At 59.9% G+C, this 55226-nt stretch carries 57 protein-coding genes and 1 pseudogene (2 of these 58 running past the window's edge); 27 read left to right on the top strand and 31 right to left on the bottom strand.

The features are described from left to right. Positions 1 to 82, bottom strand: the beginning of a protein-coding gene (locus tag TAN611_RS19980; protein WP_111736365.1) for an RNA polymerase sigma factor. It extends 491 nt beyond the left edge of the window; 82 of the gene's 573 nt are visible here — the first part of the coding sequence; the start codon lies at positions 80 to 82; its stop codon lies off the left edge, out of view. Positions 83 to 366: 284 nt separating this feature from the next. Between TAN611_RS19980 and sctW the strand changes: the two genes are divergently transcribed. The 11 genes from sctW to sctU are packed head-to-tail and all read left to right on the top strand — an operon-like array spanning position 367 to position 10854. After that, positions 367 to 1497: a type III secretion system gatekeeper subunit SctW gene (sctW, locus tag TAN611_RS19975; RefSeq protein WP_187044030.1), complete on the top strand. Its 1131-nt coding sequence runs from the start codon at positions 367 to 369 to the stop codon at positions 1495 to 1497. 9 nt (positions 1498 to 1506) lie between these two features. Then, positions 1507 to 3630: a type III secretion system export apparatus subunit SctV gene (sctV, locus tag TAN611_RS19970; RefSeq protein WP_187044687.1), complete on the top strand. Its 2124-nt coding sequence runs from the start codon at positions 1507 to 1509 to the stop codon at positions 3628 to 3630. 3 nt (positions 3631 to 3633) lie between these two features. Then, positions 3634 to 4485 carry an EscD/YscD/HrpQ family type III secretion system periplasmic domain-containing protein gene (locus TAN611_RS19965; RefSeq protein ID WP_111736367.1) on the top strand — a complete coding sequence of 284 codons (852 nt, stop codon included), beginning with the start codon at positions 3634 to 3636 and terminating at the stop codon, positions 4483 to 4485. Continuing rightward, the gene (gene sctN / locus TAN611_RS19960; protein ID WP_370576236.1) at positions 4485 to 5852 is read left to right on the top strand and encodes a type III secretion system ATPase SctN; all 1368 of its coding nucleotides are present in this window, start codon (positions 4485 to 4487) and stop codon (positions 5850 to 5852) included. Before TAN611_RS19965 ends, sctN begins: the two co-directional genes overlap by 1 nt. Continuing rightward, on the top strand, positions 5830 to 6291 hold the full coding sequence (locus tag TAN611_RS19955; RefSeq protein WP_160029849.1) for a type III secretion protein: 462 nt from the start codon (positions 5830 to 5832) through the stop codon (positions 6289 to 6291). Before sctN ends, TAN611_RS19955 begins: the two co-directional genes overlap by 23 nt. Next, positions 6288 to 6977, top strand: coding sequence for a type III secretion system HrpP C-terminal domain-containing protein (locus tag TAN611_RS19950; protein WP_187044032.1), 690 nt, complete (start codon positions 6288 to 6290; stop codon positions 6975 to 6977). The genes TAN611_RS19955 and TAN611_RS19950 overlap by 4 nt, the downstream gene beginning before the upstream one ends. Then, on the top strand, positions 6974 to 8026 hold the full coding sequence (locus TAN611_RS19945; RefSeq protein WP_203066930.1) for a FliM/FliN family flagellar motor switch protein: 1053 nt from the start codon (positions 6974 to 6976) through the stop codon (positions 8024 to 8026). Before TAN611_RS19950 ends, TAN611_RS19945 begins: the two co-directional genes overlap by 4 nt. A gap of 4 nt (positions 8027 to 8030) precedes the next feature. Then, on the top strand, positions 8031 to 8684 hold the full coding sequence (gene sctR / locus TAN611_RS19940) for a type III secretion system export apparatus subunit SctR (RefSeq protein ID WP_187044034.1): 654 nt from the start codon (positions 8031 to 8033) through the stop codon (positions 8682 to 8684). A gap of 7 nt (positions 8685 to 8691) precedes the next feature. After that, on the top strand, positions 8692 to 8952 hold the full coding sequence (gene sctS, locus TAN611_RS19935; RefSeq protein WP_015673951.1) for a type III secretion system export apparatus subunit SctS: 261 nt from the start codon (positions 8692 to 8694) through the stop codon (positions 8950 to 8952). Continuing rightward, positions 8952 to 9767 carry a type III secretion system export apparatus subunit SctT gene (gene sctT, locus TAN611_RS19930; protein ID WP_203066929.1) on the top strand — a complete coding sequence of 272 codons (816 nt, stop codon included), beginning with the start codon at positions 8952 to 8954 and terminating at the stop codon, positions 9765 to 9767. Before sctS ends, sctT begins: the two co-directional genes overlap by 1 nt. Further along, on the top strand, positions 9760 to 10854 hold the full coding sequence (gene sctU / locus TAN611_RS19925; RefSeq protein WP_111736373.1) for a type III secretion system export apparatus subunit SctU: 1095 nt from the start codon (positions 9760 to 9762) through the stop codon (positions 10852 to 10854). The genes sctT and sctU overlap by 8 nt, the downstream gene beginning before the upstream one ends. A gap of 19 nt (positions 10855 to 10873) precedes the next feature. On the opposite strand, the gene TAN611_RS19920 is transcribed toward sctU, so the two are convergent. From TAN611_RS19920 to TAN611_RS19870, 11 genes are all read right to left on the bottom strand, one after another. Continuing rightward, positions 10874 to 11296, bottom strand: coding sequence for a CesT family type III secretion system chaperone (locus tag TAN611_RS19920; protein WP_232251600.1), 423 nt, complete (start codon positions 11294 to 11296; stop codon positions 10874 to 10876). A gap of 16 nt (positions 11297 to 11312) precedes the next feature. Beyond that, complete coding sequence (locus tag TAN611_RS19915) at positions 11313 to 16292, bottom strand: AvrE-family type 3 secretion system effector (protein WP_203066928.1); 4980 nt, start codon at positions 16290 to 16292, stop codon at positions 11313 to 11315. 59 nt (positions 16293 to 16351) lie between these two features. After that, positions 16352 to 16540, bottom strand: a complete 189-nt coding sequence (hrpT, locus tag TAN611_RS19910) for an HrpT family type III secretion system protein (RefSeq protein WP_111736376.1) — start codon at positions 16538 to 16540, stop codon at positions 16352 to 16354. Between the two features lie 10 nt (positions 16541 to 16550). After that, positions 16551 to 18596, bottom strand: a complete 2046-nt coding sequence (gene sctC, locus TAN611_RS19905; RefSeq protein ID WP_111736377.1) for a type III secretion system outer membrane ring subunit SctC — start codon at positions 18594 to 18596, stop codon at positions 16551 to 16553. A 78-nt stretch (positions 18597 to 18674) separates the two neighbouring features. Continuing rightward, the gene (locus TAN611_RS19900) at positions 18675 to 18902 is read right to left on the bottom strand and encodes an HrpF protein (RefSeq protein ID WP_111736378.1); all 228 of its coding nucleotides are present in this window, start codon (positions 18900 to 18902) and stop codon (positions 18675 to 18677) included. 76 nt (positions 18903 to 18978) lie between these two features. Next, on the bottom strand, positions 18979 to 19593 hold the full coding sequence (gene sctL / locus TAN611_RS19895; RefSeq protein WP_203066927.1) for a type III secretion system stator protein SctL: 615 nt from the start codon (positions 19591 to 19593) through the stop codon (positions 18979 to 18981). Continuing rightward, positions 19580 to 20161 (bottom strand): serine kinase, encoded by a 582-nt coding sequence (locus tag TAN611_RS19890; protein ID WP_111736380.1) that lies wholly within the window; start codon positions 20159 to 20161, stop codon positions 19580 to 19582. Before TAN611_RS19890 ends, sctL begins: the two co-directional genes overlap by 14 nt. Continuing rightward, positions 20158 to 20928: a type III secretion system inner membrane ring lipoprotein SctJ gene (sctJ, locus tag TAN611_RS19885; protein ID WP_111736381.1), complete on the bottom strand. Its 771-nt coding sequence runs from the start codon at positions 20926 to 20928 to the stop codon at positions 20158 to 20160. The genes TAN611_RS19890 and sctJ overlap by 4 nt, the downstream gene beginning before the upstream one ends. 5 nt (positions 20929 to 20933) lie before the next feature. After that, the gene (locus tag TAN611_RS19880) at positions 20934 to 21287 is read right to left on the bottom strand and encodes an EscI/YscI/HrpB family type III secretion system inner rod protein (RefSeq protein WP_111736382.1); all 354 of its coding nucleotides are present in this window, start codon (positions 21285 to 21287) and stop codon (positions 20934 to 20936) included. Positions 21288 to 21352: 65 nt separating this feature from the next. After that, entirely contained in the window at positions 21353 to 21610 is a 258-nt protein-coding gene (locus tag TAN611_RS19875; RefSeq protein ID WP_105232584.1) for a hypothetical protein, read from the bottom strand. Positions 21611 to 21761: 151 nt separating this feature from the next. Next, positions 21762 to 22721: a sigma 54-interacting transcriptional regulator gene (locus TAN611_RS19870; protein WP_238404482.1), complete on the bottom strand. Its 960-nt coding sequence runs from the start codon at positions 22719 to 22721 to the stop codon at positions 21762 to 21764. Between the two features lie 589 nt (positions 22722 to 23310). Between TAN611_RS19870 and TAN611_RS19865 the strand changes: the two genes are divergently transcribed. After that, a complete protein-coding gene (locus TAN611_RS19865) occupies positions 23311 to 24093 on the top strand; it encodes a hypothetical protein (RefSeq protein ID WP_203066925.1) in 783 nt (260 codons plus the stop codon). A gap of 4 nt (positions 24094 to 24097) precedes the next feature. Further along, positions 24098 to 25078, top strand: coding sequence for a hypothetical protein (locus TAN611_RS19860; RefSeq protein ID WP_111736384.1), 981 nt, complete (start codon positions 24098 to 24100; stop codon positions 25076 to 25078). A gap of 62 nt (positions 25079 to 25140) precedes the next feature. Here TAN611_RS19860 and TAN611_RS19855 read toward each other — a convergent pair whose 3' ends face one another. The 4 genes from TAN611_RS19855 to TAN611_RS19840 form a co-directional block, all read right to left on the bottom strand. Continuing rightward, the gene (locus TAN611_RS19855; RefSeq protein ID WP_203066924.1) at positions 25141 to 26052 is read right to left on the bottom strand and encodes a lytic transglycosylase domain-containing protein; all 912 of its coding nucleotides are present in this window, start codon (positions 26050 to 26052) and stop codon (positions 25141 to 25143) included. Between the two features lie 75 nt (positions 26053 to 26127). Then, positions 26128 to 27096 (bottom strand): hypothetical protein, encoded by a 969-nt coding sequence (locus TAN611_RS19850; protein WP_203066923.1) that lies wholly within the window; start codon positions 27094 to 27096, stop codon positions 26128 to 26130. A gap of 160 nt (positions 27097 to 27256) precedes the next feature. Further along, the gene (locus TAN611_RS19845; protein ID WP_105232578.1) at positions 27257 to 27643 is read right to left on the bottom strand and encodes a thioesterase family protein; all 387 of its coding nucleotides are present in this window, start codon (positions 27641 to 27643) and stop codon (positions 27257 to 27259) included. A 76-nt stretch (positions 27644 to 27719) separates the two neighbouring features. Next, positions 27720 to 28508 (bottom strand): helix-turn-helix transcriptional regulator, encoded by a 789-nt coding sequence (locus tag TAN611_RS19840; RefSeq protein ID WP_105232577.1) that lies wholly within the window; start codon positions 28506 to 28508, stop codon positions 27720 to 27722. Between the two features lie 111 nt (positions 28509 to 28619). Between TAN611_RS19840 and TAN611_RS19835 the strand changes: the two genes are divergently transcribed. Together TAN611_RS19835 and TAN611_RS19830 are read left to right on the top strand one after the other, a co-directional pair. After that, complete coding sequence (locus tag TAN611_RS19835; protein ID WP_203066922.1) at positions 28620 to 29237, top strand: NAD(P)H-binding protein; 618 nt, start codon at positions 28620 to 28622, stop codon at positions 29235 to 29237. Further along, positions 29237 to 30394, top strand: a complete 1158-nt coding sequence (locus TAN611_RS19830; protein WP_187044043.1) for a YbfB/YjiJ family MFS transporter — start codon at positions 29237 to 29239, stop codon at positions 30392 to 30394. The genes TAN611_RS19835 and TAN611_RS19830 overlap by 1 nt, the downstream gene beginning before the upstream one ends. Before the next feature lie 47 nt (positions 30395 to 30441). Here the strand turns inward: TAN611_RS19830 and TAN611_RS19825 are convergent. Beyond that, positions 30442 to 30651: pseudogene (locus TAN611_RS19825) on the bottom strand (zinc ribbon domain-containing protein YjdM); the annotation flags it as partial. A 1586-nt stretch (positions 30652 to 32237) separates the two neighbouring features. On the opposite strand from TAN611_RS19825, the gene TAN611_RS19820 reads away from it, so the two are divergent. The 4 genes from TAN611_RS19820 (at position 32238) to TAN611_RS19805 (ending at position 36528) form a co-directional block, all read left to right on the top strand. Further along, a complete protein-coding gene (locus TAN611_RS19820; protein ID WP_203066921.1) occupies positions 32238 to 33344 on the top strand; it encodes a DegT/DnrJ/EryC1/StrS aminotransferase family protein in 1107 nt (368 codons plus the stop codon). 41 nt (positions 33345 to 33385) lie between these two features. Continuing rightward, positions 33386 to 34534 (top strand): TDP-N-acetylfucosamine:lipid II N-acetylfucosaminyltransferase, encoded by a 1149-nt coding sequence (locus TAN611_RS19815; RefSeq protein ID WP_203066920.1) that lies wholly within the window; start codon positions 33386 to 33388, stop codon positions 34532 to 34534. 11 nt (positions 34535 to 34545) lie between these two features. Next, positions 34546 to 35952 (top strand): oligosaccharide flippase family protein, encoded by a 1407-nt coding sequence (locus tag TAN611_RS19810; RefSeq protein WP_203066919.1) that lies wholly within the window; start codon positions 34546 to 34548, stop codon positions 35950 to 35952. Positions 35953 to 36039: 87 nt separating this feature from the next. Continuing rightward, a complete protein-coding gene (locus TAN611_RS19805; protein WP_203066918.1) occupies positions 36040 to 36528 on the top strand; it encodes a hypothetical protein in 489 nt (162 codons plus the stop codon). Positions 36529 to 36665: 137 nt separating this feature from the next. On the opposite strand, the gene TAN611_RS19800 is transcribed toward TAN611_RS19805, so the two are convergent. Beyond that, positions 36666 to 37001, bottom strand: a complete 336-nt coding sequence (locus TAN611_RS19800; protein ID WP_203066917.1) for a zinc ribbon domain-containing protein YjdM — start codon at positions 36999 to 37001, stop codon at positions 36666 to 36668. Between the two features lie 311 nt (positions 37002 to 37312). On the opposite strand from TAN611_RS19800, the gene TAN611_RS19795 reads away from it, so the two are divergent. Together TAN611_RS19795 and TAN611_RS19790 are read left to right on the top strand one after the other, a co-directional pair. Continuing rightward, the gene (locus tag TAN611_RS19795; protein WP_203066916.1) at positions 37313 to 38098 is read left to right on the top strand and encodes a spermidine synthase; all 786 of its coding nucleotides are present in this window, start codon (positions 37313 to 37315) and stop codon (positions 38096 to 38098) included. Between the two features lie 65 nt (positions 38099 to 38163). Further along, entirely contained in the window at positions 38164 to 38358 is a 195-nt protein-coding gene (locus TAN611_RS19790; RefSeq protein WP_105232572.1) for a ribbon-helix-helix domain-containing protein, read from the top strand. A gap of 154 nt (positions 38359 to 38512) precedes the next feature. On the opposite strand, the gene dauA is transcribed toward TAN611_RS19790, so the two are convergent. Then, positions 38513 to 40201: a C4-dicarboxylic acid transporter DauA gene (gene dauA / locus TAN611_RS19785; RefSeq protein WP_203066915.1), complete on the bottom strand. Its 1689-nt coding sequence runs from the start codon at positions 40199 to 40201 to the stop codon at positions 38513 to 38515. 244 nt (positions 40202 to 40445) lie between these two features. Here dauA and TAN611_RS19780 point away from each other — a divergent pair, with 244 nt between their 5' ends. After that, on the top strand, positions 40446 to 40712 hold the full coding sequence (locus tag TAN611_RS19780) for a DUF1883 domain-containing protein (protein ID WP_105232570.1): 267 nt from the start codon (positions 40446 to 40448) through the stop codon (positions 40710 to 40712). Between the two features lie 159 nt (positions 40713 to 40871). After that, positions 40872 to 41819 (top strand): zinc-dependent alcohol dehydrogenase family protein, encoded by a 948-nt coding sequence (locus TAN611_RS19775; protein ID WP_203066914.1) that lies wholly within the window; start codon positions 40872 to 40874, stop codon positions 41817 to 41819. On the opposite strand, the gene TAN611_RS19770 is transcribed toward TAN611_RS19775, so the two are convergent. After that, on the bottom strand, positions 41791 to 42417 hold the full coding sequence (locus TAN611_RS19770; protein ID WP_203066913.1) for an FMN-dependent NADH-azoreductase: 627 nt from the start codon (positions 42415 to 42417) through the stop codon (positions 41791 to 41793). The genes TAN611_RS19775 and TAN611_RS19770 overlap by 29 nt on opposite strands. Before the next feature lie 81 nt (positions 42418 to 42498). Beyond that, the gene (locus TAN611_RS19765) at positions 42499 to 42933 is read right to left on the bottom strand and encodes a carboxymuconolactone decarboxylase family protein (protein ID WP_111736391.1); all 435 of its coding nucleotides are present in this window, start codon (positions 42931 to 42933) and stop codon (positions 42499 to 42501) included. A 111-nt stretch (positions 42934 to 43044) separates the two neighbouring features. Between TAN611_RS19765 and TAN611_RS19760 the strand changes: the two genes are divergently transcribed. Continuing rightward, positions 43045 to 44457, top strand: a complete 1413-nt coding sequence (locus TAN611_RS19760; RefSeq protein WP_203066912.1) for a PLP-dependent aminotransferase family protein — start codon at positions 43045 to 43047, stop codon at positions 44455 to 44457. 23 nt (positions 44458 to 44480) lie between these two features. Here TAN611_RS19760 and TAN611_RS19755 read toward each other — a convergent pair whose 3' ends face one another. Next, positions 44481 to 45272 (bottom strand): ANT(3'')-I family aminoglycoside adenylyltransferase, encoded by a 792-nt coding sequence (locus TAN611_RS19755; protein WP_203066911.1) that lies wholly within the window; start codon positions 45270 to 45272, stop codon positions 44481 to 44483. Positions 45273 to 45630: 358 nt separating this feature from the next. Between TAN611_RS19755 and TAN611_RS19750 the strand changes: the two genes are divergently transcribed. After that, a complete protein-coding gene (locus TAN611_RS19750; protein ID WP_145961093.1) occupies positions 45631 to 46065 on the top strand; it encodes a DUF1090 domain-containing protein in 435 nt (144 codons plus the stop codon). A 56-nt stretch (positions 46066 to 46121) separates the two neighbouring features. Here the strand turns inward: TAN611_RS19750 and TAN611_RS19745 are convergent, their stop codons facing one another. The 4 genes from TAN611_RS19745 to proP form a co-directional block, all read right to left on the bottom strand. After that, positions 46122 to 47288 (bottom strand): MFS transporter, encoded by a 1167-nt coding sequence (locus tag TAN611_RS19745; protein ID WP_111736393.1) that lies wholly within the window; start codon positions 47286 to 47288, stop codon positions 46122 to 46124. Positions 47289 to 47488: 200 nt separating this feature from the next. After that, positions 47489 to 48238, bottom strand: coding sequence for a 3-oxoacyl-ACP reductase family protein (locus TAN611_RS19740; RefSeq protein WP_111736394.1), 750 nt, complete (start codon positions 48236 to 48238; stop codon positions 47489 to 47491). A gap of 194 nt (positions 48239 to 48432) precedes the next feature. Continuing rightward, entirely contained in the window at positions 48433 to 49071 is a 639-nt protein-coding gene (locus TAN611_RS19735; protein ID WP_105232552.1) for a CatB-related O-acetyltransferase, read from the bottom strand. Positions 49072 to 49325: 254 nt separating this feature from the next. After that, on the bottom strand, positions 49326 to 50804 hold the full coding sequence (gene proP, locus TAN611_RS19730; RefSeq protein ID WP_172606250.1) for a glycine betaine/L-proline transporter ProP: 1479 nt from the start codon (positions 50802 to 50804) through the stop codon (positions 49326 to 49328). Positions 50805 to 51331: 527 nt separating this feature from the next. On the opposite strand from proP, the gene TAN611_RS19725 reads away from it, so the two are divergent. Together TAN611_RS19725 and TAN611_RS19720 are read left to right on the top strand one after the other, a co-directional pair. Then, entirely contained in the window at positions 51332 to 51925 is a 594-nt protein-coding gene (locus TAN611_RS19725) for an RNA polymerase factor sigma-70 (RefSeq protein WP_105232550.1), read from the top strand. Beyond that, a complete protein-coding gene (locus TAN611_RS19720) occupies positions 51918 to 52112 on the top strand; it encodes a zf-HC2 domain-containing protein (RefSeq protein WP_105232549.1) in 195 nt (64 codons plus the stop codon). Before TAN611_RS19725 ends, TAN611_RS19720 begins: the two co-directional genes overlap by 8 nt. Here TAN611_RS19720 and TAN611_RS19715 read toward each other — a convergent pair. The 5 genes from TAN611_RS19715 to TAN611_RS19695 form a co-directional block, all read right to left on the bottom strand. Next, a complete protein-coding gene (locus tag TAN611_RS19715; protein WP_203066910.1) occupies positions 52102 to 52593 on the bottom strand; it encodes a DoxX family membrane protein in 492 nt (163 codons plus the stop codon). The two genes, TAN611_RS19720 and TAN611_RS19715, sit on opposite strands and share 11 nt — an antisense overlap. 1 nt (position 52594) lies before the next feature. Continuing rightward, entirely contained in the window at positions 52595 to 53338 is a 744-nt protein-coding gene (locus tag TAN611_RS19710; protein WP_203066909.1) for a DUF2063 domain-containing protein, read from the bottom strand. Beyond that, positions 53307 to 54233 carry a DUF692 domain-containing protein gene (locus tag TAN611_RS19705; RefSeq protein WP_203066908.1) on the bottom strand — a complete coding sequence of 309 codons (927 nt, stop codon included), beginning with the start codon at positions 54231 to 54233 and terminating at the stop codon, positions 53307 to 53309. Before TAN611_RS19705 ends, TAN611_RS19710 begins: the two co-directional genes overlap by 32 nt. Before the next feature lie 35 nt (positions 54234 to 54268). Continuing rightward, a complete protein-coding gene (locus TAN611_RS19700) occupies positions 54269 to 54562 on the bottom strand; it encodes a DUF2282 domain-containing protein (RefSeq protein WP_187044058.1) in 294 nt (97 codons plus the stop codon). A 280-nt stretch (positions 54563 to 54842) separates the two neighbouring features. Beyond that, positions 54843 to 55226, bottom strand: partial view of an SDR family oxidoreductase gene (locus TAN611_RS19695; RefSeq protein ID WP_105232545.1) — the final stretch only. 402 nt of this gene lie beyond the right edge of the window; 384 of the gene's 786 nt are visible here — the last part of the coding sequence; its start codon lies beyond the right edge, outside the window — the gene reads right to left on this strand; its stop codon occupies positions 54843 to 54845.

Raw genomic sequence — 55226 nt, 5'->3', positions numbered from 1 at the left:
ATTGTTTGAAAATACCTTCCCAGTCCACCGGTATATCCATGGCGCTGGTTGGTATTGCGTTTGCAGTGAATGAATTCATCATTTTTATTTCTCCTTAAATAAAATCGCAGTGAGTTCACTCTTAAATAGCAAGCGCTGTGCCACTCTTATTCCGTAAATAGTGTGTTGTTTTTATTTGTCTTTATTTTCATGTTCAGAATGTTCTGAGAAAAAAGGCGCAAAAAAACAAAATTATTTGTGCAAAGAGTGGCACTAATTTCATTTGGTTATTATTTGAATTTCCAATAACTCAATTCTTTTATTTTTTTCGGAACCTGAAGCGCCCCGGCTCCACAGAAAGAGAGTCATCTTGATGAGGAACCGGCAATGTTGAAATCCTCCAGCCTGGCCTTTACGCCGAACCCGCTGCGCGCCCTGCTGAAGCAGGGAGAGGTCGGACAGAATAAAAACAGCGGCAGGGCCGCCGGTCATGTCGCTGCGGGCGCGGCCAGCGCCGACGATATCAAAGAAGAAGCCGGGCTGATGTTTGGCGAAAAGGCGGAAAGTAAAAAGAAGGCGGACCAGCGCCGGCAGAACCAGCATCACGTGCGTCACCGCCATCTGCTGAACAAGGTCGAGCTGCATAAAATGTACGCGATGCTCGATGCGCGCGATGCGGGACGCCAGCAGGCGTCGCTGCAGCGGCTGCGCGACGCCTTAAAGCGCAAGGCGGAAACCGACGATCTGCTTGCCATGCTGGACGACGATCCGGCGCGCTGTGACCTGCTGCTGCGGGTGATGGAGCGCGAGGCGCGCAGCGACGGCGATGAGGAGCTGCGACAGACGGTGGAGCAGCATCTGGAGGCGCTGGAACAACACCACGGCGAACGGCTGCGGGCCGGGCTGAATACCGCCTGGTCGATCGCCGAACTGACCGATAATCCGCAGCATAAACAGAGCCTGCGCAATATTTACTATGACAGCATCGTGCATCAGCAGTCGGCGATGGCGATGGTGGATCTGCTGCTGAGCCATTTCGAACCGCAGGATTTCAGCATCGGGCTGCGCACGCTGCAGCGCGCGCTGGCCGACGATATCGCCGCGCTGGCCTCGTCAATCGGCGCCGGGGCGTTGCGCCACATTCAGACCGGGCTGTTCGAGGCCGGACAGGTCAATCACACCCTGGAAGAGAGCCGGACGCTGCTGGATCGGATGGCGGGCAAAATGGCGCTGGGCGATATGGACCATGTGGAACTGGCGCGGCGTCTGCTGCATATCTGCCACAACGGCGCTTTCCAGCAGGACTTCAGCCAGCTCGGACACGAGGTGGTGACCGATGCGCTGCCGCGCAACCTCTCCATTTTCTTTAACGGCGTGCTGCCGCTGGTGCGCGATCTGCCGATAGGACTGTGGAAGATCAAGGACGGTCGGCAGACGGCGCTGACGCTGCTGGCGAATCACAACACGGAACTGCTGAAGAATGAGCGCCGGCAGGCCAGGCGCGAAGCGAAGCCGTAAGGGAGCATGATGAACAGCCTATTTGCCATCCTCAACAAAATCGCCATCAGCGCGATGCAGCGCTCGGAGATCGTCGGCGCGGCGTTCGCCCTGGCGCTGGTGTTTATGCTGATCGTCCCGCTGCCGCTGGGGCTGATCGACATGCTGATCGCCGTCAACATCTGTCTCTCTTCATTGCTGATCGTGCTGGCGATGTATCTGCCCAAACCGCTGGCGTTCTCCACCTTTCCGGCGGTGCTGCTGCTGACTACCATGTTCCGCCTGGCGCTGTCGATCTCGGTCACCCGCCAGATCCTGATCCAGCAGGACGCCGGCCATATCGTTGAGGCGTTCGGCAACTTTGTGGTGGGCGGCAACCTGGCGGTGGGGATGGTGATGTTTCTGATCCTGACGGTGGTGAACTTTCTGGTGATCACCAAAGGATCGGAGCGCGTGGCGGAAGTGGCGGCACGCTTTACGCTGGACGCCATGCCGGGTAAGCAGATGTCGATTGACAGCGATCTGCGCGCCGGACTGATTGACGTGCATCAGGCGCGCAACCGCCGCAATGAACTGGCGAAAGAGAGCCAGCTGTTCGGCGCGATGGACGGGGCGATGAAATTCGTCAAAGGCGACGCCATCGCCGGGCTGGTGATCCTGTGTATCAACCTGATCGGCGGCTTCAGCATCGGCGTACTGCAGCTGGATATGGCGCCCGGCGATGCCATGCACACCTACTCGATCCTGACCATCGGCGACGGCCTGATCGCCCAGATCCCGGCGCTGCTGATCTCCCTGACCGCCGGCATGATCATCACCCGCGTCTCCTCAGAAGGCGACAGTACGGAAACGCCGAACGTCGGCCGCGAGATCGCCGAGCAGCTGACCAGCCAGCCCAAGGCGTGGATCCTGGCCTCGATGGGGATGATCGGCTTCGCGCTGGTGCCCGGCATGCCGGGCGTGGTGTTTTCGCTGCTGGCGCTGATCACCCTTGGCGGCGGCGGTTTTCAGGTGTGGCGCGCGCGGCAGGAAATGCTGCTGGCGAAGCCGCAGATCGAAAACGAAGTGATCCCGCCGGAGCTGAACGGCCGCGAGGATCTGCGCCAGTTCAACCCGACGCGCCCCTGGCTGATCCAGTTCCATACTTCGCGGCGCGGCACGGCGGAGACGCTGGATCTGGTGCAGGAGATCCGCCGGCTGCGCAACCGCATTGTTTACCACTTCGGTTTTACCCTGCCGGCGTTTGATATCGAATTTACCGATAAGCAGCCGACCGATGAGTTCCGCTTCTCGGTGTATGAGATCCCGAAAGTGGTCGGCACCTTCAATACCGCGTTAACGGCGTTGGACGTTCGTCAGCTGGAGAGCCTGAGCGAGGCGGAGCGTGACGGGGCGACCCCCGGCGATGAGGCGCGCGGCGAGGAAGATTATCTGTGGCTGGCGGCGGACCACCCGCTGCTGGCGCGTGAGGATCTGGCGCGCCACAGCGCCGGTGAGCTGCTGCTGACGCGTATGGAAGACGCCATCCACGCCAGCAGCCCGCACTTTATCGGCCTGCAGGAGACGCGGGCGCTGATGAGCTGGCTGGACGCCGAGCAGCCGGAGCTGGCGCAGGAGCTGCAGCGGGTGATGCCGCTGACGCGTTTCTCCGGCGTGCTGCAAAAGCTGGTGGCGGAGCGCATCCCGCTGCGCTCGGTACGCGCCATCGGCGAGGCGCTGATCGAACACGGCCAGCACGAACGCGACGTCAACCTGCTGACGGAGCAGGTGCGCGTCACGCTGAAGACCCACCTTTGCCATCAGTACGGCCAGCCGGACGGCATTCACGCCTGGCTGCTGACGCCGGAGCTGGAAGAGGCGCTGCGCGACAGCCTGCGCCAGACCCAGAACGATATTTTCTTCGCCCTGAGCCAGCAGCAGATCCAGCTGATTCATCAGGAGGTGAAGCAGGCCTACGCGCCGGGGCAGGACAGACAGGCGGTGCTGCTGGCGGCGCAGGATCTGCGCGGGCCGCTGCGGGCGCTGATTCAGGAGCGTTTCCACGCGGTGCCGGTGCTCTCGTTCGCCGAGCTGGAGCCGGCGCTGGCGGTTCAGGTGCTGGGGCGTCTCGACGTCGATCCGGCATTCTATTCACTTACCCCCTGGGAGGATTAACGGATGTTTGAGCTGCGCGTACTGTCCGGCTACCACTGTGGCGCCGCCTTGCCTCTCAGCGGCGCGTCGTGGCGCATCGGCGGCGATCCGCAGGCCGATCTGCGCCTCGACGGCGTGGATCTGGCCGGCCTGAGTTACCTCCTGAGCCGTGATGATGAGCAGTGGCGGCTGGCTGCGGAGCCGGCGTCGCAGGAGAGCCGGACGCTGGAGGCGGATACGCCGTTCCAACTGGCCGATGTCTGGCTGTGCGTGGCCCGCGCCGAAACGCCGTGGCATGAGGCGGCGGCGCTGCCCGCCCCGCCGGAGGAAAACTCCGCGCCACCGCCGGTGGCTCGTCGCCGCCTGTCCGGCGCGATGCGCGGGCTGGTGCTGGGGCTGTTCCTGCTGCTGAGCATCACGGTCGCCAGCTGGATCCTGCAGCCGACGATGGCGCAGACCTCCGCCGGCGAGGGGCGCACCGCCAGTTGGAACAGCGTGGAGGAGCTGCGCGCGCCGCTGCAGCAACAGCTGCGCGAACGCGAACTGCTCAAACAGGTCCGCATCAGCAAGCAGGGCGACGGTCTGCTGCTGAGCGGCGAATTAAGCAAGCCGCAGATGGCGGTGTTCGAACGCATGATGGCGCGCTTTTATGCGCACTACGGCGCGGCGGCGCCGGTGAAAACCGCGGTGCGGCCGCAGGAGAAAAAACTGCCGTTCCGCATCGTGCAGATCACCACCGGCCAGCGGGCCAATATCGTCACCGAAGACGGCCAGCGGGTGTTTATCGGCGATGAGGTCGCCGGCCTGCGGCTGGCGGCGATCACCGACGATCGGATCGAATTCAGCGGCCGCGATCCGCTGACGGTGAAATGGTGATGACGGATTTTTCTGGCGGGATCGCCGCATGGGCCGATCGTCAGCGGCGGCGTCTGCAGCAGGCGGATGCGGTAACGGCCTACGGCCGGGTGACCGGCATCAGCGGCATCCTGCTTGAGTGCAGCCTGCCGCGCGCGCGCATCGGCGATCTGTGCCGTATCACGCGCAGCGCGCAGGAGAGCGTGCTGGCGGAAGTGGTGGGCTTTAATCCGCAGCATACGCTGCTGTCGGCGCTGGGGCCGCTGGACGGCATCGCCCGCGGCGCACGGGTGACGCCGCTGTGGCTGCCGCACAGCATCAGCGTGTCCGATGCGCTGCTCGGCAGCGTGCTGGACGGCTTCGGCCGCCCGCTGGATGAACAGAGCGTTGGCGCCTTTGCGCTGCCGGGGACGGGCGTTGATACCGTGCCGGTGGTGAGCGATGCGCCGCCGCCGACCGCGCGTCCGCGTATTGCCCGGGCGCTGCCTACCGGCGTGCGCGCCATCGACGGGCTGCTGACCCTTGGCGTCGGCCAGCGGGTCGGGGTGTTTGCCGGCGCCGGCTGCGGCAAAACCACGCTGCTGGCGGAGCTGGCGCGCAACACGCCCTGCGACGCGATTGTCTTCGGCCTGATCGGCGAACGCGGCCGTGAACTGCGCGAGTTCCTTGACCACGAGCTGGATGAGACGCTGCGCAGTCGCACGGTGCTGGTGTGCGCCACCTCGGACCGCAGCAGCATGGAACGTGCGCGTGCGGCCTTTACCGCCACGGCGATTGCCGAAGCGTTCCGCGCGCAGGGGAAAAGCGTGCTGCTGATCCTGGACTCGCTGACCCGCTTTGCCCGCGCCCAGCGCGAAATTGGTCTGGCGCTGGGCGAGCCGCCGGGACGCGGCGGGCTGCCGCCGTCGGTTTATACCCTGCTGCCCGGACTGCTGGAGCGGGCGGGGCAGACCATGACGGGCAGCATTACCGCCCTGTATTCGGTCCTGATTGAAGCAGATTCGATGAACGACCCGGTGGCGGACGAAGTGCGTTCGCTGATCGACGGCCATATCGTGCTGACCCGCCGGCTGGCGGAGCGCGGCCACTATCCGGCCATCGACGTGCTGGCCAGCCTCAGTCGCACCATGAGCAACGTGGCTGAGCGGGCGCAGATCGCCGACGCCACCCGGCTGCGCCGCCTGATGTCCGCCTGGCAGCAGGTGGAGATGCTGATCCGGCTGGGGGAATACGAGCCGGGGCATGACGCGATGACCGACGCCGCGGTGGAGGCGCAGGGCGCGATCAACGGTTTTTTACGCCAGGAGACGCGCGATCCCTGCGACTGGGAAGAGACTTTGCAGCAACTGACGGAGGTAAGCGGCTATGCGCCAGAACAGGAACAGTGATCACTCGCCGCCGCCGGACGACGGCGATCGGGCGCTTGGCCAGGCGCTGGAACTGATGCTGCCGATCCGCCGCCAGCGTTTGCAGCGCAGCGAGCGCCGGCAGCGGCGGGAAGAGCAGCAGCTCAGCGCCTGCCGGCGGCAGCTGCAGCAGACGCAGCACCAACTGGAAGCCACGCGGCAGGATTATCAGCAGCGACGGGCGCAGTTCGACCAGCGTTATTTAGGCAGGCAGCCGCTGGAGCGTCTGCAGCACGGCCTTGAGGACGAACGCAGCGCGGCGGCGTCGGTGGACGCCGGCCGGCAGCAGCTGCTGGCAGACCAGCGGCGCAGTGACGAGCAACAGCAGAAACTGCAGGCGGCGCAGGCCGAGACGCGCCGTCGCCAGCGCGAGCTGGAGAAACTGGAGTGTCTGCTGCGGGAAGAGGGGGGCGCGCCATGATTTCCCCGACGCAGCATGAACACCGTGCTTCAGCCCGCGCACGCGAAAAAGAGCGGGAGCGCGAACCGCAGCGGCCGGCGGCGCAGCGGCGGCAGGATGCGGCGGCACGCCAGCCGCGCGACGAGCACGGGCCGGCCCATGATGTGCATCATCCGCTGCGCAAGGCGCGTCCGGGGGCGAAGAACGTGGCCGAGCGCGGCCGCGCCACGGCGGAACGGCCGGTGAGCGGCGGGCTGCCGGCGGCCAGGCGCGATGAAGAGAATTCCGCGCCGACGCCGGACGGCAACCTGTTCAGCATGCTGATGGAACACGATACGCCGGCATTTCCCGGTGCGCTGCACGTTGCGCCGCACGCCGCCGCCACCCCGCATGCTGCGGCGACGCCGGAAAGCGCCGCCTCTGGCGCGCCGATGGCGCTGTGGCAGCCGCTGGAGAATGAGCTGGACCGGGCGTTGGTCAATCCGCCGGCCGGCCCGGTCTCCGTCACGCTGCTATTGCCGCGCTTGGGGGATGTGGACGCCCGTTTGCAGGCGCTGCCGGCGGGCGGCTGGGACATCGCGCTGCGCTTTGCGCCGGCGGCGCTGGAGGCGCTGGCGGCCCATGAGGAGCGCTGCCGCCACTCGCTGCGCCGCCGTCTGGCGTGCCGGGTGCGCCTGCGCTTTGAGCAGCGGGGGTATCAGCCATGAGCACGCCGCTGAAGCTGCGGCGGCAGAGCGCCGCCGAGGCTCGGCTACGCGGCCTTCTCGGCCACGGGCTGCGCCTGGCTTTTCAGCTGGACGAGAGCGTCGGCGAACTGCGTATTGAGCCGGCCGCCGGCGAGCGGCAGGCGGCGGAAACGGCGCTGCGCTGTATGGCCGGCCCGCTGTGGCTGAGCGACGCGGAAGGCGTCTGCGCGCTGCTGTCCGACTGCCCGGCACTACCAACCGCCAGCGACGAGGACGACCTCTGGTACTGGCCGCTGTTCAATCACGCGCTGAGCGCGCAAATCCGTGCGCTGTTCGGTGAACTGAACGCCGCCGACGGCGCACCGCCCGCCGGTGCGTTTGGCGTACGGCTGACGGTGACGCTGGGCGACCTGCGGGCGCAGAGCGCGCTGACGGCGGCGCCCGAGGTGTTGTGCGCCCTGCTGGCGGCGCCGGGCTGGCAGGGCATCGTCAACGACGCCCTGACGGCGCTGCCGCTGACCTTACCGTTTTGCGTCGGTGCGCTGACGCTTTCCCTCGCGGAACTGACGCGCCTGCAGCCGGACGATGTGCTGCTGCCGCGCGAGGACACATTCACCCCGCACGGTGCGGGGACGCTGCGCTTTGCGCACTTCCGGGCCCAGGGCGAACTGGTTGGCGCGGAAGGGCGAAGCACTGGTTTTTATCTTACCGATCTGGAGACAACATCCGTGACATTTCCCTACAACGACAACGAGACAGAAAGCGACGTACAGGACGAGAGCGGCATGGAACGGCGTATTGATGCGGAGCCGGCCGGCGTGACGCTCGACCCCCTGCCGCTGGCGCTGACCGTGCGCTGTGGGCATCTGCATCTGACCGTGGGCGATCTGCAGCGTCTGGCGCCCGGCGCCACCATTATGGTGGATCACGTCCAGCCCGGCGAAGCGCTGCTGTGTCACGGCGACTACCCGCTGGCGAAAGGCGAACTGGTGGATGTGGAGGGGCGGCTGGGGCTGCAGATTACCCATATGCTGCCGGGCAGCGTCAATCCGCTGGGGCAGGGGCACTAAGGCTATGGAAGCGCAGTCGCTCAATCCGATGATGCTGGCGCTGTTTCTGGGAGCGCTGTCGCTGGTGCCGATGCTGATGATCGTCTGCACCTGTTTTCTCAAGATTTCCATGGTGCTGCTGCTGACGCGCAACGCGATGGGCGTGCAGCAGGTGCCGCCGAATATGGCGCTGTACGGCATCGCCCTCGCCGCGACGCTGTTTGTGATGGCGCCGGTGTTTAACGATATGAGCCAGCGGCTTAAGGCGATGCCGCTCGATTTCAGCAATATGGAGCGGCTGGAGTACACCTTCGGCAACGGCGCCGAACCGCTGAAGGCGTTTATGACGCGCAATACCGACCCGGATATTCTGACGCACCTGCAGGAGAACGCCGCGCGCATGTGGCCGAAAGAGATGGCGCAGTCGCTGACGCCGCAAAGCCCGCTGCTGGTGATCCCGGCGTTTGTGCTGTCCGAACTGCAGAACGGCTTCAAGATCGGCTTTTTGATCTTTATTCCCTTCCTGGTGCTGGATCTGATCGTCTCCAACGTGCTGCTGGCGCTGGGGATGCAGATGGTGTCGCCGATGACGGTCTCGTTGCCGCTGAAGATCCTGCTGTTTGTTCTGGTCAGCGGCTGGACCCGGCTGCTGGACGGCCTGTTTTATAGCTATCTGTGAGGCGGCGATGGATATACTGAGCTTTTTTCGTCAGGCGATGCTGCTGGTGGTGCTGCTCTCCGCGCCGCCGCTGATCGTCGCGGTGCTGGTGGGGGTGATCACTTCGCTGCTGCAGGCGGCGATGCAGCTGCAGGATCAGACGCTGCCGTTCTGCCTGAAGCTGGTGGCGGTAGGGGTGACGCTGGCACTGACCGGGCGCTGGCTCGGGGTGGAGCTGCTGCAGCTGACGCAGAACGCCTTTGCCATGATGTCGCGGGTCGGCGGCTGATGCTGTGGGGCGACCTGCTGGATCAGCTGTTTCAGTATCTGCTGGCGCTGCTGTTGGGCATGGCGCGCATCTTTCCCTGCGTGTTGCTGACGCCGATCTTCTCCTTCAACGTGATCAAAGGCGTGCCGCGCGCGGCGATCGTGGCGGCGTTGGCGCTGTTTATCGCGCCGGCGCTGCAGGCCGAGATCGCCGCCGGCCCGCCGCCGCTGCTGACGCTGACGGCGCTGGGGCTGAAAGAGATGATCCTCGGCGCGCTGCTCGGGCTGGTGCTCGGGCTGCCGTTCTGGATGATGGAGTCGGTCGGGGCGCTGTTTGACAACCAGCGCGGCGCGCTGATGGGCGGCCAGCTCAACCCGCTGTTGGGGGCGGACGTGACGCCGCTGGGCCACCTGATGCAGCAGTCGATGATCCTGCTGCTGATGGTGGGGCCGGGGCTGGGCAGCATCACCCAGGTGCTGTGGGACAGCTACCGCCTGTGGCCGGCGCTGGCGTGGATGCCGCTGCCGGGCGAACAGGGCTGGGGCGTCTGGCTCGGCCTGCTGAAAACCACCTTTGTCGATATGGTGCTGTACGCCGGCCCGCTGGTGGCGCTGCTGCTGCTGATGGATTTCGCCGTCGGCATCATCAGCATCTACAGCCCGCAGATTCAGGCCACGGTGCTGACCATTCCGGTGAAGTGCCTGCTGGGGCTGTTGTTTTTCGTCTTGTACCTGCCGGTGCTCAACCACCTGGCGGGCGAACGTCTGTTTGAACTGCGCGATCTGAGCGCCATTCTCGGCACGCTGCTGCAACCGGCGGGAGGATCCGATGGCTGAAAAAACCGAACAGGCCACGCCGCAGAAGCTGCAGGAGTCGCGGAAAAAGGGACAGGTCGGCCAGAGTCAGGATATCCCGAAGCTGCTGATCTCGATCGGCATTCTGGAGACGATCTTTGCGCTGGTGGAGAGCGGCATGCAGCGCATGGAGTCGATGATGCTGCTGCCGCTGTTGCGTCTGCGTGACCCGTTCGGCCATGCGATGGAGGAGGTGATCGCCGACTCGCTGCTGGTGTTGGCGCTGTTTTCCGCCATCGTCTGCAGCATCGCGCTGCTGCTGCGGGTGCTGGGGGGCTGGATCCAGTTCGGCCCGCTGTTCTCGGTGGAGGCGCTGCTGCCGAAGCCCGAATCGCTCAACCCGGTGAACCAATTCAAGAATATGTTTTCCGGCCGGCAGATGGCGCAGTTGCTGACCAGCATTATCAAGGCGGCCGCCATCGGCCTGGTGCTGTGGCTGTCGCTGGCGCCGGAGATGGGCAACCTGGCGCGCCTGGCGCAGAGCACGCTGGACGGCTTCTGGCACGGCGTGCTGCAGCTGTTTATCAGCTGCGCGCGCCGGGTGCTGCTGGTGCTGTTGGCGCTCAGCCTGATGGATTTCGGCGTGCAGCGCTTCTTCTTCCTCAAGCAGCAGCGGATGAGCCACGAAGATATCCGCAACGAATATAAGCAGAACGAAGGCGACCCGCATATGAAAGGGCACCGGCGTCAGGTGGCGCAGGATATCCTGAACGAAGAGCCGAGCGCGGCGCGCAACGTGGCGGTGGAAGAGGCCGACGTGCTGCTGGTCAATCCGACCCACTACGCGGTCGGGCTTTATTACCGTCCCGGCGAAACGCCGCTGCCGCGTCTGGTGTTCAAGGCGCACGGTGACGATGCGCACTATCTGGTGGATCAGGCGCAGCGCGCGCATATTCCGGTGGTACGCTATATCTGGCTGACGCGTACGCTGTACCGCACCACGCCGGAAGGCAGCTGGATCCCGCGTGAGACGCTGAAGGCGGTGGCGCAGGTCTACCGCCTGCTGCGTGAGCTGGAGGACAGTTACCTGAACGAAGTGATTGAGCTGGAAGAGGAGCCGTTTCCGTAACGGCTCCCCGGGGCAGGGGTCAGGCGACGGGGCGCAGGCGTTCCAGCAGATCCGGTATAAAGTCGCGCACCTGGTGGCCGCGTTCGATAAAACCGTTGAGCAGCAGGGCAAAACCGGCGTGATCCAGCTGGCTCAGCGCGCTGCGGCCGCACAGGCGCAGGTTACGCTCTTGATCCAGCGCCAGCCAGCAGCCGTCCATCGCGCCGATCTCAAAGTTCATCGTCAGCAGCGTCTGCAGCATGGCCGGCGTTTGCCAGGCCGGATCGGCGGGCAGAATCAGGCAGTGCAGCATCAGCATCTCGCCCGGCGGCGGCAGTTCCAATACCGCCAGCTCCCGGCCGCGCTCATCCTGCAGGGCGCAGACGCCGTTTTCCATGTGCAGTTCGGTGTGCAGGCTCGCGCCGTAGCGGGCCAGCAGTTTTTGTATGTAGTGCGTTTCCACAGATCTCTCCTCGGGTTTATGCATCTTTCAACAGTCGCCCCTGCGCCCACGCCCGGTTGAGCGGTTCGCTTAACGCAGCGTTCTGACGGTCGGCGAGTTCGCCTTCAAGGCTGTAGCTCAGCGGCGCGCTTTGATCGACGCCGTAGCTGAAGCTGATCTTGCCCAGCTTGCGCTCTTTCTCGATGCTGACATTACTGCCGCCGCCGATCAGAAAGCGTGGGGACATGATGCCGTCGCCCTTGGATTTACTTTCGACAAAAGCGATGGATTTGATGCGCATCTTGCTGCGATCCTGCAGCTGCCGTTCGAGATCCTGGCGCTGGATATTGCCGTGCAGCCAGCTTTCCACCAGCTCTCTGCGGTCTTCATCTTTCAGTTCCAGCGTCACCTCCGCCTTGGTGTCGGTGCTGAGCTGCATCTGGCCGATCAACCCGGCGAGGCGCGGATCCTGCGCCATCATGGCGCCGATGCGGTTGGCGTTACTGTTGGCGTGGTTGTCGTCCTGCATCTCAAAGCGGAAAGCATCATGGATCCAGTGCGGCAGGCTGTTGCTGTCCAGCTTGGCCAGGTTGTTGTAGGTGGATTGATACTCCAGCGCGCCGGGCAGCGGCACCTTGTTATCCATGGCTTCGCGCTGGTGGATCAGTTTCTGCAGATCGCGGATCGCCGCATGCTGGCTGTTGTTCAGCGTTTTGGCGCCAAGCAAATGTTGGAGGAAGTGGTCGTTCAACACCGCCAGCTTGGCCTTTGGCGAGGTGTCACCGGCGCTGTCCTGCACCGTGGCCAGCACCCGGGCGTCGGCCGGGCCGGTGAAGGCCTTGCCGAGGGTTTCCGCAATCTTGTCGATATGGGTGTGATCCAGCGTATGCGGTTCCGCCAGCTCCATATTGATTTTCTTTTTGGTGCGGCCGTCAAAGGTGTAGCGCGCCGCCAGCGCACTGGTTGCCATAATCGGCTCGCGCGCATGTTCGGTTTTGCTGCTGACGCCGACGGGCACCATAATGCGGGCGTCCAGATTGCCCTGATTCAGATAGCGTACCCGGTTGTCGCTGTGGCTGACTTTGCTGCCCTCCGCATTGTGCGCATCGCTGCGTTCGCGCTGGCCGTGCAGCAGATTGGCGCCCGCCGCCAGACCGCCGCCGAGGCGCGCGCTGGCGACGTTGGCGGTCTCGTTTTTGTTGGTCATCGGCAGGCCGAGACTGGCCTGCGCCGAGGCGTTGATATCCAGACTCAGGTTCCAGACGTTGCCGTTTTTCACCTTGTGATCGATGGCCTTGTCCAGCATATCCATCGGCCTGAGCTGGTTGGTGGTCAGCTGCTCCAGAAACTGCGGCAGCTCGTTATCGCTCAGGCTGAAGGTCATGCTGTTTTGCGACTGGCGCTGCAGGTTCAGCGGCAGCGATGCGCCGAAGCGCACCACCGGCGACAGTTTGTGGTTGCCGTCCGGGCCGAAATTCAGGCTGTCTTCATTCAGGTGGCCGGTCAGCACGTTGACCCCGGCGGCGCCGAACACGTTCAGGCTGCCGCCGCCGTTGCGGGCGACGGTCACCGTCAGTCCCGTTTCTTCACGGGTAAAAGCCAGGCTGTAGTCGCGGTCAAGATTCACCCGCGCGCCGACCGAGCCGATGATCTGGTCGCCGGGAAGGGTGACGCTGGAGACAAAGCCGCTGTGGCCGTTGCCGAAGGTCAGCGCTTCGCCGTTTTTCAGCGCCAGCAGCTCCTTGCCGAGCCGCTGCGTCAGCTCCTCGCGGTTGCCGGTCTGGAACAGCGTGCTGGCGGTGACGTAGGTGCCGTGGTGCTGCTTGGAGAAGGCCTTGACCGTTCTTTTCATGCCGTCGTAATAGGCCTCAAGCTGGCGGGTATTCTGGAAGCCCTGATCGGACAGTTTCTTCACCGGGTGCTGATCCCACTGTTCGTCGCGGAGGTTACGCACGGTGTCGCGCAGGGTGTTCAGGCGCTGCGGGTCGGACGCCGGGGCGGACTGACAGTCGCTCAGCGCCTGGTACAGCTTTTCCTGCGTCAGCAGATCGAGAAACAGGCGTGATTTCAGCAGGCCGATATCGTCGTGGTAGTCGCGTTCGTCCTTCAGGTGGTTGATCACCACGCGGTTATTCTCCATGGCGCTCAGGGTTTGCAGCGCGTCCTGCGCCGATTGCGAACCGTGGTTGCCCAGCAGATGCCGCAGGGTGCCGGCCAACTGCGGATCGCGCTGGCTGTGGCGGTTGAACTGGCCGCTGCGGGTGTGCTGCAGTTTTTGCGGGTTGTCGATCACCCGGTTGTGTTCATCCACTACGCCGTAATGTTTGCCCACCGCGGCGCTGTGCAGGTTCAGGCTGCGCCCGAGCATCTCGCCGAAGCCGGCGATCTCTTTGTGCAACTGCTGGTGTTGTGCATCGGCGCTCTGTCCCAGCCCCAGCGCGTCGAGGCGCGTCTCCAACGTTGGCAGGCTGTTGAGTTCGGTGGTGCTGCCTGCGGACGGCGCCGGTTTGCCGGCGATCTCGACGGAGAGCTGCTGCTGGGCCCGGTAGCAGGGTCTCAGCCCGTCACGGCCGCTGGCGCGGTGGATAATTTCATTGCCGAGGTTTTTCAGCGGTCGCGGCATTTTGCCTTGCGGCTTGAACAAGAAGGCCTGCATGCGCTTTTTAAACGGATTGTTCACCTGGCGCGTATTGTTGCCGCTGGCGCCGAACACCTCAAATTCTCGCTTATAGGTAATGCCGGTTTTGGGGATGCGGCCGCTTTTGCCGCTGGCGTCCAGCCGGTCGAAGGTCTGCTGCGAGGCGTCGTTTTGGTAGGAGGCCGGCGCCGTATCGTCGGTGGCCTGCCAGCTGCCATTGTGCCAGGTGGCGGAGTGGCCGCTGTCATCCGCCGCCACCAGCCGGCCCTGTGCATCATTGTGCAGACTGGTGAGCCGGCCGAGATCCGGCGGTGGCGTCACCGGCTGCCAGGCGGTAGCGGCCTCATTCTGTTGGCCGCCTCCCGGACGCAGCGCCGGCGGCAGCCAGCCGCCCGGCGCCAGACTGAACAGCTGTCCGCCGCCGGTCAGGCCGAACAGCTGATGGCTGGCATTGCCGGCCAGATCTTTCAGCCTGTTGTCCGGCGTCCGGGCGTCGGGCAGTCCCTCGCTGCCAATCGGCCGCGGCGGCATGCGCTCGCGGCGCAGACCGGGGATGATTTGGTGCAGCTGCACCCGGCCGTCTTCGTTCAGCGAGGCCAGACGTCCGTTGCCCAGCGACGTGACGGTTTGGGTCTTGCTGTTCTTGTCCAGCCCGGTCAGGGCGAGATCGGCCTCCACGCTGTTACGTACCCGCGTAAGGTGAAACAGGTTGTTCTGGAGGGAAGCCTTGTTGCCGGCCTGATTGATCTTCAGCGGTTTGACTTCGCCGTCCTCCACTTTATACGCCTGGCCGTCGTGGCCGCGGATCAGACGCTCGGCCTTTTCGCCGCTGGCCTCCCAGTGGCCGGTAACTTCATCGCGAAAGTGCACCTTGCCTTCAATCAGCGCCAGCTTGCCGAGCCGGCCCAGATCGACGACGTTGTGCGGCAGCGGTGTGCTGAGGCGCAGCCCTTTCTGATAATCCATCACCATGCTGTCGCTCAGGTTCCAGCCGGGGGTGACGCCGGTGTCGTCCAGCTGGCAGCTGAATTCGTGATTGTGACGGTTCTTCACCACGGCGTGGATGCGATCGTCGCCGTCGTTCAGCAGCGCGGTCAGCTGTGCGTCGGGGTCGGAGAACAGATGGCGAATTTGGGTATCGCGGCCGTCTTGTTCCAGCTCCAGAGTCGGCGGTATTTCACCGTCCGGCAGCGCGGCGCGGTGCAGGCGACCGCCGTCGTCGAACGCCAGCAGTTCATTGCCGCGCAGGGCGATGGCGGCAGGATAAAACGGCTGCGGTTCGCCGCTGCCTTCGCGAGCCAACTGCAACTGCAGCGGCTGCGGCGCGCCGTGCGCGCCCGCCGGGCGAAACAGCAGCTGTTGTTTGCCGGCGGCTTTGTCCGCCGTCAGCGCCAGCAGCGCACCGTGGCGGTTGAGCGCATAGGCGGAAACTTTCTGACTGAATGTATGTTCGGTGCGGCCGGTGCTGAGGTTCAGCAGTTGTTTATCGTCCTGCAGCGCAAACAGCTGGCCGTTGCCCTGGCGGCTGAGCTGACTGAAAGGTTTGGCGTCGATACCATGCATCGGCTGCCATTCGGCGGGGAGTTCCGATGTGTATTGGTATAGACGATCGCCGTACAGGCGCAACGCTTGCTCGTCCTGGCCGGTGTGGTAGATACCGGTGAGTTTTTCCCGCAGCGCCTGCGCCGGCTTGGCGACCGTCTTCGGCTCGTCGCCGCCCCAGCTGACGCTGCCGTTATTGCCGGCGACGGGCGTCTGCTGCGGCGGTACCGATAGCCGGTGGGTGAAGGCGGTAAACGCCAGCGGATCTTCGTGCAGATGAATCAGCCGGTTTTGCCGGTCGAGCAGCGTATGGCCGTGCTCATTACCGTTGCCATGCCAGCGGTAGCGCTGGTTATTGGCGTTGAGGGTATTTTCCAGCAGCGGGCCTAATGCTTCGCCGGCGTTGATATCCAGCGTGCCGTTATCCCGGCGGCTTAGCCCCGTCAGCTGGGCGGTGGGCGCCTGAGACCGCCACTGGTGCTGAGTGCTGCGCTCCAGACGCCGGCGCTGCGCCTGCTTTTGCGCCAGCGTCGTCTGCTCCTCCGGCGTGACGGCCGGCGGTTCTTCACTGGCGCCGTCGATGCCGCCGAGCCGACCGTTGAGCTGCACCGCCCAGTTGCCGGACTCACGGGAGAGTTGAGGGAGCTGCGGCGCGGCGTTCTGGCGCTGGCGCAGGCCGGCCGGAGGGCGGGATGGTGAAGACAGGGGCGCGCGCTGCATTGACGGCGCGGTGCTGCCGCGGACGGTGTTGCCGCCGCTGCGGGCGGCGTTCTCGTCGCCCGTCCGCCGCACCCGATTGAATAAAGCGCCGATGCTGCCGCTGATTGACGTCGTCATAGCCTCTCCTTTATCGCAGATAGTCGCCGAGTGCGGAGGGCGGGCCTCCGCAACCGCCGTCAGGGGTTAACCTGTACCCGGGTGTAATCCGTCGGACCGTTGCGCAGGTCCGGCTGCCACCAGATGGTCAGACTGTTGTCGCCGGACTGCGGCCGGCAGTCGACGCTGGCGCAGCCTGGCGGCGCTTTCGGGGCGCAGGCGGCGAGCAGCATGGCCGCCAGCAGGACGGCGATAAATCGGATAACCATGTTCTTCTCCTTAGCGGGCGCTGGCGATCAGGGAGGTGCGTCCCGGCCTGACCACGGCATTTTTTTCAAACGCGACGTACACCTCGACCGACTCGCCGGGGCGCAGCTGTGAATGCGGCCAGGCGGCGACGGCGAGGGTGCGGTCGCTGCGGCAGGCGGCTTCATCAAAGCGTCGGGTGACGTTGCTGGTATTGGTGATCACCCCGACGGCGATCTGCACCGAGCGGTTGCCGTACCACTGGTGGCGCTGCGCATCGTTGCTGAAGCCGGACGGGATGCGGCACAGCGTGCTCAGCGTCTGGCCGCTGCCGCCGGCCGTCATGCCGCTGGGCTGACGGTTTTCCGCCAGATCGCGCAGCGCGGATTCCAGCATGCCCTTCATATCGGTGTACTTGTGGCGGCGGTTGATCTCACCCATGGCGTTGTTCAGCTGATCGCGGTTTTCGCTGGCGATATAGCGGGAAGGATCCACCTGATCGCCCACCAGATGCGGCGTGATGATAAACAGCCGCTCGCGCTGCGAGGTTTCATGCTGCGAGGTGGTGAACAGTTTGCCGATCAGCGGAATGCTGCCGAGGATCGGAATGCGCCGTTCATGATCGCCGCTCTCTTTGGTGTGGAAACCGCCCATCACCAGCGAACGTTTCGCCTGCACCAGCGCCTGGGTGCTGATGGCGCCGTTGCGGGTGCCTTCGGCGTCGCCGTCGTCGTTTTTGTTCAGCTTGCCGTCCTCGACGTCGACGATCAGCTGCACCGACGAGCTGGCGCTGCTCTTCCCGCCGATGGCGCGCGGCGTGACGCGCAGGCTGGTGCCGGCGGTGACCGCCTGGATATCCGCCACCCGCTCGCCGATGGCGCGCACAAAGGCGGTGTCGCTGAAATCGATCACCGCCGGCTGGTTTTCCAGCGTCATGATCGACGGGTTGGCGATAATCGACGCGGTGCCTTCCCCCTCCAGCGCCTGGATATCGGCAAAGAAGCGGCGAAAATCGGTGACGAACAGCGTGCTGGGGCCGGAGAGCAGCGTCGAACCGCCGGTGACGTTGCCGAACTGGCCGGCCCAGCTGCTCGACAGTCGCGCCATCTCGCTGCGATCGATATCGACGATCAGCGCATCGATCTCGATCAGTTTCTGCGGCACGTCGATCATGCTGACCAGCGACTGATAGGCGCTGCGGTATGCCGGTTTATCGCGCACCAGCAGGGCGTTGTTGCGCACGTCTGCCGAGACTTTGCCCGCCATGTTGCCGAGCGGATTTTTATCACCGGCGCGGCCGTGGCCGGTGCCGCGCCCCACCAGCTGGTTCAGAATGCTCTGCGACTGGCTGCGCATCTGGTCCATTTCGCTTTCGCCGCCCTGAGTGCTGTTCATGCCGCTGGCGCTCGGGCTGCTGTTTTGCCCCAGCAGTTCATTGAGGATGGTGGCTACCCCCGGCACCAGTAGGGTCTGATCGCGGTATTTGATGGTGCGGTCGGCCACCGAGGCGTACTTCAGCGGGAACGACATCATCTCTTTATTATCGTCCTTGGGCTTTTCCGATTTTTTGGTGAAGTCGGCGATCATGGCGACATATTCCGGCGGCCCGGTGACCAGCACTACGCCTTCGTCCGGCAGTTCGCCCCAGCCGAAGCGCGGATCGAGCAGGCCGACGCCTTTCAGCGCCTGTTTGATATCCGGCGCCGCATCGGGGGAGATTTCCAGCCGTCGCGACACCTGCGCCGACTGCGCGCTGACGTAGAGCGTGTCGTTATAGACAAACCATTGAAAACGGTACTCCAGCGCCAGCCGGTTAAGAAACGCCTCCGGGCTGCCGGAGCGCAGCTTGCCGGTGATATTGGCTTCGGGCAGGGAGCTGTCATACAGCGTGACGCCGAAGCTGTCGGCAAAGTCTTCCAGGATGATGCTCAGCGGCGTGTTGTCGGCGGAATAGGCGTAAGCGCCGTTCTTCCACTCGCCGGGCGTAGCGGCCAGTGCGGCATTGAGGCCGGCGCACAGCAGCAGCGCCGCCAGCGCCAGACGTCGCAGGTTAGGTATCGCGGGCAGGGTTAGCACCACTCCTTACTCCTTGCAGTCCATGGTTGAGATGATCTCTGACGATAAAAAAACGGCAGCATGGCGCTGCCGGGGTGTGGGTTAATTAATGGCGTCGATAATCGCTTTACGCATGCCGAATTTGAACTGCGTGTACTGCGAACTGGCCCAGCTGGTGTTGGACATATCCTGCAGTTGGTTCTGGAAGGCATACATATCGCTGAGGCTGTAAGGCTCGCCCGACATCTCTTTGGCGAACTGGTAAGTCTCGTTGTGGCTGCGGCTGGCGGTGCTGCTCAGGCGGCGCTGCAGTAAATCGTCGGAATACATAACGGGCTCCTCTGGATGTAAGGTTCCTCGTTGAGTGGCGCACGCCGCGCGGCGGTTCCATCCTTCAAAAAATTCTTCAGCCGGCCACGCTCTCCGCCGCACCCAGCGCCTGACGCAGCGCCTGCCAGCTGATATGCAGCTCGCCCTGTTCGGTGGTCAGCAGCAGGGTGTCCGGCGGCAGCGAGTCGTCGATCGCCGGCTGCCAGCGCAGTTCCGGCCGCTGCGTCAGCCAGTGCGCCACCGCCGCGTGTCGTTCGCCATGGCTGTACAGCGTGGCGGCGACGGCGGACGGCTGTTTGGCGCGCAACTGCTCCAGCAGAATGTCCAGCTGCCCGGCCGGCGGCACCTGCTCCAGCAGGCGGCCGAGCGCCTGCGCCAGCAGCGCGTCGGCGGCGTCGAGCAACTGCTGCTGCTCGGCGCGGCGCTGCTGCTGCCAGTCGGTGAACAGCGTCCGGGCCTGCTGCCAGAAGGTCTCCTGTGCGCCCGCCAGTAATGCGTCGCGCTCTGCCGCTGCCTGTTGCTGCAGCGCTTCGGCCTGCGTCTGCGCCGCGTCTAGCAGGGCCTGCGCCTGGCGTTCGGCGTCGGCGATCAGCGTTTCGGCCTGATGGTTAATGGCCAGCGCGTCGCGGCTGAGCAGGGCGGCCTGCGGCTCAGGCGGCTGGCGCAGAGAGATTTTTCTAAGTTGCCACATGCGGATGCTCCTCGCCGTCTTCCGTCAGCGTGCGCTGACACTGCCACAGCGCCGCCTCCCACAGCGGCTGCAGCCGCCGGGGTTCCAGCGCCGGCGATGACGGCGGGCAGCGGCAGACGTCGTGATGGTCAAACGCCATGCGCAGGCGCGGCCAGCAGTCGGGGTAGCGCGCCTGCAGCAGCGTCAGGCTGGTGACCGCCGGCGTCTGGCCGACGGACGGCGTCGGCAGCCAGCTTTCCGGCCGCAGCCCTTTGGCCAGCCGGCGACACCAGATTTTCAGTTCGCCGGGCAGCGCCGTCCCGCCGGTGCAGATTTCGGCGACCAGCGCCAGCAGCAGCGAGCGGGCGTCGTCGTCAAGGGCGAGCAGCGTCAGCAACTGCGGCTGCGGCCGGGGCAGCGCCGCGTCCGCCACCCCGAGCCGCCGACGCAGCGCAGCGCCGCGCACCCGCGCCAGAGCGGCGGCCGGTGCGGGGAACGGCAGCGCCTGACGCCAGCTGGGGTGTGCGTCGCGCCAGAAGCCGCTGTGCCACCAGTCGAGCCAGCGCAGCGTGGCATCGATGTCGCTCATGAGGCTTTGCCCGCGTTCGGCGTCGCGCCTTTTTTCGCCGAGCGCCGCAGCGCGACGATGCCGAGGCCGATCAGCAGCAGCAGGCTCAGCACGCTGAACAGCGTTTTCACCAGCGAATACTGGCCGGGCGTCAGGGCGAAGGGGCCGAGGTTGACCACCGGCGTCTGGTCACGCCAGGCCCTGGCGGGCACGAAGACGATCGCCAGGTCTTTATCGTCCCGCCCCACCAGGCCGGGAATGCTGGTGGCCACCAGACGGCGGATACGCGGTTCAATGCTGTCGGGATCCAGAGAATCGGCGTATTTGATAAACACCGACGCCGAGGCCGGCTGCACCGGCTCTCCCGGCGCGATGCGCTCCGGCAGCACCACGTGCACCCGGGCGACCACCACGCCGTCAATCTGCGCCAGCGTCGACTCCACTTCCTGCGACAGGGCGTAGATATAGCGGGCGCGCTCCTCCATCGGGCTGGAGATCACGCCGCTTTTCTGAAATACCTCGCCCAGGTTGGTGCGCGCCTTGCGCGGCAGGCCGGCGGCATCAAGGATGTTCACCGAGCGTTCGATATCCGCCGCCGCGACCAGTACGGACACGCCGCTTTTTTCTACGCGTTTGTCGGCGGCGATATGGTAGTGATTCAGCGCGGCGACAATGTCGTTGGCATCGCTCTCGGACAGGTTGCTGTTGAGCACGGTTTCATCGCCGCAGCCGCTAAGCAGCAGGGCGAGCGCGGCTGCCAGCAGGTATTTCACCAGTGATTGTCCCATAGCCGTTACTGTAGGTTAGTGAGTTTATCCAGGGTTTGCGTGCCCTTGGCGATGATCTTGGCGTTCATCAGGCTCTGAATGTAGTAATCGGACAGCGCGGCGTTCGCCTGGCTGAAGTCCGTCGGGTTGCTGGAGCGGGAAGCGACTTCCAGGTTGCGGAACGCCTGCTGCTGCGCGCGCTGGTTATCGCTGATGGCGCCGCCGAGGCCGCTCAGCAGGCTCTCCTGGCCGTCGCCGGCCGGCGCGTTGAGCGCGGCGCTGAAGGCGTGGATATCGTCCTGATTGGCGTCGGCGGTGTCGGCGGCCGGAGAGGTGAGCGGGGCGCCGGTCAGTGACGGGCCGTTATGGGATATTTTCATCGCAGATTCGCCTGTAGCAAGAGGGGAAAAGCAGGAGGACGCGGCTGCGCCCTCCCGGCGCGGCATCAGTACTGAATTTTGACCTGCGCGGCGGCGGAGCCAGCCTGGGCCGCGCTGTCGGCGATGCCGTTGATGCGCTGGTTTTCCGCATCCAGTTTGGCCTTGTCGACCTGGTTTTGCTGCATTTCCGCCTGCACGCCCTGCATCTGGCTCATAAAGCTGCTGCCGCTGCTGGCGCCGGCGAGTTTGGTGGCGAAGCCGGCGCCGCCGGTAATGCCGTTGGCCAGAGTGGTGCCGAGCGATGGTAATGACATCAATTTCATAACGTTTCCTCTCATATCATTGGATGATAATACGGGTACTTCACGGATTGAGTGGCGGAAGAGAGGAGGCGGTTCCGGCGGCGAGCGATTTTTTTTCCGGCGACCCGCCGCGCGACGGCGGCGACCCGCCGCGCGACGGCGGCGTGGTTCGTCAGGCGTGAATATTGAGCTGTTTCAGGCGGTGATAGAGCGTGCGGCGCGGGATGCCCAGCTCGTGCACCACGTCGTCGATGCGGTGGTCGTGGCGGTTCAGACAGTCGTGGATCAGGCTGCGTTCGATGCGCTTGAGGCGCTCTTTCAGCAAGACCGTGCCGCTCTCCTGCGGCAGCGCCTGATTGAGCGGCGGCAGGCCGAGGATAAAGCGTTCGGCCGCCGCCTTCAGCTCGCGCAGGTTGCCGGGCCAGCAGTGCAGCAGCAGCGCTTCGTCCAGCGCGGTGCTGCGCGGCGGGTGCGACATGCCGAGCCGCAGCGCCGACTCGAGAGCGAAGCGGCGGAACAGCGGAATAATCAGTTCGGGACGCGAGCGCAGCGTGGGCGTTTCCAGCTTGATGGTGTTCAGGCGGAAGCAGAGATCGCGGCGGAAACGGCCGCTCTCCACCAACTGCTCCAGCGGCGTCTGCGAGGCGGCGATCACGCGCAGATTGAGGCTGATTTGTTTGGTGCTGCCGAGGCGCGTAATGGTGCGGGTTTCCAGCACGCGCAGCAGTTTGGCCTGTACCGTCGGCGGCATGCTGTCGATTTCATCGAGGAATAAAATGCCGTTGTTCGCCGTTTCGATATAGCCGGCGCGGGCGTGACTGGCGCCGGTGTAGGCGCCGGGTTCGACGCCGAACAGCTCGCTTTCGGCCAGATTTTCCGGAATGGCGCCGCAGTTGACGGGAACCAGCGGTCCGTTGCAGCCTGAGAGTTCATAAATACGCCGGGCCAGCGTGTCTTTGCCGGTGCCGGTTTCCCCTTCGAGCAGGATATCCACGTGCAGCGGGGCGACGATTTTGGTTAACTTATGCAGGTAACTGTGAATATCGTCGGCCGCGTGCGGCGTCGCGCCGGAGGCGGACGCGTGTGAGGCGTGATTTTCCCTGGCGCAATCGGCCGGTGCCCGAGCGGGCATTCTGGAATCAACAGGCTTAACCATAACTTCTCCGATTATTCTAAACCAGCGCGATCCCGCAGGTTACACTGGTTTAATTGTTGAGCTTCCTGAATCTTTTTTTGACGACGCAAGACTGACAAAACATTACAAAGTATTAGCGTTTGGCTACTTTCCTCTATTGCCTTCCCCTACAGCTATCAGTCCAGGATGATTGTTCGGTAGTCCTTTTCCTGCTTTTTGTAGTCATTTCCCTACAGAGGCGCAGAAACGCCCGTGAGTACGCTGCTTAAGCACATGCCCCGCCATCACTGCGCTGTCAGATGAATTTTTTATGTCTGCGTCCTGCGTCACGCCGAAATTCGGCAAATAGGGAACCCAAGCCGGCGTCGTGACACTCAGCTAGCGAGCCTCAGCCCATCAATCGCCAAAAATGTCAGGAAATTGTAAGTATGTTCTGGCGGGGAAAGCTCGATACTTTTGCAGTTTTAATGATTAACCGGAGGTCTTATGAACGCGAGGTTGACTGGCAGTATGGCTGGAGAAGGGAACGTCCGCGCGCCCGCAACGGGCGGTGCCGGTTTGATGCAAAACAGAGGAGGGTAACCTGATGACACTCAATATATCCGGTTCAGGCGTTGGCATGCCGTTGGTGGGGAATCTGATCGAACGTGCCAACGAAAACGTAGAAAAAATTGAACAGGCCATCTCGCTGCCGCAGCAAAACAGTGCGGTGAAATTCAGCAATGCCAACAATGCGGCGTTTATGCAGCAGATGCCGGCGCACGGGGAAGAGGCGCAGCCCGCGCAGCAGGGCGGGCTGATGCAGAAACTGCTGATGCTGATCGGGCTGCAGCAGCTGTTGGGCGGCAATGGGACGCAGCCGGCCGAGCAGTCGCCGCGCCAGTCGGAAAACAGCGCGCCTGCCGGGCAGTCGTCAGCGTCAGGCGGCGTGGGCGGGGTGATCCAGCAGGTGATGCAAATGATGCAGCAGCTGATGCAGATGATCCAGCAACTGACGGGCGGCAAAGGCGCGCAGAGCGCTGACGGCGTGCAGAACGGTCAGAACGGTGGACAAACGCAGCCGGCCCGCAGTCAGCCGGAGACGCCGGCCTCCGGCGGGCAGTCTCAGGGCGGCGTGAGCGGCCTGGTTCAGCAGCTGATGCAGATGATGCAGCAACTGATGCAGATTATGCAGCAGCTGGCGGGCGGCGGGCAGAAGGCCGCGCCGTCAGGTGAGAACGGCAACGCAGAGTCTGGCGGATCCGCTCAGCCGGCACAGCAGCTGGGCGACGGCAATATGCTGAGCAAACTGCTGGGTTCGGTGCTGCAGATGGTCGGGCTGGACGCGCTGATGTCGAAACTGGGCGGCACGCAGAACAACGGAGGGTAGCGTTATGGTGAGCAATATCTCCGGCCAGGGGGTGTTTCCCCGTCAGGCCGGCCAATCGCTGGAGAACCCGGCAGAGGGCCTGAGTGAAACGCTGCAGACGCCGCAGCTGCGCATCGGGACGGTGAATTTCGGCAATGCGCCGGCGCAGCAGGCGGAGCAGCCGGAAGCGATGCCGCAGAGCGGCGGGCTGTTCCAGCAGTTGCTGATGCTGATCGGTCTGCAGTCGCTGCTGCAGGGCCCGCAGGCGGATATGTCGGCGATGTTTGGCGGCCAGGGCGTCAGCGAGACGGAAAAGGACACCAGCGTGCCGCCGACCGATGACAACCTGCAGGGACGGCCGCCGGGGGATACCCGCAGCGCGCAGGAGATTATCGATGCCAACCCGGTGCTGAAGAACCTCGGTGACCAGAAGGATATCAAGCGCGATGAGCTGAAGCAGCGTTTTGGCGACTGGACCGAGGATAACCCGGATCCCGCCAGCCGCGCCGACGCCGCTTACAATATGGCGCGGGTGCTAAACAGCATCAAAGGGCTGAATAACCGCGAGGGCGGCTCCCGCGGCGACTTGGCGGACAACGGCAAGATTGACGGTATCACCAAGGACGGCGACGCCCGCCACGGCACCGAAGCCGGCGTGTTGAAAGATATCGCCGAACAGGGGCTGAAGGCTTTGCCGAGCAACGGCAACCTGCCGCAGACCAATGACAGTCACGTGCGGCTGGACGGCACCAACAAGGATAACTTCCAGTGGGCGATGGGCGAGATCGGCAAGGCGCTGTCCAATATTCCGATCCTGAAGTCCGTGCTGGCGCCGATGTTCAACAATATGGGCGAGGCCCGTGGCCTGGGTGATGTGTTTACCGGCGCGCTGAAGGGCATTGGCGAGGGGGCGATGAGCGCCGCCCGTGGGCCGGTCGGCTGGGCGATGACGGCGGCGACGGACACCGCGCAGATTGTGATAGATAACGTGAAAAATAAGAAATAGCCGTTAAGGCACCGGGGAAAGCGCCCCTGTACGGCAACGTGCAGGGGCTTTTTTTGCGTGCATCAGGCCGGCAGTTCGCCCTGGCCGGTTTTGATGATATTGGCGAAGTTCAGCACCTTATCGACGTAGGTGGCGTCGCCGGTGCCGGTTTTGGAGATATCGCTCAGGTCGTTGAGGTTGACGTTGTTCGGGCCGGAATTGTAGGCGCGCAGCGCCGCGCCCATGTTGCCGTCAAAGGCGTTCAACTGCTCTTTCATATACAGCGCGCCGGCCATAATGTTGTCCCGGGTACTGTTCGGATCGGCGTCCGGCCCCAGCAGCCCGGGGTTTTTGCTTTGCAGATCGGCAAAGGTATTGCTGTTGACCTGCATCAGCCCGCTGTCCTGCAGGCCGTTGCCGCCGTTCACCGTGCTGGCGCCCAGGTTGCCGCGCGACTCCTGCCAGATTTGCGCCGCTAACACTTCCGCCGGCACGCCGGTCTTATCGGCGGCGTTCTGGATATCCGCTTCATACGGCTTCAGCGCGTCGGGCAGGTGCAGACTGCCGCTACCGGCAGCCGGCGTGCTGTTCTCCGTTGCGCCGGTTGTCGGCTGGCTGCTGGCTGTCTCCGGCGTGCTTTGCGGGGTAACGCCCGGCGTTGACGCGCTGCCCTGCTGCTGCGGCGTCTGCGACCCGCCGTTCTGGCCGTTGGACAGCAGTTGCTGCGCCAGCTGCATAAACTGCGGCATGAGCTGACTGAACAGCATTTGCATCAGGGTGCCGGAAATGGCGCTTTGCAGCTGCTGTTGGATATCGCCGCCGCCGAGCAGGCTGTCCATGTTGGTGCCTTGGGCGCCGCCGTAGCTGATCGGCAATGGCGCGCCGCTGTCTGAGGCGTTAAGCACGGGTTTCTGCGACAGATTATCGCTCAGGTTGCTGAAGTCTCCGCTCTGCCCGAAGGGCTGCGGGACGGGGTTGGATGATACAGAGAGCATCGGTGTCTCCTTGGTGCGGGTGGGTATCGTGGTTGAGTGGCCGCCGTGGGACGCGGGGTCCCGCCCGGCGGTGCGTCAGGCCTTGCCGAAGGTGACGTCCAGCGTCATGGCGTCGGTATGGCGCATCGGGTTCTGGCCCTCCGGCAGCCGGTCGTCGTCCGGGTGCATATAGGTCATGCCGGTGCCGAGCATGTCGGTCATAAACTGGCCGCCCTTGCGCATGGTCTCGCTGGAGCCGTCGTAGTAGCCGGCAATGGTTTTATTCCCGGCAGAATCGGTGCTGACAATGTCTGCCGGCGCGCGGTCGGCAATGCTCTGCCGATCGCCGATTTCAAATCCCTGATGATCGGTGGCGTGAATGGCGGCGTTGCGGCCATCGATATCGCTGGTATTGACGAAGCCGTTATAGAACTCCAGGCGGCTGGCGTCGTCCCGATAGTTGCCGTCGGCGTCGGCCTGCTTCAGCAGGCCGGTAAAGTCATTCTGATAACGCATCTGGCCGCTTTCCCCGGGCTTCAGGGTGATCTCGCCGACCAACTGATTGTGCTGATCAAACTGGCCGATATTGATGTCGTGATCCTGCGTATTGGTGATATTGAAGGTGCGCGGCCCGCTGCCGGCCGACGGACCGTCGGCGGCGCTTGCAGCATGGGCCGTCGGTTTGGCGGCGTTGGTTTCATTCAGCGGCATCGCGCCGCCGGACGGGGCGGCAGTATCGGTATTCTGCTGCGCTGTTTCCTGCCCGCTGCCGTTCTGGCCCTGCATCCTCCGCGCCAGCTCCGCCATCACCTGACTGAGCAGCGCGCCGATCAACTGGCTGAGCGGGTCGCCGGGGTTGGGCTGCCCGTCCGTTGACGTCGGCAGGGCATCAGTCAGCGGCGCACCGAAATTGACGCTGCTCCCGGCGCCCGGCGTGGCGAACTGCACCGCATCGCCGCCGGCGGACTGCCGGGGAAGCTCGGCGGATGTCCAGGCATCGTCCATTGCCGGGCCGCTCTGCCATCCGGCTGCCGGGCGGTAGAAGGAAGAGATATCGACAGACATGGTGAGATCCTCGGTTGGTAAATGGCCATAGTGAGTGGCGGCAAACCGGGGGCGGGTTCCCGAGGCGGGCAGAAATTGCGGGTATGATTCAGGGTGAAACCGGGCTGGCGGGGAAGCGTGAGGCCGCAGGGCGTGTCTGCGGCTACGTGGTTTCAGAGGGTCAGGCGTTGATAAACTCGGCGATGACCGCAGGTACGCTGGGGCGGCCGTTCTCCAGGCAGGTGGCGACGAAGGTGGCGTCGGCGTAGACCTGGCCGTCAACGCGGATTTGCTGCACGAAATTCACCCGGTTGCGCTTGTCGTTTTTCGCCAGCTCACAGGTGACTTCCATCTTGTCGCCCTTGGTCAGGCTTTTGCGAAAGCGCAGGTTGTACTCCAGCACCATATACAGCCGTCCCTGCTTAAACTCCTCTTCGATATCGATGCCCAGCGCCTCTTTCATAAAGGCGTGGCGGGTCCACTCCATATAGAAGGGGTAGTAAAGACCGTCAACCACGCCCTGAAAATCGATGTGTGCTGCGTCAACTTCGTAGTGTTTTACATACATTGAATAGTCCCTTAGTGCCTGATGTGGAATGGATATAAGCGATTTTACCGGATTAAATCACGATTTAGCGGCGGCGTTAACCTGCATCAGCGGTGGGGCCGGCTGCCAGATAGAAAATCAGGTAGAGCCCCGGCGAGTGTTCGATCTCCAGGGAGGTGTAGGTGTAATGGCTGATGCGGCCATCGTCATTGATAATGGCTTTGTTGCCGGTGCCGATTTTCCGGACGTCATGATAATCCCACATGGTGCGAAATTCGCTGCTTCTCGCCGTCAGATCGTCGATCACCGCGCTGAAATCATCACGGTTATTGCCGGCGGCCTGATAGGCGCGGAACGCAGCGATCGTATGTCTGGCGGCCTGCTCCCATTGATAAATCTTTTGTTTGTACTCCGGGCAGACGAACATCAGCTTCAACGAGTTGCGATCCGCCTCGGCAATGGCGGACCAGTCAAAAATCTGCGTTTGCGCGGCCTGATTCCAGTACAGAATGTCCATATTATCGCGGCGGACAAAGGCCGGATGGGGATTGAGCGCATCGACCATCGCCATCACCTCGGCGGGGAGCTGCATCGGCGCCTGATGTGGGGCATCGTTGCCAAATACCATGGTATTCAGGTACTGCTGCTCTACCGGCGACAGTTTCAGCACTCTGCCGATACGCTGAAGCGCCGCCGGCGAGATGCTGATCTCCCGACCCTGCTCCAGCCAGGTGTACCAACTGACGCTGACCGCCGCCAGCTGCGCCACTTCTTCCCGGCGCAATCCGCTGACGCGCCGGTTAAGCGGACTGAAGCCGTAATCGCTCGGATTCAGTTTGGCGCGGTGTTTAACAAGAAAATCTTTGACGGCGGTGTTTCTGGACATGCTGACTCCTGGGTATGACCAATTATCATAGGATAACTGGCCCTCTTTTTCATGGCCGGCGGCGCTTTTATGCTTACTGTAAGACAGACCGTCAGGAATCTCAGGAGCCTTATGAAATCTATCTTTATATACGGTATTACCGGCGATATCGGCCAGCATACGGCACGCCTGCTCAATGAGGCCGGCCACCGCGTATCGGGCGTGGCCAGAAGCGAGGATAAGGCCCGGCCGTTAATCGATCAAGGCATTAACGTGGTGCTGGGCGACGTGGCGTCCGCCAGCGCACAGACGCATCAGGCGTGGCTTGAGGGGGTGGATGTGGTGCTGTTCACCGCCGGGGCGAAGTCGGACGATGAGGCGAAAATCCGCGCCGTCGACTATCAGGCGGTGATTCATTCCGCGCAGGCGGCCATGCATGCCGGCGTCGGCGCCTATGTGCTGGTTTCCGCTTTCCCCGAAGCGGGGCGCCGCCGGGAAACCACCCCGGGATTTGAGTGCTATATGCACTATAAAAAACTGGCCGACGCCTGGCTGGTCAACAGCACGCTGGCGTGGACCATTCTCCGCCCGGGCAGACTGACGGAAGCCGAGCCGACCGGACGCGTACAGGCTGCGCCGGCGCTGCCGTACGGCGAGATTCCGCGCGCGGATTTCGCCGCGTTTGTGGCGGATGCGATCCGCCGCGGCGCCTACCCACAGGCGATTGTCGAAGTGACCGGTGCGGTGTAATGAGCAGCAGACAACATAATATTAAAATCATGCTCACCGGCCTGCTGACGCTGGTCACCGTAATGGGCATCGGGCGCTTTTCGCTGACGCCGCAGATCCCGGTGATGATCGGGGACGGCTACCTGACGCTTTCAAGCGCCGGGATTCTGGCGGCGATGAACTATATCGGCTATCTGGCCGGGGCGCTGCACGTCAGCCGTATGAAGAGCGGGCATGCGGGCTATCTGAAGGCCGGCATCTGCGCCACCGTGCTGGTGACCTTACTGTCCGGCGCGACCTCGTCGTTCGTCCTGCAGTGTCTGTTCCGTCTGGTCGCCGGCATCGGCGGCGCCTGGGCGCTGATCATCGTCACCTCCTGGACGCAGCTGACGCTGGCGGGCAACCGTGCTCCGCGCCTGTCCGCCGCAGTATTTACCGGCCCGGGCGTTGGCATTACGCTCAGCGGGATATTGGCATGGGCCATGGGGTTGCTGCATCTGGATTCTGCCAGCGCATGGTATGTCTACGGCGCGGTGGCCCTGCTTATCAGCCTGATGACGTTTCGCTATCTGCCGGCGACATTCGGCCCGGCTCAGGGAGCGGGCGAAAGCGAGAAGCCGGTTGGCAGTGAGCTGAAAAAACTGGTGGCTATCTATACGCTGGCTGGGTTCGGCTACATATTACCGGCGACGTTTCTGGCGCAGATGGCACACAGCGCCTTTCCGGGCGGCGATTTGGCGGCGTTTTTCTGGCCGCTGTTCGGCCTGTCGGCGGTGGCCGGCGTGGTGATGGTGATCCTGTTTGCGGCGCGCTTCAATACGCAAATCAGCTTGGCGGCGATGATGGTGCTGCAGGGGCTTGGCGTGGCTGCGGCGGTGGTATTACCGGGGGCCGTGGGATTGCTGTGTTCGACGGTGCTGACCGGCCTGGGTTTTTTGTCGATTATGCAGCTGACCATGAGGTTTGCGCGTGAAATCTCCTCCGGTTCGCTGGCAAAAAATGTGGGGCTTCTGACCTCCGGCTATGCGACCGGTCAGCTGGTTGGCCCGCTGGTGTCATCCGCTAGCGTGGCGCTGTTCGGCTCGCTGCATGAGGCGATTCTTCTGGCGGCGGCAGGGCTGGTTCTCGGTGGGATCGGCGTGGTGACCCTGATACGACGCCCGGCTGAGCGGAACTGATGGCCGCGGGCGGATAGCGGCGTACGCCTTTATCCGCCCGAGAGTAATCAGCTTTTCTTCACAAACTCGGACTTCAGTTTCATCTGGCCGAACCCGTCAATTTTGCAGTCGATATTGTGGTCGCCTTCGACCAGGCGGATGCTTTTCACACGGGTGCCGATTTTCAGCGTGGATGAGCTGCCTTTCACCTTCAGGTCTTTAATCACCGTCACCGCATCGCCGTCGGCCAGCAGGTTGCCGTTGGCGTCTTTCACCACCGGCGTATAGCGCGCCGTCAGCCACGCTCTGAAAGTAGATTAGCCCTTCGTTAGCTGTATCGTTCTTTTGTCTTATCAGCTCTTGGCTGGTTATGTTGCGCATGGACATCAATCTGTGAGCGTTTTCCCGTGTCGCCGTTCGGTTGTTGTTGGCGCAAACAAATAGTTTGTGGTGGTAACTTGCAGTATATAAATAGCCATTCAGATTAAAAGGCCTTATGAATGTGTGGGCTATAAGCTGAACGGCAATATGTGCTGGTATGCATTTTTCCCTCTGCTAAGTGTTAGGAACACTGTGCTGTCATGGGCACGGTGCCATGGGTCTGATTGGCGGCAGAGTGCTTGGCCATTTGGTGCTAATAAAACATATCATAAATATAATTTATCAATAAAAGGAGGGGGAGGAGCGAAAGGGAACTCTCGTGCGTTGAAAAAATAATGTACCGTCGCCCTTTTTAAAAAGAAGGAAAAAAATCACATCCAGCCTAATAAAAACAGCCTTTTTCAACGCGGATAATTTTCATCTGACAGGTTTACTATGCGACTGTAAATCCACGGTTATATGGTGGGTATCTTGGAAAGTTCTTATAAATTAAGATGATGATCTTCCATCTTTAGTTACCTTTTGTTACAAAATTTGATTTTCTAATGTTATCGTCAAAGTTTTTAATACTTTGCTAGAATTGGTTTTTAAGCTGTATTTTCAGAAAAGTCCCAAGGTTGGTGCTGTTTGCGATACTGAATGTGGGTAGGGCGGTGATTGTTTTTTATCCTCATTTTTAATCATTTGCTATAGACGCACTCCATCTTAAAAAAAGATTATTTTTTTTTATGTTTTTCATGTGTGTTCCTACGGTGGTAAAGACCGTTACACCCAGAAACCTCTAGGGTCCGCCTGTTGGAGGTTTACGTAGTTACGGCTTAGCTGCGGGAGAAGAAGGGATTATGCAGCACTGAGGTTATCGCAAGATGAAGTGAAAAGTTTGGTTCCCTTGCTGGCATAGGGGGATGTGGCGTTACGAAAAATTTTCCTATTTGTTGCTGCGTTGGTGACGTTCAGTGCTTTGCTGAGTATACACCCCGTGACTTTCCGGTAGATTAACCTCGCTATGTATCACATGACCTTATGGGCCTTGGTTAATGGTTATGGACGGTAGTGTGGCCAAATGAGCGGATGAATGCATGCGGATTGTTTTTTGACACAAAGACATGGCGTGTGTCGGCTGTCATTAACCGTTCAGAGTGTGGAGATAGGTAAGAGCTGATGCTGGAAGCAAGCTTGGATGTTTTCTGTAGGATTAATAGGCTTACTCTGAAATATACAGATTGAGCATTGGTTATTTATTGTTAATAACCCGTAATTATTATCTGGACTAAAAACAATATTTACCACAGTATCATTAAATATAAATGATTCATTAATTTAGCATTGCTTGATGGGATGAAAGCACCATCATAATAAACAATAAGTATTATGTAATATAGAACGTGTTTAACGTGATATTACCTTATATCAATCATCGTAAAAATGATTGTCTGTTGGGTTTAATTTTAATTAAACTCGATAATAATATATTGAGATGACTATGCAAAATAATAATGTTTATGTAACACAGCCATACCTTCCTGATTTGAATGAATTTATTCCGTACATGGAGCGTATTTGGGAAAATAAAATACTAACCAACGGAGGGCCAATGCATGAAAGATTGGAAAAAGAGCTATGTGAATATTTGGGTGTTAATGAGGTTGCTTTATTCAATAACGGAACCATCGCCTTACTTACGGCTTTACAGGCGTTAAGGATTACTGGTGAAGTGATTACCACGCCATACTCTTTTGTTGCGACTGCGCATTCATTACTATGGAATGGTATAACGCCTATTTTTGTAGATATCGACCCTGTCACGCTAAATATGGATCCGGATAAGATAGAGTCTGCTATTACTCCTCAAACCACGGCTATTATGCCAGTGCATTGCTACGGTAACCCTTGTGATGTAGAGAAGATACAGCGGATCGCGGATAACTATAACCTGCGTGTGATTTATGATGCAGCCCACGCGTTTGGCGTCAACGATGCCGGCGGTAGTATTCTGCGCCATGGTGACTTAAGTACTATAAGTTTCCATGCTACTAAAGTTTTCAATACTTTCGAGGGCGGTGCGATAATTTGCCCGGATAAGAAGACCAAAACGCGTATCAATAACCTTAAAAACTTTGGTATTGTTGATGAAACCACCGTTGTAGCGCCGGGCATTAACGGGAAAATGAGTGAGATAAATGCGGCGTTTGGGCTTTTGCAGTTGAAGCATGTTGATAATGCAATTGCGAGAAGAAAAGAAATAGATGAGTGTTACAGGGAAGGTTTGAAAGATATTGAAGGTATTACGATTGTCGAAGCAACAGGGCAATTGCGCGCTAATTATTCATATTTCCCTATTCTAATTGAAGACTCCTTTAGGATGACCAGAGAGGAATTATATTCTTTCCTGAAGGAACATAATATTTTCTCCCGCCGTTACTTTTTCCCATTAATCAGTGAGTTCCCTATGTATAGAGGTATGAAATCCTCTGCACAGGAAAACTTGCCTGTGGCTAATAATGTGGCAAGGCGTGTTTTATGTCTTCCTATTTATCCAGACTTGGATCATAAAGATCAGGTGAATATTATTTCTTTGATAAAAGGTTAAGTAAATGGATTGTTATTCAGAGATAGAGGCAGGTTAGAAGTATGACAGTTCAACTTAAAATTATTCACCTATGCCCAGATGACAAGTTTATCGACAATGCTATCAATATGTTTGAGGATGTTTTCCCACGCAGTAATTTCGTATGTGTATATACGAAAGGTCAACCGGGGAAATATGTCAAGAACAGGATAGATTATCATGTTGGTGTGAAAGATGTTATTTTTGGTATCAAAACTGCGGAGATAATGGATGCCAGCGTTGTTGTTGTTCATTCATTAAGCAGCGCATGGTATCGTACTCTTGAAAAGCTAAATAAAGACATTCCTATTGTATGGTTGGGATGGGGATCTGATTACTATGATATTATTGACTCCCATGGTAATAACTTGCTCGATAAAACTACTGTATTGGAGCATAAATTACAGTCAGGAAATAGAAAAGGAATAAAAGGATATTTGCAGTTATTATTTGATTCAGCCTTGCGTAAAGTAAAAGTTATCGAAAGAATAAACTACTTTTCTCCTGTAATACCTAACGAGTATGCCACATTAAAGTCGGCGAGAAAGTGGAAGTCATTTCCTATGCAAGCTGATTGGAACTATAGCCCTTCGAAACAGGAGTTGTCTGATTATATAAACGTCCACGATGTGGCTGGCGATATGGGGCGTGATATCTTGATCGGCAATAGTGCAACCAGTTCTAATAATCATCTGGAAGCATTTGACATCATTAATAAAATTAAAGTCAGTGACCGGCGGTTGGTTGTGCCGCTAAGCTATGGAAACATGATTTATGGCCGTGAAATAAAAAATATAGGTGAGTCGTTCTTTGGCAGAAATTTTGATGCATTGATTGATTATATGCCGATTGATATGTATATGGAAAAGATAGCGCATTGTGGCTTTGTTATCATGAATCATGTACGGCAACAGGCGGTTGGCAATATTATTATTATGCTTTATATGGGGGCTAAAGTTTTTCTTCGAGATGATAATCCAACTTATAAATATTTTAAGGGATTAGGATTGACTATTTTCTCGATCCAAGAGTTGGAAAGAGATAAGTATCACCTAGAGTCCCGGCTTACGTCAGACGAGGTAATGGAGAACCGTAAAATTCTCGACAGAGTTTGGTCGCAAAGAGTTTTAACTGAGAAAACAAGGATACTGATAGAGACCATTGCTAATTAAAGAGAAATAATTTGAACGTTAAAAAAATATCTTTGTTTGCTATTGGCCCCCTAGGCGCCGCAATTATTGGGTTTATTACTCTACCGTTGATGACGTGGCTTTATTCTACGGAGGATATCGGTAGGGTTGGTATACTAAATATTGCTATATCATTCGTGGTTTTATTGTTCAGCTTAGGGATGGATCAAGCCTATGTCAGGCAGTATCATGAAGAGCCTGAAAAATCAGCCTTATTAAAAGTGTCGATACTCCCTGGGCTGATTATTTTATTGGTGACATTTTCCGTATTATTCTTCAGTCCATTTAGTCTGTCTTATATTCTTTTTGAACTTAGCGATCCAACAATAAGTGTACTCTGTGTACTGATACTGTTAGCGTGCTTTATATCCCGTTTTCTGTCACTGATCTTACGAATGCAGGAACGAGGTTTGGCATATTCTCTCAGTCAAGTCTTGCCAAAACTAATGATACTGATAGTCATCGGTTATTTTTCACTGGCTTACAATCAGCATGCATTTATTCAACTCATATTGGCTAATGTCGTTAGTTATTTTAGTGTGCTATTTATTTTATTGTGGACGACTAGGCATGACTGGTTGCCGGCGATAAAGGAAAGGTTTGATTCTGATAAATCGCTTGGGATGATAAAGTTTGGTTTTCCACTGATCTTGGGTAGCCTGGCATTTTGGGGTGTGACTGCAATGGATCGCGTTTTCCTCAGAACCTTTTCCACCTTTGAGCAACTTGCAATATTCACCGTTGCGGCTGGTTTTTCCAGCGCGGCGGGTATTGTCCAGAGCGTATTTTCCACCATTTGGGCTCCGATGGTATATAAGGTTACTCATGATAAAGAGCAGGCTATTCACCTTGTTAAGACAGTATCTAAATACATGTTGATGGTCGTTGTGATTTTTTTCTCCTTGGGAGGGCTTTTTTCTTGGGTAGTAGACTGGTTTTTACCTGAGAATTATCGTGATGTTAAATATATTGTTATCGCTTGTTTAGGTTTTCCATTGCTGTATACGCTTTCTGAAGTTACCGTCGTGGGTATTGGTATCAGCCGTAGGACGATATATTCAATGCTTGCTTCATCATTGGCTCTGTTGGTCAATTTGGGAATTAATTACTACATGGTTCCTAAGTTTGGTGCGGCAGGCGCCGCTGTCAGTACGTGTATCACTTTCTGGTTGTTTTTAATTCTTAGAACTGAATTCTCTATCATAACCTGGAGTGATTTTCCTAGAATGGAAATGTATTTTTTTACAGGGCTTTGCGTTATTGGCGCATCTCTTGGTGCGCTGTTTGGTGATGCCGTACGTAGTGAGCTTGTTATCTACTGGCTGTTGGTTTTAGCTCTATTAATCGTCAGGAATTGGCGCCTTTTAGCTATCGTTGCGAAGAAGTACGTTCTGACTTGAAGAGCGTTAAGACCGCTATAAGGGAAGGCGGGGTATGTAAATCTTCTTCAGGTCGAAAAGTTTTTTAATATGGATGTGAGCATATCAATGAATAATCAGAATTATAGCATTACTTCCGCCAGGAAATTTGAGTTTTATCACGAGCTCTATATTGAGAGTATGTTGGTGAAACTCTATGAAAGAGTGTACATCGCTATCATGGCGCTGCAGGTTGTTGTATGTATTATTACTGCTTTTGGCGGTCTCCAGGCTAGGAGCGCTGCTGTGATGATGGCTGTATTGGTCGCATTTATTATGATCGTCAATCCGCAAAGAAAGGCCCTGAAAGCAAAAAATAAAGAGTCTAAGTATGTCGAAATGATCGCATTTATAGAAAGTTATAGCGATGATGAATTAATTAATCGTATGTGCTCGATTGCTGATGAAACGTCCCATGGCCGAGCGTTGGTCGAAAAGTCTGCCTATCTGCAGGCTGCTCACTACCTTGGAGCAACAGAGCAAGTTGTTAAGATCAAAGAGCAGCTTAGCCATCGTGATAAGTTGGTTGCTTTTTTATCTGGCGGGCTTCCCATGTAATTGATACACGGATGCAAGTGGCACGTTTACGCTGTCATTCATATGATAACTGCGTGACTATACTGATTTTAAACCGGCCTTATGGCCGGTTTTTTTTACCCGTACTGGCATAATGCTAAAAAGCCGTTCTACGGCAATCAGCTTTTTTTCACAAACTCGGACTTCAGTTTCATCTGGCCGAACCCGTCAATTTTGCAGTCGATATTGTGGTCGCCTTCGACCAGGCGGATGCTTTTCACACGGGTGCCGATTTTCAGCGTGGATGAGCTGCCTTTCACCTTCAGGTCTTTAATCACCGTCACCGCATCGCCGTCGGCCAGCAGGTTGCCATTGGCATCTTTCACCACCGGCGCATCGTTATCGGCCGCAGGCTCGTCGTCGTTCCATTCGTGTGCACACTCAGGGCAGACATACAGGCCGTTATCGACGTAGGTATATTCAGACTGGCATTGCGGGCAGGCTGGAAGTTGCATAGTTATGGCCTCAATTTTCGTTAATTATAAGTCTAATCAATATGTTAATGGGTAACTCTCTCTGGCTGCGATCGTTATCTTCAGCATCAGGAGATAATGTGCGCAATGGTAACATTAAATGTGTATGACATTATAATGTTATTGGTATTATCATGCGTGCTTTAAAGGTAAGCGTGAGCCAGGCAGCGTAACGACGGCGGCTACCCGATCGGCATCGATTGACCGGGTTTTGTCGGGTTGAATCTTTTACGTCTCTGCGTGGCTGAGTTTATTTTGCGCCGGCGGTTGGGCGCGCAGTATCAGAGGGCCCCGTGACTCACATTGTCGACGATATTTTACAAACGCTGCTGGACAGGGATCCGCCAGGGCAGGAAATCCACCGCGAAGCGGATGAGTACGGCGATATTATCGTTGCCGAACACAAACAGTATCGCATCCTGCGTTTTGACGATCTGTACGAGCAGAGCAAGGTGAACATGCGTTCTCCTGAGGTGCCGATACATCACTATATTCAAGCGATGTTGATGGCGATTAGCTGGCAGGAAGAGGGCGACGTGCTGTTGCTGGGGCTGGGCGGCGGCAGCCTGCTGCGGGCGCTGCATGCCTACAACCCCGCCAGGCGGCTTGATGTGGTGGAGCTGCGTCCGCGCGTGCTGGCGGTTGCCCGTAGTTATTTCACGCTGCCTGATACAAGCTGTGTGAACTACCATATTGACGATGCCGAGCGCTATTTGCAGCAGGCGCAGGGCCGCCGCTACGGGGTCATTTTCTCCGATCTTTATTCGGCATTCAGCATGTCGCCGCTGCAGGGCACCGAAGCGTTTCTCGAACGCTGCCGGGACGCGCTGTGCGACGGCGGCTGGCTGGTGCTCAACTACCTGGAAATGCCGCACGGCCAGACGCTGCTGTACCATGCCCTGTACCGGGTGTTTACCGACGTCTTTTTCTGCGAAACCGGCAGCGGCAACGTGGTGATTTACGCCACCTGCGCCACCAATGCTTACCGGCTTAAAGCGCTGCGGACGCAGGCGGCGCGTTTGGGATGCGACGGCGTGGCGGAGGTGGGCCATCTGGCGCGTTATCTGACGCGGCTGTAGTTTTCTGGCGAAGTTTGGCCGGGATGGTATTATAATTGGATTATCATAATCAGGATGATAACACCATGGAAAAGAAGACCGCGCGTTTAACCGTTTTGATCGATCCGGAGAAGAAGAAAGCTCTGGAGACGCTTTGCCAACAGCAAGATGTTACCCCCTCGCAGGTGGTCCGGCAATTGATCCGGGATTACCTGCACAAGCATCACGTTGACTACCCTTCCCAGACTTCTCAGGCCAACCCCAAGGTCGAGACGCGCTGATAGTCCGGGTAACCTACGCCGATCGGCAGGGGAGATTCCGTCTGCCTGCTGCTGTCGGCGCCGTAGCCCGTTACGCGCTGTCAGATTGCCTGTTGCACCCGCATGGCGCTGCCGCGGCCTCTCTTATCCGGTATTATCATCCCCGCCGCCGTGATTATTTCTGCCCGTCGGCCAGCGCCTCCGGCAGCGTTGAATAGAAGGCGAGCCGGCCGTCAATCGGCCGTATGCGTGCCCGCGCCAGCGTTTTCAGCGGCTGAAATGGAATGTCGGTGACGATCAGCTGCTTACCCTGCGGCAATGCATCAATAAAGCGCTGCAGGGCGCTGAGTCCGCCGGCGTCCAGCACCGGCACCGCATCCCACTGCAGGATTACCGTCTGATACGCGGTACTGCGTGCCAGCACCTCATCGAACACGCGCTCGGCGGCGGCAAAAAACAGCGGGCCGTTCACGCGCAGCACCAATACATCCGCGTCATCGCTGAGCGTGCTCAGCCGGGTCATGCGTGCAATGCGGCGCATAAACAGCAACGACGCCAGTACGATGCCAACGGTAATGGCGATCACCATGTCGAACAGCACCGTCAGTGCCATGCACAGCAGCATGACGATAATGTCATCCTTGGGCGCCCGGCGCAGCAGATCGACTACCTTTTGGGCCTCGCTCATATTCCAGGCGACGAGCAGCAGCAGGGCGGCCATAGCGGCCAGCGGCAGGAAGGAGAGCCAGGGCGCCAGCAGCAGCAGGGCCAGCAGCACCAGCAGCGCGTGAATCACGGCGGCCAGCGGCGAGGTGGCGCCGGCGCGCACGTTGGCCGCCGAGCGGGCGATGGCGGCGGTGGCGGTAATACCGCCAAAGAACGGCGCAATAATATTGCCGATCCCCTGTCCCAGAAGCTCGCCGTTGGCGCTGTGTTTTTTGCCGGTCATGCCGCCCAGCACCACGGCGCACAGTAAGGATTCAATGGCGCCCAGCATTGCCATGGAGAAGGCGGCGGGGAGCAGTGCGGACAGCGTCTGCCAGCTTAGCGTCATCGGCTGGCCGTCCGCCGCCGGCAGCGTCCAGGGCAGCTGCAGCTGGGGCAAAATGGCGGGGATGCCGGCGCCCTGGCTGCCATCGGCCAGCTGATAGCTGAAGCTGGAGCCGATGGTGGCGACCTGATGACCGGCCAGATTAAGCAACCCCATGACCGCCGCGCCGGCCGCTAACGCCGGCAGATGGCCGGGCACGCGCAGCCCCAGCCGTGGCCAGACAACCAGCACCAGCAGCGTCACGCCGCCAATCAGCGTATCGCCAATATCCGCGGCGGGCAGCGCCTGCAGCAAGGCGGCCAGTTTATCCACATAGCCGGCCGGCAGCGCCGCGAGCGGCAAGCCGAAAAAATCTTTCACCTGCAGCGTGGCGATGGTGATAGCGATCCCCGAGGTAAAACCGAGCGTGACCGGCAGCGGAATATATTCAATCAGCCGGCCGACGCGGGTCAGCCCCATCACCACTAAAAACATGCCGGAGAGCAGAGTAGCCAGCAGCAGGCCGGCCAGGCCGAACTGTTGGGCAACCGGATACAGGATCACCACAAAGGCGGCCGTCGGCCCCGAGACGCTGTAGCGCGACCCGCCGGTGACGGCAATCACGATGCCGGCAACCGCTGAGGTGTACAGGCCGTACTGCGGCGGTACGCCGCTGGCGATAGCCAGCGCCATGGCCAGCGGGATGGCGATAATGCCGACGGTAACGCCGGCAATGACGTCTTTTAGCAGACGCTGGCGTGAGTAGGGTTCCTGCCAGCAGGCGGCAATAAGGGCGCTGAAGGGGCGTACGCGGTTGATCTTGTGTGTATTCATCTCAGGTAATGGCCAAATCAAAAATAAAGCGACATGGCGGGCCGGATGGGGTCCGTCTCGGTTGCAGGCGATCGGGTGTATAGTTCTCCGCAATGAAATCAATATGTTAATTTTATTATAATGCTATTCGCATATTGCGCTGCTATGATCAACCTAAGCAGTGGGGAAGTAAAGGGCATCCTTATTAATTGTTGGGGGAAATAAACAGCCAAAAAAGGCTGGTTACCCTGAATGAGGAGAACGTATGGATTTTTTGCATGCGCAGTTACACCTGAAAACGGGCGACGTGGTGGAAGTGCACTGCGACCGGCCGTGCATCATCCTGCTGATGGATGATGCGGAGTTTGCGCGCTATACCCACGGGCAGCCGGGACGTCATCATGGCGGCCATTTTGATGAACTGCCGGCGCGCTTCACCGCGCCTGACGACGGCGTATGGCACATCGCAATTGATGCCGGCCAGTTTAACTCCGCACTTACCCACAGCATCAATATTTATCCGGTTAATTAGTCGTGCGCCTTCGCACCGCGAGGGCGCTTCCCTTTCTTCCAGCTCAACATTCCGATCTTGCAGCCTACGCGCAACGCCATTGCCCGACCGCTCAATCTGTGGAAGGATGCGGCGCAACGACGGCAGGGCCGGCGACAGGATTAATCACCGAGGTGAAGAATGGTAAACAGCGCGCTGTGGTACCGGGAGTTTGGCGTACCGGAAGAGGTGCTCCGGCTGGAACACGCGCCGCCGGCCGCGCTGACGGCGGGAAGCGTGCGGGTAGAAATGCGGCTTGCGCCGGTGAACGCCTCTGATTTGATTCCGCTCACCGGCGCTTACCGCCACCGGGTTACGCCGCCCGCCGTCGCGGGCTATGAGGGCATCGGCGTGGTGACGGAGGCGACGCCGGGGGCGGAGCATCTGCTGGGCAAACGGGTATTGCCGCTGCGGGGGGAGGGAACCTGGCAGCGCTATGTCAGTTGCCCGGCGGCGCTGGCGGTGCCGGTGCCGGAGGCTATCGCGGACCCGCTGGCGTCCCGCGCCTATATCAATCCGCTGGCCGCGCTGTTGATGTTGGATCTGTATAACCCGGCGGGGCGCCGCGTGCTGCTGACCGCCGCCGGTTCCGACTGCGCCAGGCTGCTCGGCCAGTGGGCGCTGCAGCGTGGCGCGACGGCGGTGGCGGGCATCTGCCGTTCCCCGGTGCATGCCGACAGCTTGGCGGCATGCGGCATTACCCCCGTGGCGCAGAGCGAGCGGGCGCGCATCGACCAACTGGCCGCTACGGCGGATATCGTGTTTGACGCCACCGGCGGCGTGCTGGCACAGCAGTTGCTGGAAGCGATGCGGCCGGACGGGCTGTTTGTCTGTTACGGGCTGCTCTCCGGGCAGACATTCGCGCTGAAACGCCACTATCCGCCGGTGCGCTGGTTTCATATCCGCAACTATCTGGCCGACATCGCTGCGGCGCAGTGGCACGCGCTGTTCCGGCGGATATGGCCGCTGCTGGCGGAAAGCCGCTGCGGCGAGGCGCGCATTTTTCCGCAGGCCGACTGGCGGGAGGCGCTGGCGCTGTACCGCCAGCCGGGCCGACAGATTAAGCCCGTGATGAGTCTGCAGCCTTGAGCGTCAGGGTGGCGAGCAGCGCCTCCTGCGCGGCCGCCAATTGCTCATGGTCGAGAAACGCCGTTGCCTGCAGGGGAAAAAATTGCAGGGAATGCAGGCCGATGCAGCCAAAGGCGGCGGTGAGGTAAGGGGTGAGAAAGTCCGGCTGTCTGGCACGTTCGCCGCTGAACACGCCGCCGGCGGCGATGGCGATATAAACCGGCTTGTCCTGCAGCAGGCCGAGTTTCTCGCCGTCGGGGGTTGTAGTGATAGTGCGCCCCATACGCAGAATCTGATCGAGCCACGCCTTCAGCACCGAAGGCACGGTGAAATTGTTCATCGGCGTGCCCAGCACCAGCGCGTCGGCCTGCTCGACTTCCTGAATCAAGGTTTCCGACAGCCGCAGCGCGCTTTCCGCCGCGCCAGCCGCCAGCGCGCCGGGTGAGGATAAAACGCTGGCGTAATCGGCGTCGGCATGCGCTATCGGCTCGCGGCCCAAGTCGCGGCGCATCACGCCGGCGTCAGGGGTGGCGGCTTTCAGTCGCGCGAGCAGGGCGGCCGAAAGCCGGCGGCTGTGCGAATCGTGCCGCGGGCTGCAGTCAATGTGCAGTATATTCATCGTATCTTCTCCCATCGTGAGCAGCAGCGCCCGTTAATCAGCATAGTTCTGCCTGGCACTGCCGTAGAGCCGTACCCGGCGTTACTGGCGCATACCGATCGCCAGACGGTTAAAGGCGCTCATCAGGGCGATGGCGAAGGTCAGGTCGGAGATTTCCACTTCGCTGAAGTGCGCACGGAGCGGTTCGAAGTCGTCGTCGGAGGCGTGGGTGGTATCTACGTGCGTCAGCGATTCCGTCCAGGCCAGCGCGGCGCGTTCGCGGGCGCTGAAGCGTTCGCTGACGCGCCAGCCTGCCACCCCGTCCAGTTTGGTCTCCGCCATGCCGCCGGCGCGCAGCGCTTTGGCGTGCATCTCCAGGCAAAAAGCGCAGCCGTTGATCTGCGACATGCGTAGCCAGACCAGCTCGATCAGCGTTTTGCCCAGCGGGCTGTTTTCCAGCGCGTTCTTGGTGGCGATCAGGCCCTGATAGGCGTCGGGAGAAAGGGTGTGGTACGGCAGACGTTTTGGTGTGCTCATGGTGGTCTCCTGATAAAAAGTCTCGTCGCTTTACGGTATAGCCGCTACTGTAAGTGACCAATGGCCTATAGCATAGGTGCAAGAATTGACTGAATTGATGGGGCATTAGCGATGGATATACAGCAGTTGCGGCCTGACCAGCAGCATGATGCACCGCTCTACCTGCAGCTGTACCGGCGCTACCGCGAGGCGATTGCCGCCGGCAAGCTGCGCCCGGGGGACCGCGTGCCGTCGGTGCGCAGCCTCGCCAGCGAACTGAATCTGGCGCGCGGCACGGTGGAAACCGCCTACCAGATGTTGGCGAACGAGGGCTATTTCGTCGCACGCGGCGCGGCCGGCACCGTAGTGTCGCCGGGGCTGGGGACGCTGGCCGAACCGCTGGCGGTCACTGCACCGCCGGTTGTCGCTTCGCCTCATCCGCATGCCGTCACCGGCGATTCGCTGTCGTTCCAGATGGGGCTGCCGGCGTTGGACGCGTTTCCGCGCAAAGTCTGGGCCCGTCTGGCGGGGCGCAGCCTGCGTTCGCGGGAGATGCAGGCGATGTATTACCCCGATCCGGCGGGCTATGCGCCGCTGCGGCAGGCTATTGCCGCCTATCTGGGTATCTCGCGCGGCATTGCCTGCACGCATGAACAGGTGTTTGTTACCGCAGGCTATCACGGGGCGCTGGAGCTGGTGCGCCATACATTGCTGCAGGCGGGCGACGTCGGCTGGTTTGAGGACCCCGGTTACCTGTTTGCCCGGCAGTATCTGGAGCGCGCCGGTCTGAGGCTGGCGGCGGTGCCGGTGGATGCGGAGGGGCTGAACGTGGCCGCCGGCCGGCTGCGCTCGGATGACGCGCGTTTCGCGGTGGTAACGCCGACTCACCAAAGCCCGACGGGCGTGGCGCTGTCGCTGCCGCGGCGGTTGGAATTGCTGGAATGGGCGCGCCGCCGCCAGGCGTGGATTATTGAAGACGACTACGACAGCGAGTTCCGCTACCACGGTCGGCCGCTGCCGGCGTTGAAAAGCCTGGATCGCGACGGGCGCGTGCTTTATACCGGCACCTTCAGCAAAGTGTTGTTCCCCGGCCTGCGGCTGGCGTATCTGGTGGCGCCTGCCGGGCTGGTCAGCCGCTTTCGGGACAGCGTCAACCATCTGCCCGGCCCCGGCTCCATTCTGCCGCAGGCAATGGTGGCCGACTTTATGGAACAGGGGCACTTTGGCCGCCATCTGCGCAAGATGCGTGCGCTGTACGCCGCACGGCGCGGCTATCTGGTGGGTGCCCTGCGGCAGACGCTGGGCGAGCGGCTGCATATCCAGCCGCAGGCCGGCGGTATCCACGTGTTGGCGCATCTGCCGGCCGGACAGGATGATAAGGCGTTGGTTGCCGCTGCCGAGTCAGCCGGGCTGGGGCTGCAGGCGCTGAGTGACTGGCGGGCCACGCCTTCCGAAGCGGGCGGGTTGCTGATGGGGTTTGCCAATTTTGCCACGGCGGCAGAGGCAGAGACGGCGGTGCGGCGTCTTAAGGCGGTGATGGTGTAGCGCTGGGGCGGCGAAAACGTCAGTTATCCGTCGAGCCGGGCGCTAATCTGCGCCTTGGCGTAGCGGAAAAAATCTTCGACCGCCGGCATGACCGCTGCCCAGTCCTGTGTCGCCAGCCCCAGATACTCCTGCCGTGCCGCCTGCAGCGTGGCGGCATGGTCGGCGGGCAACCGAGGCAACAGCCAGTCCGCCGCCTCTTCTTTGCCGGTAATATCGCCGTGGACAACGCTGTACCAGATGCGCGCCAGCGTCAGGAGGATATTACGCTCGTCGCCCTGCAGGTCTGCGGTTGTCTGCCACAGCGTCAGCGTATCCTGAAAGGTTTGCCGCAGGTCGCGCGGCGGTACAGGGGGAAACAGCCGTGCCGCCTCGTCGCCGGCCAGCGCCACGCTGGCGTGGCGCGCTTTGGTCAGCAGAATGGCAATATCTGCGTCCTGCTGCGCCGGTTCATAGATTCCCGCACCAATAGCCTCGCGCAGCCACTCGCCGAACTGCAGTTCTCTGACCGGCGGGTAGCGCCACGGCACCAGCTGTGAATACACCAGCACGGTGACCTCCAGCGCCCGCTTGGTATCCGATGCGCCGGGCGGCGCAGACAGCGTCAGCAGCGCCTGCATCAGGGCCGCCCGCTGCGCGTCGTCCAGCGTCGCGCGCACCGTAACCAGCAGATCGAGATCGCTGTAGGGCCGCAGCCCGCCCTCAACGGCAGAGCCGTACAGGTGGACGGCCATCAGGTTACGGCCAAGCTGGCGGGTGAGAAGGTCGACGGCGGCGGTCAGCTGCTGTTGCACGGGAGCTGTCAGGGATAGTGTCATGCTGTTCATCCTGTCTGGATTGGTTAGCAATACGTGTTATTGGTTCAAATATTGTAGCGTTGGTTGTTGATGATATGCAGGCGGGCGTCGCTCCTTATATTACTTGAGTGTTTATATTTTATTTTTATGAAATACATGTTTATTTATAAAAAATAAATACGTTCCTGATAACTGTTTATGAATTAGGGGGAAGGTTTTAATGTTTGCTCTCTGGCAGTTCTCGGTACTTTCGGGTATAAATCCATGCGTCAGCAAGTAAATTTACGGTGCGTTATTTTATGCGTTAAAAATAATCGCCAGGTTAGAAAAGGACTATTCCGAGGAATAAATATCCCGATGGGGATTTAAGGACAGATAAATGAAAAAACTTTCTTCCTTGTTATTAGTTTGTGTTGCGATGGTTTTTTCCTCCAATGCAACGGCGGGACGTCAGGGATGTGAAATCAAGAAAAGTAAAATCAAAACGCAGATGGAATATGCCAAACGCTACGGCAACCATAACCGTCTGGCGGGGCTGGAGCGGGCGCTGGCCCGGGTTGAGGCGGCGTGTTCTGATGGTTACAGCGGCGCCAGCTATCGCCTTGACGGCTATAGCGGGGCGAGTCATCGTCTTGATGGCTACAGCGGTGCCAGTCATCGTCTGGATAAAATTCAGGGTAAGGAAGATAAAGTCAGACGGCGCGAAATCGAGCTTGATCGGGCGATTGCCAGCGGCGATATGGAAAAGGTCCGTAACAAGGCCCATAAGCTGAATGAAGCCAAGCAGGAACTGGCGGAAGCGCGGCGCTGGTAATCTGGCTGTAACAGTAAAAGCAGAAGGGGCAACCCCTTCTGCTTTTTTTAACGCGCTTAGCCGTTGGAATACGCCACTGCGTCCCGCGTCCGGCGGTTCAGCAGCACTACGAACAGCGCCAGAGCGGCGATGATTGCCCCCGTCACCGGCACAAAAGCGTAGCCCAGCCCGCTGGAGACGACGGCGCCGCCGGCGGCCGCGCCCAGGGCGTTGCCGAGGTTAAATGCGCCGATATTGACCGACGAGGAGAGGCCGGGCGCTTCGCTGGCGACGCGCATCACGCGCATCTGCAGCGGCGGCACTACGCCGAAGGTGGCGATGCCCCAGATAACCATGCCCAGCGCCGCGCCGATCTCGCTGCGCGCCAGCAGCGGCATCAGCAGCATGACGGTCAGCAACAGCAGCAGAAAACCTGTCAGCGTATTACTTTCCGAACGGTCGGCGAATTTGCCGCCGAGGTAGTTGCCGATCGAGAAGCCCACGCCGGTCAGCATCAGCATCAGGGTGACGAACGTCGGCGTGGCGGCGGTCAGCGTGTGCAGCACCGGCGCAATGTAGGTGTAGAGAGTAAACATCGCCCCGGCGCCCAGCACGGTGGTCAGCAGGGCGCTCAGCACCTGCGGGCGCATCAGCACCGACAGTTCACGCTTCACGTCAGGGCGTTCGCCCGCTTCTCCCTTCGGTAATGAGAACCACAGGCCCAGCATGGCGATCACCCCCAGCCCCGCGGTGGCAAGAAACGACATGCGCCAGCCGATGGTGGCGCCGAGCCAGGTGGCTGCCGGCACGCCGCCGATATTGGCGATGGTCAGCCCCATAAACATGGTGGCGACGGCGCTGGCGCGTTTTTCTTTGGCAACCACGCTGGCGGCGACCACCGAGCCGAGGCCGAAGAACGCGCCGTGGTTCATGCTGGTGATGATGCGCGACAGCAGCAGCGTGGTGTAATCCGGCGCAATGCTCGACAGCACGTTACCCAGGGTAAAAATCGCCATCAGGAACATCAGCGCGTTTCTGCGCGCCCGGTGAGATAGCAGCAGGGTCATCAGCGGCGCGCCGATCATCACGCCGATGGCGTAGGCGCTGATCAGCATCCCCGCTTTGGGAATCGAGACGTCCACGCCTTCGGCAATCACCGGCAGCAACCCCATCGGCGAGAATTCGGTGGTGCCGATGCCGAACGCGCCCACCGCCAGCGCCAGCAGGGGATAATTAATTTTCATGTAACAACTCCGTTAGCCGCTGCCAAAGCGCGGAAAGAGGGGGAAAGGGGCGAAAGTATGACATCGGTCACAAAAAAGATAAGCTGGCGGCGGGCGAAAAGATTTTTGCTTATTTGCGCACAATAGAAGGAGAAAAGGGCATTTTCCGCAAGATGGACCGGCGGAGCACAGCGGCCCGGGCGAGCCGCTGTGTATGACCGTTACGCCGCGAAGCCGCCGTCGATGGTCAGGCTGGCGCCGGTGATATAGCCGGCTTCCGGGCCGGCCAGGTAGGCGACAAAGCTGGCGATCTCTTCATCCTTGCCGTAGCGGTTGATGGCCATCAACTGCTTCAGCTGTTCGGCGAACTCGCCGTCGTCCGGGTTCATATCCGTATCCACCGGGCCGGGCTGCACGTTATTGACGGTAATACCGCGTGGGCCGAGGTCGCGCGCCATACCTTTGGTCAGGCCGACCAGCGCGGATTTACTCATGGCATACGCCGCGCCGCCGCCAAACGGCATACGTTCGGCGTTGGTGCTGCCGATATGGATAATGCGGCCGCCGTCGTTCATATGGCGCGCCGCTTCCTGGCTGGCGATGAAGACGCTGCGCACGTTAACCGCCAGCGTGCGGTCCAGATCGTCCAGCGTCAGTTCTTCGATGCCGCCCATGGCAAACACCCCGGCGTTGTTCACCAGAATATCCAGCCGGCCAAAGTGCTGCACCGCCTGCTGCACCGCCTGGCGCAGCGCTTCGGCGTCGGCGCTGTCGGCCTTGATGGCCAGCGCCTTGCCGCCGGCGGCGGTAATGGTGTCCACCACGGCGTTGGCCTTATCGGCGGAGGAGACGTAGGTCAGCGCTACTGCCGCACCGTCGCGCGCCAGACGCAGCGCGATAGCGGCGCCGATGCCGCGTGAACCGCCCTGAATAAAGGCGACCTTGTTTTGCAGAGGAAATGTTGCCGTCATGCTGTTTCTCCTTAAAGGGGTGAACGTACACACTGTGGGCCAGTATCGGAGATGAGGCCGGCGGGGACAGTTCAGAAAGAGCTACGCGCGTAAATCTCTCCGTCGGGTCGGTTTCGCTGGTAGTGTCGTGCAGAGGGGGAGTCATGCAGGCCCGGAGGCCTGCATTTTTTTATCGGACGCTGATACCCGCAGGGTTAATCAACGGCGGCGGTGAGGTTAGCCACCGCCAGCTCTAACGCGGCGATATCATCGCTCGCCAGCCAGGGCTGGATGTTGACGATCTTTTCTTCCGGGAGATCGTAAATACGCAGCGCCAGCAGGCGCGCGATGGTCTCGGCAGAAAAACGCCGCTTGATCGGCCGGGCCGGGTTGCCGCCCACCACGGTGTAAGGCGCAACGTCGCCGGTTACCACGCTGCCGGCGGCGACGATCGCCCCTTCGCCAATGGTGACGCCGGGCATCAGCATGGCGCGCATGCCAATCCAGCAGCCATCGCCGAGCTGCGTATCGCCTCTGGACTGGTAAGACGCCTGGATGCTCGCCATAAACGGGTAGAGGCTCAGCCAGTCGGTGCGGTGGGTGTGGTTGCCCCCCATCAGAATCACCGCTTCTGCGGCAATACAGACAAAGTTGCCAATCAGCAGGCGGTCTATCTTGCCCAGCGGTTCCCATTGCTGGCTGTAGGCGTCGCCGTGCAGATAGCGCACCACATCGCGCTCAAAGCCGTTGTCCCAGCAGTCGCTGTAATAACTGTGGCTGCCTTTGACGATAATATTCGGGTTGGTCACCGTCTGGTGTAAAAGTTCGGTCTTTGACCAGTGTTTCTCTAACATGGGACTTCTCGATTAATACATTGAAAAGGCCACGGAACGTGTTGTCTGTGGCAGTGTTTCCGTTCACCAACACTGCCGGATCAAGCGATAAGCGCTCGTTTTAATCGCGGATTAATAACCATCTCTTCCTCCAAAACGGCGGGCATTGTAGCAGTAACCACACGATTTACCATGATAATCCGCCAGGCTGAAATAAAAAGGCCGCCGATGTTCATCGGCGGCCTTTTTTAGCCTCGGAAGCGGTCAGCCGCCGTTCAGGACGCGCTGGCTTCAGACTGGCGCTGCGCCTTGCGCCGCAGCCGCAGTTTTTTCACCAGATTATGGGCTTCCTTACTGCTGGCCACCGTCGGCGGGGAACCGCGCAGCGGCTTTTTGGCCGTTTCGCGCAGCGTCAGCACGGTAATAATGCCGATAACTCCGGCGCCCATCATATAGTAGGCCGGCATCATGATGTTGCCGGTGGTATCTACCAGCCAGGCGGTGATGAGCGGCGTGGTGCCGCCGAACAGCGAAACCGACAGGTTAAAGCCGATGGCCAGCGCGCTGTAGCGTACGTCGGTGACGAACAGCGCGGGCAGCGTGGCCGGCATGGTGCCGCTGAAGCAAGAGTGCAGCACGCCCAGGATGACCAGGCCGCCAAACACCGCCACCAGATTGCCGGAAGCCAGCAGCATAAAGGCCGGGATAGAGAGCAGAATCAGCCCGGCGGCGCCCAGCGCGATAACCGGACGACGGCCGATGCGATCGGTGGTGTAACCCCAGAACAGCGTCAGCGGCATCATGACGAACATGATCACCATCACCAGCAGCAGGCTGCTAAGCTGTCCCAGTCCCAGAATGCCGCTGAGGTAGCTTGGCATATAGGAGGTCAGCATATAGTTGGACACGTTAAACAGCAGCACCAGCCCCACGCATTTCAGGATCGAAGAACGGTACTTCTTCAGCATCTGCAGCAGGCTGAGGCGCGGCTTGCTGTGCTCCAGCGCCTCCTGCTGCGCCATATGCTGCTGAAAGGCCGGCGTCTCTTCCAGTTTCAGACGGAAGTAAAAGCCGATTAACCCCATAGGCGCGGCGATAAAGAACGGTATGCGCCAGCCCCAGTCCAGCATCACCTGTTCAGAGAGCGTGGAGGTAAGGATGGTCACCAGGCTGGCGCCGAGCAGATAGCCGCCGATGGTGCCGAACTCCAGGAAACTGCCCATAAAGCCGCGGCGTTTATCCGTCGAGTATTCGGCGATAAAGGTGGCGGCGCCGGAGTATTCACCGCCGGTGGAGAAGCCCTGCAGCAGGCGAGCCAACAGCAGCAGCACAGGGGCCAGAATGCCGATGGAGGCGTAGCTGGGGATAAGGCCGATGCAGCAGGTGCCGATAGCCATCATGATCATGGTGATGGCCAGGACTTTTTGCCGGCCAATCCGGTCGCCCATCCTGCCAAACACAATGCCGCCGATCGGGCGGATCAGGAAGGCGGCGGCGAAGGTGCCGAAGGAGGCGATCAACTGTGCCGCCGTACTGGCGTTGGGGAAAAATACTTTACCGATGACTAACGCCAGGTAGCTGTAAACGCCAAAATCAAACCATTCCATGGCATTGCCCAGCGCGGCTGCGCCGACGGCTCGTTTGAGCATATCACTATCAACAATAGTAATATCGTCAACGGTCAATTCCGGCGACTTATTGTTGAGAGGGAGGTGCTCATTCGGTGGTGTGGTTGAAGATATTCGGGAGGTCATATTTTCCTCAAAAGGGTTGCATGATATTTATCGTATTTGTTGTCCTGATGTAAAATAAGAACATAAAACTAACGTAACAACGTCAGGTTGGGGATTATTCGGGGGCGCTACTCTAATATACCCGTGCGGATAATTGCAAGTTTCGCCGGATATTCATTTTTACCGGGTGATAATTTCCGTTGTTATTACAGAATGTGTCGCGGGGTTTCATATTATCACCGTTTGTTGTGATAATGTGTAAATGAGCCATCGCCAATATCCATGCCTGTTTTCAGGTTTTTTATTGTATTTTTTATTGGCGTGTTTAATGTGGCATAAAATGGCTTTTTTAATATTGTTGTTGGTTTAATTAATTTTTCTCTGCATACACGGCTATTTATAATAATAGGGTGCGTCCCGCTCGGCACGGCTGAGGGGGCAGCGTCCGCCTGGAGAAAAAAGGGAACAATATTTATGTTTTATTGAGCGATTTGGGCAGGGAGTTTTATTATAATAGTCAATCAATCCGTCAGCTGTTGCAGAGCCTTATGCCGAATTCGCATAGCCCGTTAACCGATCCTCAGTTTGTTGCTGAATTACAGCAGCAGATGCTGCAATTTGCCCGACTGCAGCTGAATGATTTTCATCAGGCGGAGGATGTTGTGCAGGAAGCCTTTGAAGGGGCCATGAAAAATGCGGGTTCTTTTGCCGGCAGGGCGGCGTGGAAAAGTTGGGTGTTTGCGATTTTACGCCATAAAATTGCCGATATGCTGCGTATGCGTTACCGCCAGGCGGAGGTGACATCCGCGGGTGAGGAAGATCAGCAAAACTTTGAGGCGCTGTTTGACGCGCAGGGGCACTGGCCGGCTGGTGAACGGCCTCAGCGCTGGCATCAGCCGGACGAGTCCTGCGAACAGGCGCAGTTTTGGCAAATCTTTGAGCTTTGCCTGACGCAGGTGCCGGCCAAGAATGCTAGGGCTTTTATGATGCGCGAATTTATCGGCCTGGAGACGCAGGAGATCTGCCGCGAGATGGCGCTGTCGGTCACCAATCTTAACGTCGTGCTGTGGCGGGCGCGTATGCGCCTGCGGGAGTGTTTATCACAGCGTTGGTTTAGCCGTGAAGGAGGCGAACATGCTTAACTGCCACCGTGCGACCCGCCTGATGTCTCAGGCTCAGGATGCGCCGCTGCCGTTTGCGCAGCGTGCGGCGCTGCGCTTCCATCTGCTGTTTTGCTCCGGCTGCCGTAACTTTCAGACGCAGTTGGTCGATTTGCGCAGCATCACTTCGGCTTTCGCCCAGGGCAAAGATCGGTCGCCTAAACGTTAGAGCGCGGTACCCGGCGCCGGCACAGCAGGCTGTCGAGCGCCAGCTTGCCGCCGCCGTAGCTCATCAGATAAATTTGCGCGCTCATCCACATGCTGTGAACCGGCCAGGCATCCGGATAGACGAAGATCTGGATCACCAGCGTCATCACCCACAGCGCCAGCGCGGAAAAGCGTGTCGCCAGACCGAGCAGCAGCAGTAACGGAAAGAGATGCTCCGCCACGGCGGCCAGGCTTGCCGCTATGGCCGGCGGCAGCAGCGGCAGTTGGTATTCGGTGGCGAACAGCGCCAGCGCGCCGCTGCTCAGGTGCGGTATCCCCAACCGCAGCGGCTCTCCGCCCAGGATATCGATCGTCAGCCCTTCAACCTTACTCTGCCCCGACAGCCAGAACGTGGCGGCCAGCGCGATGCGCGCCAGCAGGCTGAGCAGGCTTTCCCGGACAACTTTCTGGCCCTTCGCCGCCAGCGTTTGCAGTAATGCCATGTTATTTCTCCTGCCGGCCGGATACGCAAAGGATCAGGCCGTAATGGTGTAGGCGTTGTAAGACCGGTTGGACGGCAAACGCGGTGTCCTCCGCGAGCGCTGCCGTCAGCGCCTGCGCCAGGGATTTCCGCGTCCGCAGCGCGTGGAGAAAGCGCAACTCCGCCGCGCCGATCGCGATCAGACGCACGTCATCCTGATGGCGAAACAGTAAAACCTGTTCGGCACGGCAGGGATCCAGCTCCGCCGGCGCCTGATCCTGCTGGTGCGCCGCCCACAGGCTGAACACGGCAAACGGCGAGCCAAACAGCCGCAGCGAAGGATGCAGACGCAGGACGCTGTCGGCGGATAGCGTGGGCTGCCCGGCGTTGTCCGGCATCGCATCAGCCGCGTGCAGAGACTCGATACACAGCAGTTCGAGCTGTGCCAGATCCGCCAGCCACGGCCAGTCAGCCAGCGGCGGGAAGCCGGCCAGCCAGGCGGGCAACGCCGTGCCATAGTCAGCCAGCACCGGCGAGGTCGGCGGGTGCCGGCGGATAAATTCGGCCGCCATGGCGCGGAAGAAGCCGTCGCCAACCTGCTGTACCAGCACCGGGCAGTTTTCCGCCAGTGCGCTAATCAGCGAGGCCATCACGTTGTTGCGGTAAACGGCAAAGCGCCGGGCCGGATCGCTGCCGTTCCAGGTGGTGAGCCCCTGGGGCACGGCGCCGTTGCCGTCAAGCAGCGCCTGATACAGTGCGCGTTGCATCTTTCACCTCCGCCGTCATCAACGCTTCCGCCTGACGCGCCTCATCCAGCAGCACCGCCAGCGGCGGCAGGTTGCTGTCCCATTCGATCAGCGTCGCGACGTTGCCGGTCGCCGCCAGCGCGGCACGATACAGCTGCCAGACCGGTGCGGCGACGCGGCCGTCGTGGGAATCAATCAGTAAACGGTCGCCGGCGGCGTCCTGGTTTTCCGCATGGCCCGCCAGGTGTATTTCCCCCACCTGGAGCAGCGGCAGCTCGTACAGCATGGTCAGCGGATCGCGGTGGTGGTTGACGCCGCTGACGTAGAGGTTGTTGACGTCCAGCAGCAGGCCGCAGCCGCTGCGTTTTACCATCTCGCTGATAAAGGCGGTTTCACTCAGGGTAGAGTCGGCGAACTCGACATAGGTGGCCGGGTTCTCCAGCAAGATCGGCCGCCGCAGCGCATTTTGCACCTGATCGATATGCGCGCAGACCCGTGTCAGCGTGGCCTCGGTATAAGGCAGCGGCAGCAGATCGTTGAGAAAAAAGCCGTTATGCGTCGACCAGGCCAGATGTTCGGAGAACATCTGCGGCTGATAGCGTTCTACCAGAGCGGCGACGCGTTGCAGGTGGCTGCGGTCGAGCGGCGCTTCTGCGCCGATAGACATCCCCACGCCGTGAATGGACAGCGGGTAGCTTTGACGGATGGCGCTCAGGGCCTGATGAAAAGGGCCGCCGGCCACCAGATAATTTTCCGCATGAATTTCAAAAAAACCGACGTCGGGCCGCTCCTGCAGGATCTGGCCGAAGTGCTCCGGCTTGAGACCGATGCCGGCCCGCGGCGGGAGACCGCCCATCATGTTATAGCCAGGCGCATCACGGGTGACGGCAGGCGGGGTATGAACTGACGTAGTCATCGCTGTTGCTCCTGGTGATGGGCGGTGAGGGCGGCTTACATCTCTTTAAACGCGTCCAATTGACCAAAGCCGGTCGATGACGTCGGCGATTTCATTTTTACGCAGCTGCCGGTGGGCACCAGCTTCCAGGCGTTACCCTGGTAATCGGTTTTGGCCGTGCCGGCGCAGGTGGTGCCGGCGCCCGCTTTACAGTCATTTTTGCCCTTCAGTGATACGCCGTAGCATTTCTCCATATTGCTTCCTTCAGTCGCCATGGCTGCGGTGCTTGCGGTGGTCAGCACGCTGCCTAACGCCAGCGCCAGCAGTGCGGTTGTAGTTGGCTTTTTCATTATTTCTTCCTCATGGTTGTAAAACGGATCGTTGTGTTGGCAGAAGCAGGATGGCTTCTGAGGAGTTAGTCGCAGCGGGCGCGGATTTCTTACAGAAAAAATTATTTTTTATTTAAAGTGGTTGAATAACAAAAAGTTGCGTTCTGTTTGACGCGGGGCGTGGGGCGTGGGGCGTGGGGCGTGGGGCGTGAAGAGGAGTGCGCCATGACATAAAAAAACCGCAGCCAGAGGCTGCGGTTACGGTTAGCGGGACAACCGGGCGCTCTTTGCCTGCGGTGAATTACCAGCAGACAAAGCCGCCGTCGACCAGCAGATCGACACCGGTGCAGAATGAGGCGGCGTCGCTGGCCAGGAAAATGGCCGGGCCGGCCATCTCTTCCACGCGCGCCATACGCTGCATCGGCGTCTGGCTTTCAAACGCCTGCGTCTGATGCACCATTTCCGGCCGGGTGTTCATCGGCGTGGCGGTATAGCCGGGGCTGATGCTGTTAACGCGGATATTTTTCGTCGTCCACTCCATGGCCAGGCTTTTGCTGAGGTGGATAACGCCGGCTTTGGCGCAGTTGTAGTGCGCCTGCTCCAGACCGCGGTTGACGATAACGCCGGACATCGAGGCGATATTGATGATGGAACCGCCGCCGCCGGCGGCCATCAGTTCCGCTTC

Source organism: Serratia sp. Tan611, from assembly GCF_905188235.1.
In the GTDB taxonomy this organism is placed as follows: domain Bacteria; phylum Pseudomonadota; class Gammaproteobacteria; order Enterobacterales; family Enterobacteriaceae; genus Serratia_B; species Serratia_B rhizosphaerae.
This window is presented reverse-complemented; position numbering and strand designations above follow the sequence as displayed.

Excerpts from the sequence above, each read along its gene's own strand:
- TAN611_RS19745 (WP_111736393.1), bottom strand. The coding sequence starts at position 47,288 with ATGAAAATTAATTATCCCCTGCTGGCGCTGGCGGTGGGCGCGTTCGGC.
- sctL (WP_203066927.1), bottom strand. The coding sequence starts at position 19,593 with ATGTGGCAACTTAGAAAAATCTCTCTGCGCCAGCCGCCTGAGCCGCAG.
- TAN611_RS19700 (WP_187044058.1), bottom strand. The coding sequence starts at position 54,562 with ATGAAAAAGCCAACTACAACCGCACTGCTGGCGCTGGCGTTAGGCAGC.
- TAN611_RS19900 (WP_111736378.1), bottom strand. The coding sequence starts at position 18,902 with ATGTATTCCGACGATTTACTGCAGCGCCGCCTGAGCAGCACCGCCAGC.
- TAN611_RS19805 (WP_203066918.1), top strand. The coding sequence starts at position 36,040 with ATGAATAATCAGAATTATAGCATTACTTCCGCCAGGAAATTTGAGTTT.
- TAN611_RS19760 (WP_203066912.1), top strand. The coding sequence starts at position 43,045 with ATGGATATACAGCAGTTGCGGCCTGACCAGCAGCATGATGCACCGCTC.
- TAN611_RS19720 (WP_105232549.1), top strand. The coding sequence starts at position 51,918 with ATGCTTAACTGCCACCGTGCGACCCGCCTGATGTCTCAGGCTCAGGAT.
- dauA (WP_203066915.1), bottom strand. The coding sequence starts at position 40,201 with ATGAATACACACAAGATCAACCGCGTACGCCCCTTCAGCGCCCTTATT.
- TAN611_RS19830 (WP_187044043.1), top strand. The coding sequence starts at position 29,237 with ATGAGCAGCAGACAACATAATATTAAAATCATGCTCACCGGCCTGCTG.
- TAN611_RS19845 (WP_105232578.1), bottom strand. The coding sequence starts at position 27,643 with ATGTATGTAAAACACTACGAAGTTGACGCAGCACACATCGATTTTCAG.
- TAN611_RS19860 (WP_111736384.1), top strand. The coding sequence starts at position 24,098 with ATGGTGAGCAATATCTCCGGCCAGGGGGTGTTTCCCCGTCAGGCCGGC.
- TAN611_RS19850 (WP_203066923.1), bottom strand. The coding sequence starts at position 27,096 with ATGTCTGTCGATATCTCTTCCTTCTACCGCCCGGCAGCCGGATGGCAG.
- sctT (WP_203066929.1), top strand. The coding sequence starts at position 8,952 with ATGCTGTGGGGCGACCTGCTGGATCAGCTGTTTCAGTATCTGCTGGCG.
- TAN611_RS19740 (WP_111736394.1), bottom strand. The coding sequence starts at position 48,238 with ATGACGGCAACATTTCCTCTGCAAAACAAGGTCGCCTTTATTCAGGGC.
- hrpT (WP_111736376.1), bottom strand. The coding sequence starts at position 16,540 with ATGGTTATCCGATTTATCGCCGTCCTGCTGGCGGCCATGCTGCTCGCC.
- TAN611_RS19840 (WP_105232577.1), bottom strand. The coding sequence starts at position 28,508 with ATGTCCAGAAACACCGCCGTCAAAGATTTTCTTGTTAAACACCGCGCC.
- TAN611_RS19950 (WP_187044032.1), top strand. The coding sequence starts at position 6,288 with ATGATTTCCCCGACGCAGCATGAACACCGTGCTTCAGCCCGCGCACGC.
- TAN611_RS19750 (WP_145961093.1), top strand. The coding sequence starts at position 45,631 with ATGAAAAAACTTTCTTCCTTGTTATTAGTTTGTGTTGCGATGGTTTTT.
- TAN611_RS19735 (WP_105232552.1), bottom strand. The coding sequence starts at position 49,071 with ATGTTAGAGAAACACTGGTCAAAGACCGAACTTTTACACCAGACGGTG.
- sctU (WP_111736373.1), top strand. The coding sequence starts at position 9,760 with ATGGCTGAAAAAACCGAACAGGCCACGCCGCAGAAGCTGCAGGAGTCG.
- sctV (WP_187044687.1), top strand. The coding sequence starts at position 1,507 with ATGAACAGCCTATTTGCCATCCTCAACAAAATCGCCATCAGCGCGATG.
- TAN611_RS19765 (WP_111736391.1), bottom strand. The coding sequence starts at position 42,933 with ATGAGCACACCAAAACGTCTGCCGTACCACACCCTTTCTCCCGACGCC.
- TAN611_RS19865 (WP_203066925.1), top strand. The coding sequence starts at position 23,311 with ATGACACTCAATATATCCGGTTCAGGCGTTGGCATGCCGTTGGTGGGG.
- TAN611_RS19775 (WP_203066914.1), top strand. The coding sequence starts at position 40,872 with ATGGTAAACAGCGCGCTGTGGTACCGGGAGTTTGGCGTACCGGAAGAG.
- TAN611_RS19800 (WP_203066917.1), bottom strand. The coding sequence starts at position 37,001 with ATGCAACTTCCAGCCTGCCCGCAATGCCAGTCTGAATATACCTACGTC.
- TAN611_RS19880 (WP_111736382.1), bottom strand. The coding sequence starts at position 21,287 with ATGAAAATATCCCATAACGGCCCGTCACTGACCGGCGCCCCGCTCACC.
- TAN611_RS19815 (WP_203066920.1), top strand. The coding sequence starts at position 33,386 with ATGACAGTTCAACTTAAAATTATTCACCTATGCCCAGATGACAAGTTT.
- TAN611_RS19955 (WP_160029849.1), top strand. The coding sequence starts at position 5,830 with ATGCGCCAGAACAGGAACAGTGATCACTCGCCGCCGCCGGACGACGGC.
- TAN611_RS19755 (WP_203066911.1), bottom strand. The coding sequence starts at position 45,272 with ATGACACTATCCCTGACAGCTCCCGTGCAACAGCAGCTGACCGCCGCC.
- TAN611_RS19855 (WP_203066924.1), bottom strand. The coding sequence starts at position 26,052 with ATGCTCTCTGTATCATCCAACCCCGTCCCGCAGCCCTTCGGGCAGAGC.
- TAN611_RS19705 (WP_203066908.1), bottom strand. The coding sequence starts at position 54,233 with ATGACTACGTCAGTTCATACCCCGCCTGCCGTCACCCGTGATGCGCCT.
- sctJ (WP_111736381.1), bottom strand. The coding sequence starts at position 20,928 with ATGGGACAATCACTGGTGAAATACCTGCTGGCAGCCGCGCTCGCCCTG.
- TAN611_RS19915 (WP_203066928.1), bottom strand. The coding sequence starts at position 16,292 with ATGACGACGTCAATCAGCGGCAGCATCGGCGCTTTATTCAATCGGGTG.
- sctS (WP_015673951.1), top strand. The coding sequence starts at position 8,692 with ATGGATATACTGAGCTTTTTTCGTCAGGCGATGCTGCTGGTGGTGCTG.
- TAN611_RS19835 (WP_203066922.1), top strand. The coding sequence starts at position 28,620 with ATGAAATCTATCTTTATATACGGTATTACCGGCGATATCGGCCAGCAT.
- sctN (WP_370576236.1), top strand. The coding sequence starts at position 4,485 with ATGACGGATTTTTCTGGCGGGATCGCCGCATGGGCCGATCGTCAGCGG.
- TAN611_RS19945 (WP_203066930.1), top strand. The coding sequence starts at position 6,974 with ATGAGCACGCCGCTGAAGCTGCGGCGGCAGAGCGCCGCCGAGGCTCGG.
- sctR (WP_187044034.1), top strand. The coding sequence starts at position 8,031 with ATGGAAGCGCAGTCGCTCAATCCGATGATGCTGGCGCTGTTTCTGGGA.
- TAN611_RS19820 (WP_203066921.1), top strand. The coding sequence starts at position 32,238 with ATGCAAAATAATAATGTTTATGTAACACAGCCATACCTTCCTGATTTG.
- TAN611_RS19790 (WP_105232572.1), top strand. The coding sequence starts at position 38,164 with ATGGAAAAGAAGACCGCGCGTTTAACCGTTTTGATCGATCCGGAGAAG.
- TAN611_RS19965 (WP_111736367.1), top strand. The coding sequence starts at position 3,634 with ATGTTTGAGCTGCGCGTACTGTCCGGCTACCACTGTGGCGCCGCCTTG.
- TAN611_RS19780 (WP_105232570.1), top strand. The coding sequence starts at position 40,446 with ATGGATTTTTTGCATGCGCAGTTACACCTGAAAACGGGCGACGTGGTG.
- TAN611_RS19725 (WP_105232550.1), top strand. The coding sequence starts at position 51,332 with ATGCCGAATTCGCATAGCCCGTTAACCGATCCTCAGTTTGTTGCTGAA.
- TAN611_RS19870 (WP_238404482.1), bottom strand. The coding sequence starts at position 22,721 with ATGCCCGCTCGGGCACCGGCCGATTGCGCCAGGGAAAATCACGCCTCA.
- TAN611_RS19875 (WP_105232584.1), bottom strand. The coding sequence starts at position 21,610 with ATGAAATTGATGTCATTACCATCGCTCGGCACCACTCTGGCCAACGGC.
- TAN611_RS19710 (WP_203066909.1), bottom strand. The coding sequence starts at position 53,338 with ATGCAACGCGCACTGTATCAGGCGCTGCTTGACGGCAACGGCGCCGTG.
- TAN611_RS19890 (WP_111736380.1), bottom strand. The coding sequence starts at position 20,161 with ATGAGCGACATCGATGCCACGCTGCGCTGGCTCGACTGGTGGCACAGC.
- sctW (WP_187044030.1), top strand. The coding sequence starts at position 367 with ATGTTGAAATCCTCCAGCCTGGCCTTTACGCCGAACCCGCTGCGCGCC.
- proP (WP_172606250.1), bottom strand. The coding sequence starts at position 50,804 with ATGACCTCCCGAATATCTTCAACCACACCACCGAATGAGCACCTCCCT.
- TAN611_RS19770 (WP_203066913.1), bottom strand. The coding sequence starts at position 42,417 with ATGAATATACTGCACATTGACTGCAGCCCGCGGCACGATTCGCACAGC.
- TAN611_RS19715 (WP_203066910.1), bottom strand. The coding sequence starts at position 52,593 with ATGGCATTACTGCAAACGCTGGCGGCGAAGGGCCAGAAAGTTGTCCGG.